The sequence below is a fragment of the Pseudomonas sp. NPDC089407 genome (assembly GCF_044900445.1).
Lineage (GTDB): Bacteria > Pseudomonadota > Gammaproteobacteria > Pseudomonadales > Pseudomonadaceae > Aquipseudomonas.
In genome coordinates this window covers 57,672-99,781 of the sequence record NZ_JBJDNB010000019.1, presented here as the reverse complement: position 1 = coordinate 99,781, position 42,110 = coordinate 57,672, and the positions used below count along the sequence as shown (strand labels likewise).

Sequence of the window (42,110 nt, the reverse complement as noted above, 5' to 3'; positions counted from 1 at the left end):
CATCACGTAGTGAGCCTTGTGAACATTGTTGATTGCGTAGGCCAGTTGACGACGGCCCCAGTCTTCCAGGCGGTGGATCTTGCCACCATCTTCTTCGATCAGCTTGGTGTAACGCTCAACCATGCCGCCGACTTGTTCGCTCTGGTCCGGGTGAACCAGGAAGATGATTTCGTAATGACGCATGAATGCTCCTTACGGGTTAGTAGTCTGCCAGTGAATCTGGTCAGACAAGGAGTGAATGACACTGTATGTCTTGCACGGAGGGGAGGCACATGAGCGCCTGCCAGCTCGGCAAGGGGCGCAATTGTAGAGAAGGTGGGGCGCACAAGCAAGGTGATTGGTGAATATTTGAACAGCCTGAAACATATTCACAAGCTGATGGCCTCTTCGCGGGTAAACCCGCTCCTACAGGGACCGCAATCCGTTGTAGGAGCGGGTTCATCGAGGCGTCGAACCGCCGCGAAGAGGCCGGTACAGGCTGAAGATCAGCGCTTGCCCTGCCGCTGACGCACCGCTTCAAACAGGCAAACCCCGGTCGCCACCGACACGTTCAGGCTGCTGACACTCCCGCCCATCGGCAATTTCACCAGGAAATCACAATGGTCGCGGGTCAGCCGGCGCATGCCCTTGCCTTCCGCGCCCATGATCATCACCAGCGGACCAGTCAGGTCCTGCTGGTAAATCTCCTGCTCGGCTTCGCCGGCAGTACCGACTACCCACAAGCCACGCTGCTGCAACTTCTCCAGGGTACGCGCCAGGTTGGTCACCGCCACCAGCGGGATCACCTCGGCGGCGCCGCAAGCAACCTTGCGCACCACCGGGGTGAGGGTGGCCGACTTGTCCTTGGGCACGACCACCGCCGTAGCGCCGGCCGCATCGGCGGTACGCAGGCAGGCACCGAGGTTGTGCGGGTCGGTCACACCGTCCAGCACCAGGACCAGCGGCGGCGTTTCAGTGCGTTCGAGCAGTTCTTCGAGCATCAGCTCGCCCCACACCTGGCTCGGGCTGACCTCGGCGACCACGCCCTGGTGCACGCCTTCGACCCAGGCATCCATCTCGCGGCGCTCGGCCTGGCCAACCGCCACGCGGTTTTCTGCGGCCAGCGCCAGCAGCGCCTGCAGGCGTGGCTCGCTGCGCCCTTCCGACAGCCAGATCTGCTTGACCCGTTTCGGATGGTGCTGCAGCAACGCCTGCACGGCGTGCACGCCGTAGATCTTTTCCAGCTGACTCATGACTTGCTCTTGCTCTTGCGTGGCGCACCGGACTTCGGCGGGCCTTTACGATGCTTGGTCGGCTTGCCGGAGCCGGACGACTTGCCGCCTTTCTCCGACTTGCTGCCGGCACTGCTGCGCGCGTCGGTCATCAACGCCTTCTTCATTTCGCGGCTTTTACGCACCTCGGCGTTACGCTGCACAGCATCTTTAGGGAAGTACGCCTCGGACGCTTCGCTCTTGCGGCTGCGCGGTTTGGGCGTGGCCTTCGCTTCGGTTACCGGCTGTTGCTCAACCTTGTCGGCTGCAGGCGCGGCACCGCGCTGCTTGCGACCGATCGGCGCTGCCAGGGTTTTCTCCGACACTTCGAAGTCGATCTTGCGCTCGTCCAGGTCGACGCGCATGACTTTGACTTCGATGGTGTCACCCAGGCGGAAACTGCGCCCGGTACGCTCGCCGGACAGGCGGTGGTGCACCGGGTCGAAGTGGTAGTAGTCACCCGGCAGCGCACTGACGTGCACCAGGCCTTCCACGTAGATGTCGGTCAGCTCGACGAACAGGCCGAAACCGGTCACTGCGGTGATCACACCCGGGAAGGTCTCGCCCACGCGGTCCTTCATGAACTCGCACTTGAGCCAGTTGACCACGTCGCGGGTGGCTTCATCGGCACGGCGCTCGGTCATCGAGCACTGCTCGCCGAGTTGCTCGAGGGTGTTCTCGTCGTACGGGTAGATACGCGCTTTGGGGATGCTCATGGCGCCGGCACGCTTGACGTGCGGGGTATCGACCTTGGACCGGATGACACTGCGGATGGCGCGGTGCACCAGCAAGTCCGGGTAACGACGGATCGGCGAGGTGAAGTGGGTGTACGCCTCGTAGTTCAGGCCGAAGTGGCCGTTGTTCTCGGTGCTGTACACGGCCTGGCTCAGCGAGCGCAGCATCACCGTCTGGATCAGGTGGAAGTCCGGGCGCCCGGCGATGCTCGCCAGCAGGGCCTGGTAGTCCTTCGGCGACGGGTCCTTGCCCTTGTGCAGGCTCAGCCCCAGCTCGCCAAGGAAGGCGCGCAGTTTTTCCAGGCGCTCCGGCGGCGGGCCGTCGTGCACACGGTACAGGGCCGGCACGCCGTGCTTCTGCAGGAACTCGGCAGTGGCGACGTTGGCCGCCAGCATGCATTCTTCGATCAGTTTGTGGGCATCGTTGCGCACGGTCGGGCGGATTTCCGCGATCTTGCGCTGGTCGCCAAAGATGATGCGGGTTTCCTGGGTTTCGAAGTCGATGGCACCACGGGTGTGACGCGCATCCACCAGTACCTTGTACAGGTTGTACAGGTTCTTCAGGTCCGGCACGACCTCTTTGTACTCTTCGCGCAGCGCCTTGCCCTCACGGGTACGTGCGTGCTCAAGCATGCTGCTGACCTTGTTGTAGGTCAGGCGGGCGTGGGAGTGGATCACGCCTTCGTAGAACTGGTAGTCGACCATCTGGCCGGCTTTGTTCATGGTCATCTCACAGACCATGGCCAGGCGATCGACGTGCGGGTTCAGCGAGCACAGGCCGTTGGACAGCTCTTCGGGGAGCATCGGCACCACGCGCTCGGGGAAGTACACCGAGTTGCCGCGCTGCTGGGCTTCGACGTCCAGGGCCGAGCCCAGGCGCACGTAGCTGGACACGTCGGCGATGGCCACATACAGGCGCCAGCCACCGGAGAACAGGCGCAGCTTGCCCAGCGGTTCGCAATAGACGGCATCGTCGAAGTCGCGGGCGTCTTCACCGTCGATGGTGACGAACGGCAGGTGGCGCAGATCGACGCGCTTCTCTTTGTCTTTCTCTTCTACCTCAGAGCGGAACTTGCGCGCTTCCTTGACCACATCGTTTGGCCAGACGTGCGGAATGTCGTAGCTGCGCAGGGCAACATCGATTTCCATGCCCGGCGCCATGTAGTTGCCGATGACCTCGACCACGTCGCCTTGCGGCTGGAAGCGCGGGGTCGGCCAGTGGGTGATCTTGATCTCGACGAACTGGCCGATCTTCGCGCCACCGTTGCGCCCGGCAGTGACCAGCACTTCCTGCTGGATCTTCGGGTTGTCCGGGGTCACGTAGCCGATGCCGCCTTCTTCGAAGTAGCGGCCGACCACGCTTTCGTGGGCGCGGGAAATGACCTCGACGATCACGCCTTCACGGCGGCCACGGCGGTCGGTGCCGGAAACCCGCGCCAACGCACGGTCACCATCGAAAGCCAGGCGCATTTGCGACGGGCTCAGGAACAGGTCGTCGCTGCCATCATCGGGAATGAGGAAGCCGAAGCCATCGCGGTGGCCGGAGATACGGCCACAGATCAGGTCCAGCTTGTCTACCGGGGCATAAGTGCCGCGCCGGGTATAGATAAGCTGGCCGTCGCGCTCCATGGCACGCAGGCGGCGGCGCAGGGCTTCGATCTGGTCTTCTTCATACAGACCAAACTCTTTCGCCAGCTCCTCGCGCGCAGCGGGTTCGCCACGGTCGGCAAGGCGCTGCAGGATCAGCTCACGGCTGGGAATGGGGTTGTCGTATTTTTCCGCTTCGCGAGCGGCCTCGGGATCGAGGGATTGCCAATCGGCCATCAGAAGGGGTTCACCTTGGGGTATATAGATATGAATTCTGGCATAGGCGTATTGAAACCGGAAATGTCGGCCTTGGACAGCCCCTGCTGCAGTGCATAAACAGCAGGAATAGGCCTGTGGAATCAACAAGTTGAATTTTTTGAATTTTTTTTTGCTCGAGGGGTTTACAGCCCCCCGGACCGTCCGTATAGTGCGCACCACAACGACGGACAAGCCCGAAGTTGTAGTAGAGATTAGCGACGCTGTAAAGCATCAAATAATCTCGAATGTGTGCCCAGGTGGCGGAATTGGTAGACGCGCTGGTTTCAGGTATCAGTGACCGCAAGGTCGTGGAAGTTCGAGTCTTCTCCTGGGCACCAAGTATTTTCAAGTAACAGATGACCAAGGATCTGTTACTGCTGTGTGAAAGCGAACGTTTTTCGCCTTCATCAGATGATTCAAAGCTTTGCCCAGGTGGCGGAATTGGTAGACGCGCTGGTTTCAGGTATCAGTGACCGCAAGGTCGTGGAAGTTCGAGTCTTCTCCTGGGCACCATACAAAAAACCCACTAGCTTGCTAGTGGGTTTTTTCTTGCCTGCGATTTTGTCTCGCCCTCCTCGTCTGCCGGGAATGCTCTGGCGCCTAGGAGATCGAGCGCCGCCCTCGCGGCGCTCGATCTCACAGGCGCAAAAGGCCCAAGCCGATCTGACCATGAATTTCTCGTCACCCGGCCACTTGAGAAACGATTTCGTTTACCATTGTTTCCAAATATGTAGCCGTAAGCGAGGAAGTACCCGCATGACGATCCGCCCGCAACCGCTGATGCGTACCTTGGCCGCCGCCGTGCTAAGCCTGGTCATCGGCGCTCCGGCCGCCATGGCAGACGCACCGGTCACCCTGACCATGTACAACGGTCAGCACAAGGAAATCGGCGAAGCCATCGCCAAGGCCTATGAGGCCAAGACCGGTATCCACATCAATATCCGCAAGGGCAGCAGCAACCAGCTGGCCAGCCAGATCATCGAGGAAGGCGACCGCTCGCCGGCCGACATCATCTACACCGAAGAGTCGCCACCGCTGAACAACCTTGGCGAGCTGGGCCTGCTGGCGAAGATCGACGACGCCACGCTGAATATGCTGCCCAAGGAATACGTAGGCGCCAACGGCACCTGGATGGGCGTTACCGCACGTACCCGCGTTGTGGTCTACAACCCGAAGAAGATCGACGAAAAAGACCTGCCGACCACTGTCATGGATTTCGCCAACCCCGAGTGGGAAGGCCGCGTCGGTTACGTGCCGACCAGCGGCGCCTTCCAGGAACAGGCGGTGGCCATCCTGAAAATGCACGGCCGCGAAGCCACCGAAGAATGGCTGACCGGCCTGAAAGCCTTCGGCAAGACCTACACCAACAACATGGTCGCGCTGAAGGCAGTGGAAAAAGGCGAAGTTGCCGCGGTGCTGGTGAACAACTACTACTGGTACGCCCTGGAGCGTGAGCGCGGCAAGCTCGACTCCAAGCTGTACTACCTGGCCGACGGTGACGCCGGCAACCTGGTAACCATCTCCGGTGCTGCCGCGGTCAAGGCCAGCAAACACCCGAAAGAAGCCCAGGCCCTGCTCAACTGGATGGCCAGCGAAGAAGGCCAGCGCGTGATCACCCAGACCACCGCCGAATACCCGCTGCACAAGGGTATGGTTTCCGACCGCGGCCTGAAGCCGTTCGAAGAGCTGCGTCCGCCACAGATCTCGCCGGCCGACCTGGGCAATGCCGAGGAAGCCATCGAGCTTGAGCGCGAGGTCGGCCTGCTCTAATGACCGCCGCACTCTCCCAGCCTGCGCCGGTACGCTTCGTACCGCGCCGCAAGCGCCCTTCCATCTGGGTGCTGCTGCCCGTACTGTTCCTGGTGGCGATGAGCTTGCTGCCGCTGGCCTATGTCGCCATCAAAGCCTGGGAAGCCGGCTGGCGCGAAGCCTTGCAACTGCTGTGGCGGCCCTTTGTCTGGGGGCTGATGCGCAACACCTTGCTGCTGATGGTCGGGGTGACGCTGACCTGCATGGTGGTCGGCCTGGCGCTGGCCTGGCTGCTGGAGCGCAGCAACCTGGCGGGCCGCCGATTGTGGGGCGTGATGTTGTGCCTGCCGTTTGCGGTGCCATCGTTCGTCAGCAGCTTCACCTGGGTGTCGCTTAGCTCCGACTTTGAAGGGCTTGGCGGGGCGATCATGGTCATGGCGCTGTCCAAATACCCACTGGTGTTCCTGCCGGTGGCCGCAACCCTGCGCAACCTCGACACCTCGCTGGAGGAGTCGGCGCGCACCTTGGGCTGCAGCCGCTGGGGGGTGTTCGTCAAAGTCACCCTGCCGCTGCTGTGGCCGTCGATGCTCGGCGGCGCGCTGCTGATCGCCCTGCACATGCTGGTGGAGTTCGGCGCACTGTCGATTCTCGGCCTGCAAACCTTCACCACGGCGATCTACCAGCAGTTCGAACTGGAGTTCAGCAACGCCAACGCAGCGATGCTGTCTGCCGTGCTGTTGGCGATGTGCCTGGTGATGCTGTGGCTGGAATTGCGCGTACGCGGCAAGGCCCGCCATGTACGCATCGGCCAAGGCGTGGCACGCCGTGCGCAACCGGTGCGGCTGCGTGGCTGTGCGGTGCTGGCGCAACTGTTCTGCGTGGGCCTGGCGGTGCTGGGCAGCGGTATTCCGCTGGCCATGCTCGGTTACTGGCTGAGCGTTGGCTCGTCGGCGGCATTCCCGGTGGCGGCCATCTCCAAGGCGCTGTTCACTTCGCTGTCGGTGTCGCTGGGTGGTGCTGGCTTTTGTGTGCTGCTGGCACTGCCAATCAGCTTCCTGGTGGTGCGCTACAAGGGCCGCCTGGCGATCTGGGCCGAGCGCCTGCCGTACTTGCTGCACGCCCTGCCCGGCCTGGTGATTGCCCTGACCTTGGTGTTCTTCGCCCTGCACTACGTGCCCGCGCTGTACCAGACCACGGCCTTGCTGCTGCTGGCCTATGCGCTGCTGTTCCTGCCGTTGGCGCAGTCGCCGGTGCGCACCGCGCTGAACAAGGCTTCGCCGACGCTGGAAGAGGCCGCTCGAACGCTGGGTGCAAGCAGCTTTGCGGCGTTCTGCCGGGTGACCCTGCCAATCATCTTCCCGGCCATGGCGGCAGCTTTTGCCCTGGTGTTCCTGGATGCGATGAAGGAGCTGACCGCCACGCTACTGCTCAGCCCGACCGGCATGACCACCTTGGCGACCGAGGTGTGGGCGCACACGGCCAACGTTGAGTTCGCTGCGGCGGCGCCTTACGCGGCGTTGCTCATCGTGGTGTCGGGGTTGCCGGTTTATCTGCTGACTACGCGGATGTATCTGAACAAAGCTTGAGGTGCATGCCTTGGGCTTTGAGGTGGAGCAGAAATCGAGCGCCGCCCGCGCGGCGCTTCGCGGCACAAGGCCCACATCTGTTTAAGGCCAGTTACTCCTGCCTCCTTCGCACTCGCACCCTAGGTGCATGGCTGGAAATTGACAAAGAGCAACTGTGTCACCTTCGATATCAAAGGGAACAAACAAGGCGGCCAGAGGTGACCTCAAAGGAAGGACTGGCCCGAAACAGATGTGGGAGCGGCCTTGTGCCGCGAAGCGCCGCGCGGGCGGCGCTCGATCTCACAGCGCCCGAAAACCCACGACAAACACCCTGCCCCAACTCAGGCTCTGAACTGACCTAAGCTGGCCCGCAGTTGCGCGGCCAGATCATCCAGCACCTTGCTGCTGGCCGTAGTCTGCATCACCACCTCCGCCGAGCGCTCAGCCTGGGCATGAATGGTTTCTACCCGCCCCCGCACCGCCTGTGCACCGCTCGCCTGCTGCTCGGCGGCGCGGGTAGCCAGGCCAATGGCCGCGTGCACCTGCTCCACGGCCGCTTGCACTGACTGCTGACGGCGCTCGTTGTCACGCAGCACCAGCAACCCTTCGCCAGCTTTGAGCCCAGCCTGGCTGATGGTGGCCACGGCTTCCTTGGCGCCCTTCTGCAGTGCGGCGATATGCGCCTGGATATCCCCGGTGGAGCTTTGCGTCTTGCTCGCCAGCGCCCGCACCTCATCCGCCACCACAGCAAAGCCACGCCCGGTTTCACCCGCACGGGCCGCTTCGATGGCGGCGTTCAGGGCCAGCAGGTTGGTCTGCTCGGCAATGCCGTGGATCACCGTCAACACCACTTCGATCTGCTCGCTCTGCTTGGCCAGGCGCTCGATCACCTGGGAGCCAGCATCTACCTGCCCAGCCAGGTTCTCGATCAAACCGGCCAGTTGGGTCGAGGTGCGGCTGTTCTCGTCCGTGGCTTGGCGGATATCCACCACTTGCTGCAATGCCGCCTGCATCGCGTGGCTTTCGGCCTGCGCCTCATCGGCCATGCTCGACAGGTCACGCAGGCTGGCTGCCACTTCATCTCGCTGCAGCGCGGCGGCGGCATCGGCACCGGCATTACGCTTGGCCATGGCGCCAATCTCCACGCCCGTGCGCTGCGCCACTTCGCCCGCCTCACGCACGATTGGCTGCAACTTGTCGACAAAGCGGTTCACTGCCGAGGCCATGTCGCCAATTTCATCGCGGCTATCGAGCGGCACGCGCTTTGTCAGGTCACCCTCGCCCGCCGCAAGGTCATTCAGGGCGGTGATCAACAGGCGCAGCTTGCTCAGTACCCGGCGGCCGAGCACCACGGCCACGACCAGCAGCACACCGAGCCCTACCACCACCAGCCCCAGGCCGATGCGCCAGCGCAACTCGGCAGCAGCCTCACGCACGGTCTGGGCGGTGTTGGCCTGCATTGCCGCGGCGCTGCCCTGTGCTTTTTCCAGGCGTTCGCGCAGGGTTTTGCCACTGTCGGCGGCAGCACCGACCAGGCTGTCGCCAACCAACTGCTCACCACTGGCAATCAACGCCGAAAAGCGTTGGTCGAGGGCCTTGAGCTCCTGGTCGATGCCAGCGGTGGAAACACCCATTACCACCTTGCCGATTTCCGCACCATTGGGGTTGATCGGCGCTTCGACGAAGTACACCGCCGGATCACGGCGGGCTGCGTCAATCACCTTGTCCAGCGCACGCTCGCCCTGTCCTTTCTCCATCAAAGCCTGGTTGATCGGGTTTTGCCGATTCAGGTAGCGGGTCAGGTGCTGGCCCTGAGCATCGTCGTAGACCACGAACAGCACGTTGGGGTTACGCTGGGCGCGACGGGCGAAGTCGGAGAGCACCGGCACGTCGTTGTCCCAGATCGCCCGCGGGGCGACCGAGGCCAGCAGTTCGGCCATGTCGTTGGCGGAATCCTTGAGGTTCTTCTCCAGGGTGCTGCGCAATTGCTGCTGCTCGCTTTGCAGGCGCGTAGACAAACCCGCGCTGAGGCGCTGGCGAGTGCTATTGGACAGGCCGTCAAGGCCCGACCGTACATCTTGCCCAGCTTGCTCCAGGTCGTTGGCGAGTTGGCGGCTGTCATTACCCAGGCGCTCGCCCAAGTCGGCCTCCAGGGCGGTGACCGTGCTGCGGGTGAGCGCAACGGCAACCAGCACCTGCACCAAAAGAGCGATACCAAGGGCAACAAATACAGGCCGCAAAAGGCGGCTTCGTAACAGTGAGAGGATGGCAGACACGGTGTAACCCTCGTGTTTTCTGGCGCCACTATTTTGATGGCGTCGTCAGACGTTTCTTACAGCAAGGGTTGTGCCGTGGGCAGGAGGGATAAACGCCAAGATTAAGCAATAGGTTTTCCGGTGCCGGCCTCTTCGCGGGTAATCCCGCTCCCATAAAGACCGCAAAGATTTTAAGGCATGTGCGATCCCTGTGGGAGCGGGTTCACCCGCGAAGAGGCCAGCACAGGGGAACACAAACAAAAACGCCGCAGCCCCTTTCAGGGCCACGGCGTCAGATCAGCCTGGAGGGCAGATCAGGCGAACGGGTGACGCAGCACGATGGTCTCGTTGCGGTCAGGCCCGGTCGAAATGATGTCGATCGGCGCGCCTACCAGCTCTTCGATGCGCTTGATGTAAGCACGAGCAGCTTCTGGCAGCGCTTCCAGGGTCTTGACACCCAGGGTCGACTCGCTCCAGCCTGGCATCTCTTCGTACACCGGCTCCAGGCCGATGTAGCTGTCGGCATCGGAAGGTGCGTCGATCACAGCACCGTTCTCGTTCTTGTAGCCAACGCAGATGTTGATGGTTTCCAGGCCGTCCAGTACGTCCAGCTTGGTCAGGCAAATGCCCGAGATGCTGTTGACGTCGATGGCGCGACGCAGAATGACGGCATCGAACCAGCCGCAACGACGGGCACGGCCGGTGGTGGAACCGAACTCGTGGCCACGCTTGGCCAGGGTAGCGCCAGTCTCGTCAAACAGTTCGGTCGGGAACGGACCGGAACCGACACGCGTGGTGTAGGCCTTGGTGATACCCAGGATGTAGTCGAGGTACATCGGGCCAACGCCGGAACCGGTGGAGATACCGCCAGCCGTGGTGTTGGAGCTGGTGACGTACGGGTAGGTGCCGTGGTCGATGTCCAGCAGCGAACCTTGGGCGCCTTCGAACATGATGTCCTTGCCGGCGCGGCGCAGGTTGTGCAGCTCGGCGGTGACGTCGAGCATCATCGGCTTGAGCTGCTCGGCGTAGGCCATGCATTCGTCCAGGGTCTGCTGGAAGTCGATGGCCGGCTCTTTGTAGTAATTCACCAGCTGGAAGTTGTGGTAGTCCAACAGCTCACCCAGCTTGGCGGCGAAACGCTCGCGGTGGAACAGGTCGCCCACGCGCAGGCCGCGGCGTGCAACCTTGTCTTCGTAGGCTGGGCCGATGCCCCGGCCGGTGGTGCCGATCTTGGCTTCGCCACGGGCTTTTTCGCGGGCCTGGTCCAGGGCCACGTGGTACGACAGGATCAGCGGCGCAGCCGGGGAAATGCGCAGGCGCTCGCGCACCGGTACGCCCTTCTCTTCCAGCTTGGTGATTTCACGCATCAGTGCATCCGGGGCAACGACCACGCCGTTGCCGATCAGGCACTGTACGCCTTCACGCAGGATGCCGGACGGAATCAGGTGCAGAACGGTCTTTTCACCGTTGATCACCAGGGTGTGGCCCGCGTTGTGGCCACCTTGGTAGCGCACTACGGCGGCAGCATGTTCGGTCAGCAGATCGACGATCTTGCCTTTGCCCTCATCACCCCACTGGGTGCCCAGGACGACGACATTCTTACCCATTACATTGGTCCTCATTCACGCAAACTTGGTTGCCGGCCTTTGCCGACGCAGAAACTCACTGGGCCAGCGGCAGAACCTGCCAGCGCCCGTCTTGCTGAATCAATTGCCGATCACAATCCGCCTCGAGAGCAGCACTCAACGGCTGGCCAGGCAAAGCCTGGACCACACGCTGGCCCTCGTTGCGCAACTGGCAGACTTGCTGCCAGAGGGCCGCGTCGCCACTGTCCGGCATCCAGATGCCGCCAGTTGGCAATACGACCTCCGCTCGCCCCAGTGTGACCAGGGTCTTCAAATCCGTGGAGAAACCGGTAGCCGGGCGCGCCCGGCCGAAGTCGGCGCCGATATCGTCATAGCGCCCGCCCTGGGCGATCGATTGACCTTCGCCCGGCACGAACACGGCGAACACCACGCCGGTGTGGTAGTGGTAACCGCGCAGCTCACCGAGGTCGAAGTACAGCGGCAGCTCCGGGTAGCGCGACGCCAGGCGGTCGGCGATCGCCAGCAGGTCGTCCAGCGCGGCCAGCACGCTGGCCGGGGCACGGCCCAGGCGCACGCGGGCTTCGTTCAGCACTTCGCGGCCGCCACACAGTTCGACCAGCGCACGCAGCATGTTGCCCAGGTCTTTCGGCAGGTCGGCAGTCAGTGCTTGCACTTCGTCGACCGACTTGCGCTGCAGGGCGTCGAACAGCTGCTGCTCGACCGCACCGGACAGGCCGGCAGCACGGGCCAGGCCGCGGTAGATACCGACGTGACCGAGGTCCATGTGCACGTCCGGCACATCGGCCAGTTGCAGCGTGGCGAGCATCAGGCTGATGACTTCGACGTCGCTGGTCGGGCTGGCATCGCCGTACAACTCGGCACCCAGCTGGATCGGGCTGCGCGAGGTGGACAGTGCACGCGGCTGGGCGTGCAGCACGCTGCCGGCGTAGCACAGGCGGCTTGGGCCTTCACGGCGCAGGGTGTGGGCGTCGATACGCGCCACCTGCGGGGTGAAGTCGGCGCGGAAGCCCATCAGGCGGCCGGACTGCGGGTCCACCACCTTGAAGGTGCGCTGATCCAGGTCCTGGCCGGCGCCGGTCAACAGCGACTCCAGGTACTCGATATGCGGGGTGACGACCAGTTCGTAGCCCCAACTCTGGAACAGGTCCAACACCTGGCGGCGCGCAATCTCGATGCGCGCAGCCTCAGGTGGCAGTACTTCCTCGATGCCATCTGGCAGCAGCCAGCGGTCTACCGTTGCCATTACGCCATTTCCCCTCTGGTCCGGGCGGCTTGCCAGCAGGCGAGCCGTCAGTAAAGCCGGTATCGCGCACAGCAGCGGGCAGCACTGATCCCAGCGCAGCCACCGTACCCGACACCCTCGAATTGCCTTGCGAGCTGACCAAACGGTCAATTGGCGCTGTGCCAATCAACCTTGCAGACGCAAAAAAGCCGGGAAATTTCCCGGCTGCCTCATCATACACCCCTTTTCATTCAGGATGCACCCCGCCTGGCGTTTTAGCTGCCAGGCGGGGCGCCGCTGCATGAAAATCAGGGCCTGAGCATCACGGCCTGCTCTTGTCCAGGTAGCGGAAGAACTCGTTCTTCGGGTCCAGGACCAGCACGTCGCTCTTGCTCGAGAAGCTCTCGCGGTACGCCTGCAGGCTACGGTAGAACGCATAGAAATCAGCGTCCTGGGTGTAGGCCTTAGCGTAGATGGCAGCCGACTGGGCGTCGCCATCACCGCGGGTTTCTTCTGCTTCGCGATAGGCTTCGGCCAGCAGCACACGGCGCTGACGGTCGGCATCGGCACGAATACCTTCAGCCAGCTCGTTACCCTTGGCACGGTGTTCGCGCGCTTCACGCTCACGCTCGGTGCTCATGCGGTCGAATACGCTGCGGTTGACTTCCTTCGGCAGGTCGATGGCCTTGACGCGCACGTCGACCACCTCGATACCCAGCTCCTTGTTGGCCATGCGGTTCAGCGATGCAGTGATGTCAGCCATCAGCGCGTCACGTTCACCGGATACCACTTCGTGCAGGGTACGTTTACCGAACTGGTCACGCAGGCCGCTTTCCAGGCGACGCGACAGACGCTCGTCGGCAATCTGCTTCATGCCGGAGGTGGCAGTGTAGAAGCGTTCGGCGTCCTTGACGCGCCACTTGGCGTAGGCGTCGACCATCACCGCTTTCTTCTCCAGGGTCAGGAACCGCTGGGTCGGGGCGTCAAGGGTCATGAGGCGGGCGTCGAACTTGCGCACCTGGTTCACGTACGGAATCTTCACGTGCAGGCCAGGCTGGACATCTGCCTGGACCACCTTACCAAAGCGCAGCATGACTGCACGCTCGGTCTGGGACACGATGTAGAAGCTGTTCCAGGCCACGATGGCCAGGACCACGGCGGCGATCAGGGCGATCAGCGATCTATTGCTCATCAGCGGCTCTCCCTAGTACGCAGCTGCTGCTGTTGCTGTTGCAGGTCCTGCGCGGCACGCGCGGCGGCATCGTTGGCCGATGGCGACACACTGGTGGCTGGCGCGGACGTATTGCGGCTGCCTTCGACCATCTTGTCCAGTGGCAGGTAGAGCAGGTTGTTCTGCCCGTCCTTGGTCGCCACCATGACTTTGCTCGAGTTGCTGTAAACCTCTTGCATGGTTTCGAGGTACAGGCGCTGACGGGTCACGTCAGGTGCCTTGCGGTACTCACCCAGCAGTTTGGTGAAGCGGTCAGCCTCACCCTTGGCACGGGCGATGACCTCGTCGCGGTAACCGTTGGCGTCCTCGATGATGCGCTGCGCCTGACCACGGGCTTCGGGCACCACGCCATTGGCGTAGGACTCGGCCTGGTTGCGGGCGCGCTGCTCGTCTTCGCGGGCACGGATCACGTCGTCGAAGGCTTCCTGCACTTCACGCGGGGCTGCCGCGCTCTGTACGTTGACCTGGGTCACGGTGATACCGGTACGGTAGTTGTCGAGGAAGCGCTGCAGGCGTTCGCGGATATCCACGGCCATCTGCTCACGGCCTTCGGTCAGCACCTGGTCCATCGAGGTGGAACCCACCACGTGGCGCAGGGCACTGTCGGTCGCGTGTTGCAGGCTCACCTCAGGCTGGTCGACGTTGAGCACGAAGTCCTGCAGGTTGCTGATCTTGTACTGGACGGTCAGCGGCACCTCGACGATGTTCTCGTCTTCGGTCAGCATCTGGCCCTGCTTGGTGTAGGCACGCTCACGCGTGACGTTTTCCATGTACTTGCGATCGAACGGCGGGAAGTAGATGTTCAGGCCGGGACCGACCGTCTCATAGTACTTGCCGAAGCGCAGCACCACGGCCTGCTCCTGCTCGTCGACCACGTACACGGCGCTGTACAGCCAGATGGCAGCCAGCACCGCCAGGCCAATGCCCAGCAGGCCAAGGCCACCGCCCTTGCCGACATTGCGGTCACCGCCGCCACGTTTCTTTTTACCGCCGAACATGCCGTTCAGGCTGTCCTGCAGTTTGCGGAAGGCCTCGTCCAGATCCGGCGGACCTTTCTTGTCACCACCACCGCCACCGCCACCACGGCGGCCGCCCCAGGGATCCTGATTGTTCGAGTTGCCACCCGGCTCGTTCCAAGCCATAGCGCTCTCCATCTGATAAAGCAAAGACGCGCCCACGGCGCGCCGTCCAATGCTACAGAATGCCTGTCACTGCTGCCCGGCGACCTCGACGGGCATTTATTGCAAAGTGTGTTGCTCGACAAACACTTGCGGCTCCATGCCTTCGCGGCTGACCAGGCGATTCAGTTCGACCATGGGCAGTCGCACGCTCAGCAGGCTGCGCCCTTCTTCATCATGCTCTTCACCCTGCACCGCCCCCAAGGCAAAGAATTGCGCGCGCAAGCGGGCAAAACGCTGCTCCAGGCAAAGGGTACCGACAAACAGATCTTCCCCCAGCAATTCGGCAATCGCCTGGCCAACCAGCTCCAGGCCACGCCCATCGCGTGCCGATACCCAGACCCGTTCCGGCTTGCCATCGGCATCGCGCTGGATCTGGGGCTCGACATCTTCAAGCAGGTCGAGTTTGTTATACACCTCGAGGATCGGCAAGCCTTCGGCGCCAATCTCGCCCAACACCGCCAATACTTGCTCGATCTGTTCCATGCGCTCTGGCTCATGGGCGTCGATCACATGCACCAGCAAGTCGGAGTTGCTCGACTCTTCGAGCGTAGCCCGAAATGCCTCGACCAGCTTGTGCGGCAGGTGGCGGATGAAACCCACGGTGTCGGCCAGCACGATTGGCCCCAGGTCGTTGAGTTCGAGCCGGCGCAGGGTCGGGTCGAGGGTAGCGAACAACTGGTCCGCGGCGTACACCTCGGATTCGGTCAGGGCATTGAACAGCGTGGACTTGCCGGCGTTGGTATAACCCACCAGCGACACTGACGGGATATCCGCGCGCTTGCGCCCGCGACGCGCCTGCTCGCGCTGGCTGCGCACTTTCTCGAGGCGTGACTTGATCTGGCGTATGCGCACCCGCAACAGGCGGCGGTCGGTTTCCAGCTGGGTTTCACCCGGGCCGCGCAGGCCGATACCGCCTTTTTGTCGCTCAAGGTGGGTCCAGCCGCGCACCAGCCGCGTGCTCATGTGGTCCAGCTGGGCCAGTTCGACCTGCAGCTTGCCTTCATGGGTACGCGCCCGCTGGGCGAAGATATCGAGGATCAGCCCGGTACGGTCAAGCACACGACACTCGAACACACGTTCGAGGTTGCGCTCCTGACTGGGCGTGAGGGTGTGATTGAAAATCACCAGGTCTACCTGTTCGGCATGGACCAGGTCGTGCAGTTCCTCGACCTTGCCGCTGCCAATCAGGTATTTGGCGGAAGGCTGATGCCTTGTCACCGTGACCAGCGAAACGATGTCGGCACCGGCCGACAATGCCAACTCCTGAAACTCCTGCGGGTCTTCGCGCGCCTCAGGGTTGTGACCTTCCAAGTGAACGAGCAACGCCCGCTCACCACCACCGTGGCGCTCAAAGAACAATGCAGGCTCCTATCAGGCGTTGCCTGGCTCGCTGTCGCCATGTTCGCCGTCGGTCGGGCTTGGCAGGCGGACCGGACGGGCCGGCACCACGGTCGAAATGGCGTGTTTGTAGACCATCTGGCTTACGGTGTTCTTCAGCAGCACGACGAACTGGTCGAACGATTCGATCGAGCCCTGCAGTTTGATGCCGTTGACCAGGTAGATGGAAACCGGGACCTTTTCTTTTCTCAAGGTGTTCAAGTAAGGGTCTTGTAGCGAATGCCCTTTTGACATATGCCGCACTCCTGTAAGGATAAATAATAGAAAATCAATAAAATCGATAAATTAGGCCGCCCCTTCGCAAGAATAGACGGCAATCAGCAGGGACTCAGCTCAATATGGAGATGGCCCCAAGGTATTTCAAGGTGCGGGACAGATTGTCGCAGGCCAGGCTGTCAAGCCAGTGTACGCCAGGCCAGCCACGCAACCAGGTGAACTGCCGCTTGGCCAGCTGCCTGGTTGCAATGATACCGCGTTCACGCATCTCATTCTCAGTCAGCTTGCCGTCCAGGTAATCCCAGACTTGCCGATAACCCACTGCCCGTATAGACGGTAGCCCGACGTGCAAGTCACTTCTGGCTCGCAGCGATCGGACCTCGTCAACGAAGCCCTGTTCCAGCATCTGCGAAAATCGTAACGCAATTCGCTGATGCAAAATGTGACGATCTGTAGGAGCAATCGCCAAACTGGCGACAGTATAGGGCAAATGCCCGTCAGCGCCTGCGTCTGCGCCGCGACTTTCCGCGAATTGACGTTGACGATGCGCTGTCATGCTCTCGCCACTCACCCGGTACACCTCCAGCGCCCGGATCAGCCGCTGCGGGTCGTTGGGGTGAATGCGCGCCGCCGACACCGGGTCGACCTCGGCCAGCTGCCGGTGCAGCTCGGCCAGGCCCAGCGCTTCGGCCTGGGCCTCCAGCTCGGTGCGCACCGCGGCATCGGCCGCGGGCATGTCGGCCAGGCCATCGATCAAGGCCTTGTAGTAGAGCATGGTACCGCCGACCAGCAGCGGGATCTTGCCGCGCGCAGTGATCTCGGCCATGGCCTCCAGGGCATCGGTGCGGAACTGCGCGGCCGAATAGCTCTCGGCCGGGTCACGAATGTCGATCAGCCGGTGCGGGTGGGCGGCGAGGATTTCTTTCGACGGTTTGGCCGAACCGATGTCCATGCCGCGGTAGACCAGCGCCGAGTCGACGCTGATCAGCTCGCACGGCAGCACGTTGGTCAGTTCGATGGCGAGGTCGGTCTTGCCGGCCGCCGTCGGGCCCATCAGGAATATTGCAGGGGGCTTGCCACTCATTTCATCGACCGCGCAGGAAAAGTTTGTCCAGGTCGTCCAGGCCCATCTGGGTCCATGTAGGGCGGCCATGGTTGCACTGACCGCTGCGCTCGGTGTTTTCCATGTCACGCAGCAGGGCATTCATCTCGGGAATGGCCAGGCGCCGGTTGGCGCGCACGGCGCCGTGGCAGGCCATGGTCCCGAGCAGCTCGTTGAGGTGCGCCTGGATACGGTCACTGGTGCCGTATTCCATCAGGTCGGCAAGCACATCCTGCACCAGGCGGTTGGCCTCGGCCTGCTTGAGCAAGGCCGGGATCTGGCGGATTGCCAGGGTTTCCGGGCCCAGGCGCTGCAACTCGAAGCCCAGGCGCTGGAACCATTGCGCATGCTCTTCGGCGCAATCGGCTTCGCGCTGGCTCAGGGCCAGGGTTTCCGGCACCAACAGCGGCTGGCCGCTAAGGCCTTCGCTGGCCATGGCCACCTTCAGCCGCTCGTACATGATGCGCTCGTGGGCGGCGTGCATGTCCACCAGCACCAGCCCGACAGCATTCTCAGCCAGGATGTAGATACCCTTGAGCTGGGCCATGGCATAGCCCAGCGGCGGGATGTCGCCCTGGCTTTCGGGTAACGCCGAAGGCGCAGCCACGCCATCGTCCATGGGTTTGTAGAACTCGCGGTAGACCGCCTGCGCTTCGGCTGCTGGCAGCGGCTGGGACGGCCGCGGGCTGTACTGGGACTGATAACCCGCGCCACTGCCACCATTGGAAATGGAAAACTGTGGGGCTCGGGGCTGCTCCAGCACCGGTGAAGCCAGGCGCATTTCACCCTGCGGGCCAAACTCGCCGGCCTGCTGGCCTGTCGGGCGGATCGCCTCAGGCAGAGCAGCAGGCGCGGCCAACTGGTCTTCCGGGCGCACATCGGCCAGGGCACGGTGCAAGGTGCCGTACAGGAAGTCGTGTACCGAGCGCCCCTCGCGGAAACGCACTTCATGCTTGGTCGGGTGCACGTTGACGTCGACGCCGTTGGGCTCCAGCTCCAGGAACAGCACGAACGTCGGGTGCCGGCCATTGAACAGCACGTCACGGTAGGCCTGGCGCACGGCGTGGGCGACCAGCTTGTCGCGCACCGCACGGCCATTGACGAAGAAGTACTGCAGGTCGGCCTGGCTGCGCGAGAACGTCGGCAAACCTACCCAGCCCCAGAGGCGCAGGCCGTTGCGCTCGACATCGATCGGTAGCGCCTGCTCCATGAAGCCCGGGCCGCAGATGGCGCCCACGCGCCGCGCACGGGCGGTTTCGTCGTGGGCTTCGTGCAAGCTGAGGATGCTCTTGCCGTTGTGACGCAGGTGGAAGCCGACATCGAAACGCGCCAGCGCCAGCCGGCGGATCACTTCCTGCAGGTGATCGAACTCGGTTTTCTCGGCCTTGAGGAACTTGCGCCGTGCCGGGGTATTGAAGAACAGGTCGCGGACTTCCACCGAAGTGCCCACCGGGTGCGCCGCCGGCTGCACCCGCGGGAGCATGTCGCGCCCCTCGGTTTCCACCTGCCAGGCTTCGCTGGCACTGGCAGTGCGCGAAGTCAGTGTCAGGCGTGCCACCGAGCTGATCGAGGCCAGGGCCTCGCCACGAAAGCCCAGGCTCAATACGCCTTCAAGGTCTTCCAGCTCACGGATCTTGCTGGTGGCGTGACGGGCCAGGGCCAATGGCAGGTCGTCGGCAGAAATACCGCTGCCATCGTCCCGCACCTTCAGCAGCTTGACGCCGCCCTGCTCCACGTCCACATCGATGCGCCGGGCGCCGGAGTCCAGGCTGTTTTCCAGCAGCTCCTTGGCCACAGACGCTGGCCGCTCGACCACTTCGCCGGCGGCAATCTGGTTGGCCAGCCGCGGGCTGAGCAGCTGAATGCGCGAACCACCACTCATTATTGCGAGGCCAGGGTGGTGGCGGGTACATCGAGGCGCTGGCCAACCTTCAGCTCATCGGTCTTGAGGCTGTTGGTGCTGCGCAGGCTGGCCACGCTGACCTGGTAGCGCACGGCGAGCATCGCCAGGGTTTCGCCAGGGCGCACCGTGTGTTCACGGGGGCCGGCGGCAATCTTGCCGGTGTCACGCAGCCAGGCGATGTAGGTGCCTGGTGGCGGGTTCTGCTGGAAGAACTGACGCACACCGGTATGGATCGAGCGGGCCAGCGCCTGCTGATGGCTGCGCGTGGCCAGCTTGGCCGCCTCGTTGGCGTTGGAGATGAACCCGGTTTCGACCAGGATCGACGGGATATCCGGCGATTTCAGCACCATGAAGCCTGCCTGCTCCACGCGCTGCTTGTGCAGCGAGGTGATGCGGCCCATGTTACCCAGCACCTTTTGCCCGACGTTCAGGCTGGAGCTGAGCGTGGCGGTCATCGACAGGTCGAGCAGCACGCCCGCAAGCATGCGGTCCTTGTCGTCGAGGCTGACGTTGCCGGCACCACCGATCAAGTCGGAACGGTTTTCCGTGTCTGCCAGCCAGCGCGCTGTCTCGGAGGTGGCCCCGCGGTCGGACAGGGCGAACACCGAAGCACCAAATGCAGCTTTGGATGGCGCAGCGTCGGCGTGGATCGAAACGAACAGGTCGGCGCCCTTCTTACGGGCAATCTCGGTGCGTTTGCGCAGCGGGATGAAGTAGTCACCGGTACGGGTCAGCTCGGCGCGGAAGCCCTTTTCGCTGTTGATCTGGCGCTGCAGCTCCTGGGCAATCTGCAGCACGATGTCTTTTTCATGCTGGCCGCGCGAGCCGGACGCCCCCGGGTCTTCACCACCGTGACCGGCATCGATGGCGACAACGATGTCACGCTTGCCGCTTGGCACCGGTGGCAGCTTGATGGCTGGCTGGGCCGGCGACACAGGCACGGCAGGCGTGGTCGCGGGCGTTTGCACCGGGGCCGGCGCCGGAGCAGGCGCAGTGGCCGCGATGGCATCGGCCTCCTGATCGTACAGGTCGACCACCAGGCGGTTGCCGTACTGGGCGTTGGGCGCCAGGGTGAAGCTTTTCGGGGTGACCGACTTTTTCAGGTCGACCACCACGCGCAGGTCGGTCGGCGTACGCTGTGCAGAACGCACGCTGCTGATCGGCGTGTTGGAGGTGGCCACGTTCAGCGGCGCGGCCAAGGTCGCACCATTGATGTCGATGACCAGGCGATCGGGCGCGCTCAAGGTGAAGACGCTGTGCTGCACGGGGCCAGACAGGTCGAAGACCAGCCGCGTGTTGTCTGGCGCGCGCCACAGGCGCATGCTCTTGACTTGAGTGACGGCCAGAGCGTCAACGGTCACCGTTGTCAGCAGCAGCCCAACGATGGCGACCAGTGCGCGTATGCGCATACCTACCCCACTTACTGTTTATAGTGTTCGGCCAGTGCCACGCACCAGGCCTCGCCGCGAGCCCCCTGCGGCGAAAGGTTCAGCGAGCGTCCGCCCGCTTGGGGGCTTATGGTAATGGTCAGGTCAGGCTTTGGCAAAACGCCCGCACCGTTTTGTGGCCACTCGAACAGGCACAACGGGTCGCCCTCGAAATAGTCACGAATGCCCATGTACTCCAGCTCCTCCGGATCGACCAGGCGATACAGGTCGAAGTGAAAAGCTCGGACCTCGCCAATCTCGTAGGGTTCGACCACGGTGAAGGTCGGGCTTTTCACTGCACCAGTATGGCCCAGGCCGCGGATCAGGCCACGCGACAGCGTGGTTTTGCCTGCCCCCAGGTCGCCTTCAAGAAAAATCACACCGCGACCGCCGGTCACCTCGGCCATTTTTGCACCGAAGGCAACCGTGGCCGCTTCATCGGCCAGAAACAGATTTAAGCCAGACACGCAGAATGCTCCTCCAACAACTCACGAATGACCGGCGCCAGATCACTGGCTGCCAGGCCTCTACCTTTTACCCCCAGGCGCTCACCGGCACAGGCGTGCAGCCAGGTGCCCAGGCAGCCCGCATTCCAGGCGTCCAGCCCCTGGGCCAATAGTGCCGCCAGCACGCCCGTCAGCACATCGCCCAGGCCGGCGCCGGCCATCGCTGGGTGGCCGCGCTCGCACAGCATCAACTGGCCGCCCGGGTCTGCCACCAGCGTACCCGCGCCCTTGAGCACGCAGACACTGTTGTAACGGCGCGCCAGCTTACGTGCCGCCCCCGGGCGGTCGGCCTGCACCGCCTCGGTGGAAATGCCCAGCAGCCGCGCCGCCTCGCCCGGGTGCGGGGTAAGGATGCTGCCACTGGGCAGGGCCAACGGGGTACGCGCCAGCAGGTTCAGGGCATCGGCGTCCCACACCTGCGGCCGCTCGGCGTTGGCCACTACCGACAACAGGCTACGGCCCCACGCCGCCTGCCCAAGGCCGGGGCCTACCACCAGCACCGTGGCGCGTTCGAGCACGCCCATCAGCTGGTTGGCCGAACTGGCGCCCAGGCACATGACCTCTGGCAACCGCGCCAGGCTGGCGGCCACGTGCTCGGGCCGGGTTGCCACGCTGACCAGCCCGGCACCGCAACGCAGGGCGGCTTCGGCGCTGAGCAGCACAGCGCCACCGGTGCCGAGGTCGCCACCGACCACCAGCACATGGCCAAAGTCGCCTTTATGGGCCTGCGCATGCCGTGCCGGCAGGTGCGCGACGGTCACGCTGCTGAGCAGTTGCGGGGCATTGCCGGGGTGTTTGGTCTGCGGCATAGGTCAAAGGCTCCAATGTCTGGCAGAATTATACGCACCTGAGCCCGTATTGCCTTGCCCATCCATGTCCGCCTCAACGCCTGACCTCGCCCAACTGGCCCAATCGATCAAGATCTGGGGCCAGGAACTCGGTTTTGCCCACGTTGGCATCGCCGGGGTCGACCTTGGCGAACACGAACACCACCTGCAACGCTGGCTCGACGCCGGCTACCAGGGCGAAATGGAGTACCTGGGCGCCCACGGCAGCAAACGCTCGCACCCCGACCAGTTGATCCCCGGTACGGTGCGCGTGGTCTCGCTGCGCATGGACTACCTGCCCGGCGACACGCAAATGGCCCAACGCCTGGCGCAGCCAGAAAAAGCCTATGTGTCGCGCTACGCCCTGGGCCGCGACTACCACAAGCTGGTGCGCAAGCGCGTGCAGTTCCTGGCTGACCGTATTCAGGAAGCCATCGGCCCGTTCGGTTACCGCGCCTTCGTCGACAGTGCCCCGGTGCTGGAAAAGGCCTTGGCCGAGCAGGCCGGGCTGGGCTGGATCGGCAAGAACACCCTGCTGCTCAACCGCAAGGCCGGCAGCTATTTCTTTCTGGCCGAACTGTTTGTCGATCTGCCGTTGCCGGTGGACGACGCCACCACCAGCGAGCACTGCGGGCGTTGCACCGCTTGCCTGGACATCTGCCCGACACAGGCGTTTGTCGGGCCTTATGTGTTGGACGCGCGGCGCTGCATCTCGTACCTGACCATCGAATTGCGCGGCCCGATCCCCGTCGAATTGCGCTCAATGATGGGCAACCGGGTGTTTGGCTGTGATGACTGCCAGATCGTCTGCCCGTGGAACCGCTTCGCCAAACACAGCCAGGAGCAGGACTTCCAGCCACGGCACGGGCTGGAGAATGCCGAGCTGGCCGAGATGTTCCTGTGGGATGAGCGCACGTTCCTGCGCAAGACCGAAGGCGGGCCGTTGCGCCGGGCGGGGTATGAGCGCTGGCTGCGCAACCTGGCGGTGGGGTTGGGCAATGCGCCGTCGACCATTCCGGTGATCGAGGCGCTGAAGGCACGGCGCGAGGATGCGTCGGAGCTGGTGCGCGAGCATGTGGAGTGGGCGCTGGCCAGGCATGGCATTCAATAGCTGGGGCCGCTGTGCGCCCCAATCGCCGGCAAGCCAGCTCCCACAGGGTTTCCACTGGCCTCGGGCCTGATGCAGTACCTGTGGGAGCTGGCTTGCCGGCGATTGGGCTGCAAAGCAGCCCACCCATTCACTGCTGGTCGTTGTAATGAAACTTGGGCATTTCCCAGTGGAAACGAATCGCCAGCAAGCGCACCAAAAACCCGCCAAACAAGGTCAGCAGCATGGCCTGCTCCGCCGGCACCTTGAAATACACGCAGCCCAGATAAAACCACGCGGCCGCGAACGACACGCTGGCGTACAGCTCACGGCGGAATACCAGTGGGATGTCGTTGCAGAAAATATCGCGCAAGATCCCGCCAAACACGCCGGTGATCACCCCGCTGATCGATGCCACCAGCATGCCCTGCCCCATCTCCAGCGCGGTCATGCAGCCAATCAGGGTAAACGCCACCAACCCCAGGGCATCCAGCACCAGGAACAGTGAGCGCAGGCGGCGCATCATCGGCGCGATGAAAATGGTCAGCAGCGCGGCAAAACTGGTGAGCACCAGGTACTCCGGGTGCTTCACCCAGGTCAGCGGGTAGTGCCCGAGCAGCACGTCGCGCACCGAGCCGCCGCCCAGGGCGGTGACACAGGCGATCAGCACCACGCCGAACCAGTCCATGCCGCGACGCCCGGCAGACAGCGCGCCAGTCATGGCTTCGGCGGTGATGGCGATGAGGTAGAGCATCAACAACATGGTGCGGGTCCGTGCGAGAAAGGCGCGCAGTCTAACCAGTTGCCCAAGGCACCAAAAGGGGGCGCAGATACAATATCTGCGCCGTTTCGGCTCATACCTTGATGAAGTGCTCGCGATAATGGCGCAGCTCGGCGATCGATTCGCGAATGTCGTCCAGTGCCAGGTGAGTATTGCCCTTCTTGAAGCTGTCACGCACGTCCGGTGCCCAGCGCGCAGCCAGTTCCTTCAAGGTGGAGACATCCAGGTTGCGATAGTGGAAGTAGTTTTCCAGGTTGCGCATGTGGCGGTACAGGAAGCGGCGGTCCTGGCAGATGCTGTTGCCGCAGATCGGCGACTTGCCCTTTGGCACCCATTGTTCGAGGAAGGCGATGGTCTGTGCCTCGGCTTCGGCCATGCCGACCTTGCTTTCACGCACGCGCTGGGTCAGGCCGGAAGCGCCATGGGTGCGGGTGTTCCACTCATCCATGCGCGCCAGCACTTCGTCACTGTGGTGAATGGCGATCACCGGGCCTTCGGCCAGGGTGTTCAGCTGGCTGTCAGTGACGATGGTCGCCATTTCGATGATGACGTCGCTGTCCGGATCTAGGCCGGTCATTTCCAGGTCGATCCAGATCAGGTTCTGTGGGTTTTGCATGCAGGCACTCCTCATATAGGCCCTCATAGTAGCCTAGGCTCTGCGTGAAAAGCCCGGCGTGCTAAACTGCCTGCCGTTTTCAATGCCCCGTCCGGGCCACTCTCACGGTACTTTCATGGCCAAACGCCAGCTCAATCGCCGCCAGAACTGGCGGATCGAAAAAATCCAGGGTGAGCGCGCCGCTCGCGCCGCCAAACGCGAGCAGCACGCGCTGCAGGAACTGGAAGGTGGTGACCTGGGGCCGGAGCAGTTGGGCCTGGTCATTGCACACTTCGGCGTGCAGGTAGAGGTTGAAGCCCAGGAAGGCGAAACAGCGGGCCAGGTGTTCCGTTGCCACTTGCGCGCCAACCTGCCAGCGCTGGTTACCGGCGACCGTGTAGTGTGGCGCGCGGGTAACCAGGGCATCGGCGTAATTGTCGCGCAAATGCCGCGCAGCACCGAACTGTGCCGGCCGAACAACCATGGCCAGTTGAAGCCGGTGGCCGCCAACGTCGACCTGATCGTGATCGTCTTCGCACCGGCCCCGGAGCCGCACCCGAACCTGATCGACCGCTATCTGGTAGCAGCCGAGCACGCCGGCCTGCGCCCACTGCTGCTGCTGAACAAAGCCGACCTGATCAACGACGAAAACGGCCCTGGCCTGCATGCGCTGCTGGAGGTCTACCGCGAACTGGGCTACCCGCTGCTGGAAGTTTCGGCGCACCACGGTGACGGCATGCAACGCCTGCAGCAACAGCTGGACGGCCACATCAGCGTGTTCGTCGGCCAGTCGGGGGTGGGCAAGTCGTCGCTGGTCAACAGCTTGCTGCCAGACGCCGGCACCCGCGTCGGCGACCTGTCGGAGTGGTCGGGCCAGGGCACGCACACCACCACCACAGCGCGCCTGTACCACTTCCCCAATGGCGGCGACCTGATCGACTCGCCGGGCATTCGCGAGTTCGGCCTGGGCCACGTCAGCCGCGATGACGTGGAAGACGGCTTCATCGAGTTCCGCGACCTGTTCGGCACCTGCCGCTTCCGCGACTGCAAGCATGATCGCGAACCCGGCTGTGCATTGCTCAAGGCATTGGAAGATGGCCGGATCAAGCCGCAACGCATGAACAGTTACCGTTCGATCATCGCCAGCCTGACGGAAGACAGCTACTGATCGGTTTGGCATTTGTGTTGCCTGAGAGATCGAGCGCCGCCCGCGCGGCGCTTCGCGGCACAAGGCCGCTCCCACATCTATTTCAGGCCAGTCACTCCTGTGAGGTCACCGCCGTGCGCCTTGTTTGTTCCCCTCAATATTGAAGGTGTCGCCTGAGCTTTTCTGCAATCTTCAGCCATGCACCCAGGGGGCGAGTGTGGAGGAAGCAGGAATAACTGGCCCGAAACAGATGTGGGAGCGGCCTTGTGCCGCGAAGCGCCGCGCGGGCGGCGCTCTGACTCACAGGCGCTACAAGTATCAAGGCGAACACCCCGAAGGGCTTACTGTTCCTTAGCCTCATCCATCTTCAAAGTCCCATCCTCGAAGATGTTCAGCTTCTGGCGCAGCTCACGCGGCTGCATCGGCGCCTGATCAGCCCCGGCCGCCGGGGCTGCTGGCGCAGCGGGTGCCGCAGCCCCCGGCGCACCACCACTGGCCGGCGGTGCAGCAGGCTCGTTGGCCGGCGCCTCCGGCGTACCCTGCTCACCCTCGATGTTGCGCTGGGCCTTCTTGGTCAACACGATGATGTCGATGCGGCGGTTTACCGGGTTGAACGGGTTCTTGCGGTCGAACAGCGACGACGAGGCGTAACCCACCACTCTCGCTACCTGGCCATCCGGGTAACCACCCGCTACCAGCGCACGGCGCGCGGCGTTCGCACGGTTGGCCGACAGCTCCCAGTTGCCGAACTCGCCCGTGCCGGCATAGGGCTTGGCATCGGTGTGGCCGCTGACGCTGATCTTGTTCGGCACGGCCTTGATGGTGTCGGCCATGGCCAGCAGGATGTCCTCGAAGTACGGCTGCAGGCGCGCACTGCCAATGTCGAACATCGGCCGGTTCTCGGCATCCATGATCTGGATACGCAAGCCGTCCTGAGTGATCTCGAACAGGATCTGGTCCTTGAACTTCTGCAGTTGCGGGTTCTCTTCCACCTTGTTCTGCAACTCTTGCAGCAACAACTCCAGGCGCTCGCGCTCGACCTGTTCGGCCATGGTCTCGACCTGGTCCTTGTTCAGCTGCGTGGGGGACTGCTGCGTCGGCTCGGTCTTCACTTCCGGATTGATGGTTTTATCTGGCGACATCTCCGGCGAACCGCCCAGGTCGATGACATAAGGCGTGCCACTCTCGGAAAAACCGATCGGGTCCTGGAAGTAACCGGCAATAGCGATCTTCTGCTCTGGTGTGGCCGTGGACATCAGCCACAGCACCAGGAAGAACGCCATCATCGCCGTGGCGAAGTCGGCGAAGGCGATTTTCCAGGCGCCGCCGTGGTGGCCGCCGCCAAAGCGCTTTACGCGCTTGACGATAATGGGCTGATTGTTCTCCATGACTCAGCGACCGCGAACCGCTTGTTCCAGCTCGGCGAAGCTTGGGCGGTGCTTGGGGTACAGCACCTTGCGCCCGAACTCGACCGCCAGCGAAGGCGGCATGCCCGAAGCCGAGGCCACCAGCGAGGCCTTGATCGATTCGTACAGGTTCAGCTCCTCCTTGGCATCATGCTCCAGGCACTTGGCCAGCGGGCCGAAGAAGCCGTAGGCCGCCAGGATACCGAAGAAGGTGCCGACCAGTGCCGCACCCACGTGCATGCCGATGGCCGCCTGGTCACCCTCGCCCAGCGATGCCATGGTCACCACGATACCCAGCACCGCCGCGACGATACCGAAGCCGGGCATGCCGTCGGCAATGCCGGTCACCGCATGGGACGGGTGCTCAAGCTCTTCCTTCATGCTCAGCAGTTCCATGTCGAACAGGCCTTCGAGCTCGTGCGGGGCCATGTTGCCGGTGGACATGATGCGCAGGTAGTCGCAGACGAACGCGGTCATGCGCTCATCGGCCAGTACCGTCGGGTACTTGGCGAAGATCGGGCTGGCTGCAGCGTCTTCGATGTCGGCCTCGATGGCCATCATGCCTTCGCGACGGCTCTTGTTGAGGATCTCGTACACCAGGCCCAGCACTTCCAGGTAAAAGGCATGACTGAAGCGCGAGCCGAACATTTTCATCGACTTCTTGATGACGTGCATGGTCATGTAGCCAGGGTTGGCCTGCAGGAATGCACCGAAGGCCGCACCGCCGATAATCAGTACTTCGAACGGCTGGATCAGCGCCGCGATCTTGCCGTGGGAAAGCACGTAGCCGCCGAGCACGCTCGCGAATACGACGATGATGCCGATAATTTTAGCCATAGGTTCAAAGCACTTGCTGTCGTGGTCAGGGGATGAGACGAGAGCTTTAAAACTCTTCTTCTACTTATCGGCAGAACTGCGCCAGACTATAGCCACATAATGCGAAAAGCCAGTTCGGACTGATGTCAAAATGCCAATTGAAACCAAGGTGCCCGCTCAGGCTCCGCGTACGCTAGAGGCCTGGGTCAAGCTGCTCGAGAGTGTTCGCATTCCCGTTCCGAAGCACAGCTACGACCGGGTCATGGCCGCCATCCACGATAGCCGCCGCTCGCTGCGTGACATCGCCGAACTGATGCAGGATAGCCCGGCCCTGGTGCTGTCGGTGATGCGCGAAGCCAATCACCCCACCAATGCCAGCCTGGCCGAGCCGGCCGAAAGCCTGGAGGTTGCCCTCAACCGCCTGGGCCTGGAGCGCAGCGAACAGCTGCTCAAGCGCCTGCCAGCGTTGCCCGCCGACGAAATTCCGCCGGTACTCAGCCAGTTCCAGCTGATCAGCCAGCATGCCTCGCAGCAGGCCAGCGGCCTGTTCGCCAGCCGCCTGGCGCGGCTGTGGCAGGAGATTCACTGGGGCAGCCTGCTGTTCCTGTCGCCACTCTGGCCACTGGCGCTCGCCTACCCCAAGCTGCTCGATACCTGGGAATTGCGGGTTATCCACAAGGGTGAAGATGCCGCCCAGGTCGAGGAAGAACTGTTTGGCGTGCGCATCATGGCGCTGTGCCAGACCATGGCCGAGTACTGGCGCCTGCCGCAATGGGTCACCCAGGGTTACCGCCTGCTGCTGGAAGAGCGCGAGCAACTGGCCCAGGTGCTGAGCATCGCCCGTGACGAAGACCTGCTCAGCCAGCAACACCGCCTGGATGCCGAGCCCGGCCTGCGCCGCTGGTTCAACCAGCCGGCCAATACCGTGCTACTGGCCAACAACCTGGCCCTGGCGGCGCAGGTTGGCTGGGACAACCCGCACTTGCTGCGCTGGCAACTGCTGACCGCACTGTACCTGCAGACTTCGCTGGAAGATGTGCAGCAACAGATGCACCAGCAGGCTGCGGCCAGCGCCCGTCGCCATGCCCGACATGCCCTGTTCCACCCGGCCGAGGCGTTGATCTGGCCGTGGCACCAACGCCGCCCGCACCCGGACATGCTGGCCCCGCCGCCCCCCAGCAGCGATGAGCTGGCACGCTGGCGCACGCTGTGCCAGGACCTGCTGGCGCAACCCAGCCCGTTCACCAACACCGTGCACCTGGCTACCCAGGCCCGTGAGGCCCTGCTGGCCTGCGGCATGCAACGCATCATGCTGCTGAGCCTGGACAAGGCCAGTGACTACCTGCGCGTGCAGCAGGTCGCCGGCCTGCCCAAGGAAGCCGGAGCCCTGGCCCTGCAGGTGTCGCAGAACAAACTGCTGCAAAAGCTGCTGAGCCAGGCCGGGCAACTGCGCATCACCCCGGAAAACCACAGCCAGTTTTCGGCCCTGCTGCCCGCCCCGCTCCGCGCGCTGTTCCGCAGCGAACATGTGCTGCTACGCTCGCTGGCAGTGAACGACCAGGTGCTGATGGTGCTGGTGGCCGACCAGGGCTGCCGGCCGTTGGCCGAAATCAGCGTGCAGGCTTTCGGCAAGACCGCGCAGTGCATCGAGCGGGCCCTGTCAGTGTTTGCCAACCGCAAGGGCTGAGCCTTGCGCTACAATCGCCCCTCTTTCCACACTGGAGACCGTGGATGACTGACTTTTCCGGCCTGCCGCTGGTGATCGAAGCCGCAGACCTGCTGCCACGCCTGGATTCACCGCAGCTGATCCTGGTCGATCTGAGCAGTGCCAACCGCTATGTCAGCGGGCATATCCCCGGCGCGCACTTTGTCGAAGGCAAGCGTACCCAGCTCGGCCAGCCACCCGCCCCCGGCCTGCTGCCGGCCCTGGGCGAGCTGGAAAAACTGTTCAGCGAACTCGGCCACCGCGATGATGCTGTGTACGTGGTCTACGACGATGAAGGGGGCGGCTGGGCCGGGCGCTTCATCTGGCTGCTCGACGTGATCGGCCACAAGCACTATCACTACCTCAATGGCGGCATCCAGGCCTGGCCGGCCGACAAGCTGGCCACCGAAGCTCCTGCCAGCGGCAGCGCCCCGGTGCACCTGCACATCGACAGCGCCCCCACGGCCACCCGCGAGTACCTGCAAAGCCGCCTGGGCGCCGATGACCTGGTCATCTGGGACGCCCGTGGCCCGCAGGAATTCAACGGCGAGAAAGTGCTGGCAGCCAAAGGCGGCCACATCCCCGGCGCAGTCAACTTCGAGTGGACCGCCGGCATGGACCTCAACGACCACCTGCGCATTCGCCAGGACATCGCCGAAGTCCTGCAGAAACTGGGCATCACCCCCGACAAGGAAGTGATCACCCACTGCCAGACCCATCGCCGCTCCGGTTTCACTTACCTGGTGGCCAAAGCCCTCGGCTACCCACGCGTCAAGGCCTACGCCGGCTCGTGGAGCGAATGGGGCAACCACCCGGACACGCCTGTAGAAGTCTAAGGAACCCGCATGAAATCCCGTCTGTTCATCATCAGCCAGTACCTGCTGCCGCACCACCTGCTGTCGCGGCTGGCCGGCTGCGTCGCCGAGTGCCGTGTGCGCTGGTTCAAGAATGCCTTCACCGCCTGGTTCGCCAAGCGCTACCAGGTGAACATGAGCGAAGCACTGGTCGAAGACCTGAGCGCCTATGAACACTTCAACGCGTTCTTCACTCGCGCGCTGAAGCCAGGTGCCCGCCCGCTGGACGAAACCCCGGGCGCCATCCTGTGCCCCGCCGACGGTGCCGTCAGCCAGCTCGGCCCGATCGAGCACGGCCGCATCTTCCAGGCCAAAGGCCACGGCTACAGCGCGCAGGAACTGCTGGGCGGTGACCCGGCCATGGCTGCGCCGTTCATGGGCGGCGAATTCGCCACCATCTACCTGTCGCCCAAGGACTACCACCGCGTGCACATGCCGCTGGCCGGTACCCTGCGTGAAATGGTCTACGTGCCGGGCCGGCTTTTCTCGGTCAACCAGACCACTGCAGAGAACGTCCCCGAGCTGTTCGCCCGTAACGAGCGCGTGGTCTGCCTGTTTGATACCGAGCGCGGGCCGATGGCCGTGGTGCTGGTGGGTGCGATGATCGTTGCTTCGATCGAGACCGTGTGGGCCGGCCTGGTGACGCCGCCCAAGCGTGAGCTGAAGACCTTCCGTTACGACGAAGCCAGCCGTACGCCGATCCACCTGGAGAAAGGTGCCGAGCTGGGCCGTTTCAAGCTGGGTTCGACGGCTATCGTGCTGTTCGGACCGGAGCAGGTGAAGTGGGCCGAGAGCCTGGGTGCCGGGTCTGCGGTGCGCATGGGGCAGCAGCTGGCGGCGCCTGTGCAGGTTTAATTGCCTGATAGAACCTTGGGGCTGCTCTGCAGCCCAATCGCGACACAAGGCCGCTCCTACAGGAGATATGCGATTTCCTGTAGGAGCGGCCTTGTGTCGCGATGGGCTGCGAAGCAGCCCCGAATTCTCGAATCAGCCGCGCGCGTCGCGGTCACGCAGGCCCAGCAGGTACAGCACGCCATCCAGCCCCAGGGTGGAAATCGCCTGCTTGGCCGACTGACGCACCAGCGGCTTGGCACGGAACGCCACACCCAGGCCGGCCAGCGACAGCATCGGCAGGTCGTTGGCACCATCACCTACGGCAATGGTCTGTTCCAGCTGCAAGCCTTCTTCGCTGGCCAGCTTCTGCAACAGTTCGGCCTTGCGCTGGGCGTCGACGATCGGCTCTACCGCCACGCCGGTCACCTTGCCATCGACCACTTCCAGCTCGTTGGCGAACACGTAGTCGATACCCAGGCGCGCCTGCACCTGGCGGGCAAAATAGGTAAAGCCACCCGACAGGATCGCGGTCTTGTAACCCAGGCGCTTGAGTTCGGCGAACAGGTTTTCGGCGCCCTCGGTCAGGCGCAGCGAGGCGCCGATCTGGTCCAGCACGCCTACGTCCAGGCCCTTGAGCAGCGCCATGCGCTCCTTGAAGCTGGCGCGGAAGTCCAGCTCGCCACGCATCGCACGCTCGGTGATCGCCGCCACCTGCTCACCCACGCCAGCCGCCTTGGCCAGCTCGTCGATGACTTCGGCCTCGATCAGCGTCGAGTCCATGTCGAACACCGCCAAGCGGCGGTTGCGGCGGAACAGGTCGTCCTTCTGGAAGGCAATGTCCACGCTCAGTTCTTCAGCCAAGGCGAAGAAATCGGCACGCAGCGCCTGGGCATCGCTTGGCAGGCCACGCACGGAGATCTCGACCGCCGCCTTGCCCTTGTCGATTTCGGCGTCCAGCGCCACCCGGGCCGACAGCCGCTCGATACGCTCGATGGTCAGGCCATACTGGCTGATCACCGCACTCACCCGCTGCAGTTGCTCAGGGGTGATCTTGCGGCTCAGCAGGGTGACGATATGGCGCGCCTCGCCGTGGCCATCAGCCCAGTGATGGTAGTCTGCCTCGGAAATCGGCGTATAACGGGCCTGCAGGTTCAGTTCGTGGGCCTTGGCCTGCACGCTTTGCAGCAGCGCGGTGGCCACTTCGTTGTCCGGGATATCGACCAGGATGCCGAACGACAAGGTGCCGTGCATGACCGCCAGGCCAATGTCGAGGATACTCACACCGCCCTGCAGCAGGACGCCGGTGATAGCCGCAGTGAGACCGGGACGGTCCTCACCGGTGATGTTGATCAGGACGATTTCGCGCACAACCTGGCTCCGACTTCGATGAAAAATGCGCATTCTACCGATTTTCCATGACCATCGGGCGCCAACGATACTTTGCCGACAAAACCCGGGTCGCTATACTCCCCCCACTTTCTTGCCATTAAGAGCCGAGCTCAGTGAACCGGCCCACGCCCGTCAAACCAGACAACTTCTTCCTGATGATCTATCGTGCCCTGAGTCAACGTCGCGTGCCGCTGGCACTGCGCATCGCCTGCACCAACATCTTCCTGGTGGCGCTGGCACTGGTCATCTATGCCTGTGTGATGGGCCTGCAGTTCAAGCAGGCCATGCACGAGCAGGCCGATGCCCTGGGGCAGAGCCTGACCACCCAGACCGCCACCTCGGCGACCGAGCTGCTGGTGTCCAACGACATCCTCAGCCTCAACGTGCTGCTGGGCAACCTGGTGAAAAACCCGCTGGTGGCCCATGCGGCGATCTACAGCGTGGACAACCGCATCCTCGCCGAGGCTGGCCAGCGGCCGCGCAACAGCCTGCTGGGCGAGGCTGAAGGCCTGTACCAGACCAAGATCACCTTCCAGGACGTGACCGCCGGGCAATTGCGCATCAGCCTGGACATGAGCCAGTTCCAGCAGCCAATGCTGATCAGCCTGCAGAGCATGGGCATCCTCGCCGCCATCCTGCTGGCGCTGGCCTTGGCCCTCAGCTTGCGTCAGGGCCGCTATATCACCCTGCCGCTGCTGCAACTGCGGGTATGGCTGCGCGACCCGCAGTACTACACCCCGGCCACCGACCGCCAGGACGAGATCGGCGACATTGCCCGCCAGCTGCATGCACGCCTGGCACCACCGCCGCCACCGGAACCGGAGCCCGAGGAAGACGGCGACGCGCCATTCGACGACTTGCACGAAGCCGCCCCGGCCGCCAAGGCCGCGCCGCGTGCCAAGGTGGCCGCGCTGGAAGACGAGCATGACGACGAAGCCTTCGCCGGCCTGCTGGACGACGACAGCGCCCCGAAAGCCGCCGCCGTGGCCGAGCCCGACGAACCGCAATACAGCGCCATCCTTGCCGTACAACTGGGCTCGCAGGAGCAGCTGCGCCGCCTGCCGCGCACGCGCCTGGCCGAGCTGACCGAGCGTTACCGCGACTGCCTGGAGCACGCGGCCTCGCTTTACGACGGCGAAACACACACGCTCAACGACGGCAGCACGCTCGTGCTGTTCCACAGCCGCGAGTGTGGCGAGGACTACCTGACCAACGCCATTTGCTGCGGTGAGTTGTTGCGAGCCCTGGGCCATGCCCTGCAGATCGAAGTCGCCGACAGCGGCATCACCTTGCAGCTGCAACTGGGCCTGGTGCTGGGCAACGACCTGCATGGGCTGGAACTGGTCGACCTGCTGATGGCCGAGAAGGCCCAGGATGCCCTGGCGCTGTCGCAACACAGCCGCAACCTGTTGCTGGTGGAGCGGCAGATCAGCGATGACGCGCTGATTCGCCAGCGCGCGCGCATTCGCCCGATTGCCAGCCCGGAGGGTGCTTGCTGTGTGGAGCGCTTGATGGAGCCGTATCCGTCGATGCTGGAGCGCCAGTTGGCGCGAATGCACGAGCGCCGGGCCTGACAGGCATACGCTGCCCCTGTAGGAGCGGCCTTGTGTCGCGATGTGCTGCGGCAGCAGCCCCAGGGTTCATTGCTGCGGCACATATCTTTGGGGCTGCTGCGCAGCCCATCGCGACGCAAGGCCGCTCCTACAGAGACCGTGCCAGGCTTCAGACTGGCTTATTGCAGATGCAAAAAAGCCCGCAACGATGCGGGCTTTTTTGTGGCGGTTCGATCAGAACCGATAAACTTCCATGTCGGTACGAATCGGCGAGGCCATCGGGATCTTGGACTTCTCCGGTGCCTTCTTCACCTGTACCGGCGCAGCAGGCTTTTTAGGCGACTCCTCGGCAATTGCCGGCTGGTTGGCCAGCGGCTTCACCGCAGTGCTCAGCTGTTCGGCCAGTTTCTGCAGCAATTGGCCCTGAGCCTGAACCTGTGACGACTCGCTGCCCTCGTGCGGCTGCTCGAGGTGAACGATACGATTGTCCCGCACACGGCCGCGGCGGTCCAGCAAGCGCCACTGGGCATCCAGGATGGCTGGCTGGTCCTTGCCCGAGTCCAGGCGAGTGATAGACAGCAGCACTTGCACGTCCGGGCTGAAACCGGTGGTTGCCGGGGCCAGTACCACACGCTGGCTGTCCAGGCGCCACGCCAATTGACGCACCAGCAGCTGGTCAATGTCCGACGAAAGGCTACCCGCCCAACGACCGTCGGTCGCCGCGCTCAGGCTGCCATCGGCCTGACGTTGCAGGAACGTCTCGCGCTGCAGGTAATCGGCCACCGAGACCGGGCCGAGCACCACGGCCATGCCCGCACTCTGCGAAGGCTGGCCAGGATCACCGCTGTCGAGCTGGTACAAGGCGACCGGCTGATGCATGGTGCACCCGCCAAGGCCCAGCAGGCCAGTCATCAACAGCGCAAATGGAAGGCGCAGAAATTTCATCATCCCATCCAGGCGGTCGCCTACAGGCACACCGCAGTGATACATAAAAATTCAAACGGGCACACGGCCACGCCGGCACCGCAAGGGCCATATCATCCGCGAAATAACCGTCCGACTCCAGTGTTTCTGCCCGGAACGGCGCTGAAATTGCCGTTCCAGACATTTCTACCGGTTACGCCGGCACTTCCACCTGCAAGCTATCGACACGCTGGAAGCCGCGTGGCAGCTTGCTACCGCGCCGTCCGCGCTCGCCCTTGTAATGCTCCAGATCGTCCGCCTTCAAAGACAGGGTACGCTTGCCAGCCTGCAAAACAAGGGTCGCGCCCTCGGGAATGACTGCCAGATCGGTAACATATTCTTCACGGCTGGCCACCCGGTCGCCCGGCACACCGATGATCTTGTTGCCCTTGCCTTTACCCAGCTGTGGCAAGTCGCTGACCTTGAACACCAGCAGTCGGCCTTCGGTGGTGACGGCCGCCAGCCAGTCCTGCTCACGGTTGGCCACCGGGCGCGGGGTCATGACCTTGGCGCCGTTGGGCAGGCTGAGCAAGCCCTTGCCGGCCTTGTTCTTGGCCTGCAGGTCTTCACCCTTGACCACGAAGCCGTAGCCGGCATCCGAAGCCACCACGTACAGCGCATCGTCCTCGGGCAGCAGCACACAATCGAAGGTGGCCCCAGGCGGAGGCGTCAGGCGCCCCGTCAGCGGCTCACCCTGGCCACGCGCCGAAGGCAGGCTGTGGGCGGCAAGCGAGTAGCTGCGCCCGGTCGAGTCGATCAGCACGGCAAACTGGTTGGAACGCCCGGCCGCAGCGGCCTTGAAGCCGTCGCCTGCCTTGTACGACAGGCCGGTCGCGTCAATGTCGTGGCCCTTGGCACAGCGTATCCAGCCTTTTTCCGACAGCACCACAGTAACCGGCTCGGTCGGCATCAGCTCGTTTTCCGAAAGGGCCTTGGCTTCGGCGCGCTCGACGATTGGCGAGCGGCGGTCGTCGCCATAGGTTTCGGCATCCTTGATCAGCTCGCTGCGCACCAGCTTGCGCAGCTTGGCCTCGCTACCCAGCAGCGCCTGCAGCTTGGCCTGCTCCTTGAGCAGCTCGTCCTGCTCGCCACGGATCTTCATCTCTTCCAGGCGCGCCAGTTGCCGCAGGCGGGTCTCGAGGATGTAGTCGGCCTGGATTTCGGTCAGGTCGAAGCGCGCGATCAGCGCCTGCTTGGGGTGTTCCTCGGTGCGGATGATGTGGATCACTTCATCCAGGTTGAGGAACGCGGTGAGCAAACCGTCCAACAGGTGCAGGCGCTTCTCGACCTTGTCCAGGCGGTGCTGCAGCCGGCGACGAACGGTGTTGGTGCGGAACTCCAGCCACTCCACCAGGATCGTGCGCAGGTTCTTCAGCTGCGGCCGGCCGTCGAGGCCGATGATGTTGACGTTGACCCGGTAGCTGCTTTCCAGGTCGGTGGTGGCGAACAGGTGCTGCATCAGTTCGTCGGCATCCACGCGGTTGGAGCGCGGGATGATCACGATGCGGCACGGGTTCTCATGGTCCGACTCGTCGCGCAGGTCGGCCACCATCGGCAGCTTCTTGGCCTGCATTTGCGCCGCGATCTGCTCCAGCACCTTGGCCCCGGAGACCTGGTGTGGCAACGCGGTAACCACGATGTCGCCATCCTCGACGCGGTACACGGCGCGCATGCGGATCGAGCCGCGGCCGCTTTCGTACATCTTGAGGATTTCAGCCCGCGGCGTAACGATCTCGGCCTCGGTCGGGTAATCCGGGCCTTGAATGTGCTCGCACAACTGCTCGATGGTGGCCTTGGGCTCGTCGAGCAGGCGCACGCAGGCGCTGGCTACTTCACGCAGGTTGTGTGGCGGTACGTCGGTGGCCATGCCCACGGCGATACCGGTGGTGCCGTTGAGCAGGATGTTGGGCAGGCGCGCCGGCAACACGGCCGGTTCCTGCAAGGTGCCGTCAAAGTTCGGTACCCAGTCGACGGTACCCTGGCCAACCTCGCTGAGCAGCACTTCGGCGTAGCGTGACAGCCGCGCCTCAGTGTAACGCATGGCGGCGAACGACTTCGGATCGTCCGGCGCACCCCAGTTGCCCTGGCCGTCGACCAGGGTGTAGCGGTAGCTGAACGGCTGCGCCATCAGCACCATGGCCTCGTAGCAGGCCGAGTCGCCGTGGGGGTGGAACTTGCCGAGCACGTCACCGACGGTACGCGCCGACTTCTTGTGCTTGGCATCGGCATCGAGCCCCAACTCGCTCATGGCGTAGACGATGCGGCGCTGCACCGGCTTCAGGCCATCGCCGATGTGCGGCAGGGCGCGGTCCATGATCACGTACATGGAGTAGTTGAGGTAGGCCTGTTCGGTGAAGTCAGCCAGCGAGCGGCGTTCTACGCCGTCCAGGCTGAGTTCCAGTGAGTCGCTCATGCGGGCCTCGTCATTTCAGGTTCTGGCGCAGCAGCATAGTGCCGCCACGCTGGGTAAATTCAAGTTGTTGCAGGGCACTCATGCCCAGTAATACGGTGGGCCCGTCCAGGCCCGGCACGACGATGGCGCGTACACCCTGCAGGCGGATATCGCCCAGTTGCAGGCTGGCCAGGCGCGTGCGGTAGCCTTCGGTGCGACCGTTGGCGGTGCTCAGCAGCACCGGGCTGCCTCGCTCCAGGTTCAGATCGCGGGCCACTCCCCCGGGGATCGCCACGTCGGTGGCACCGGTGTCGAGCATGAAATGCACCACCTGGCCATTGATCGCGCCATCAACCACGAAATGGCCCTGGCCATTGCCCAGCAGGCGCACTTCGACAAAACCCTCGCCATGCGCGGACTGCACCTGGCTATTGGGGTTGCGCTGGCTGTCTTCCCACTGGCCGAAAAAGCGCGTGGCCAGGAATAGCGCCGCGGCCCAGGCGAGGACCATCAGCACCCTGCCCGCACGCTTGCCCGGCGCCTGGCTCATGGCTTGGCGCTCCAGCCGCCTTGCGGCGCGTCGAAGCGCCAGACGATCGGCCGGGTTTCGCCATCGGCACGGGCGCCGTTGTTGTTGTCCAGGCCGATCCACGCGCCCTTGGCATCGATCACCAGCGCTTCGGCCAGGCCAAACGGCTGCGCGTAGCGGCGTGACTCGACCAGCGCATCGGCAGCGAACGACCAGCAACGCTCGACCGTGCCGCTGTCGGCGTCACGCCGGCATACCCGGTAGGCGTTGCGTTCCAGGGTAAACAGCTTGCCCTCGAACCAGGTCAGGTCGGCGAAGTCACGCGACAAAGCCCGGGCATCGGGCATTTGCGCCGGTTGCATCTCGACCCCGGCCTCGCTCAACAGCACGCAACTGCGCCCGCAGGTCCATACCGACTGCTGGCGCTCGATGGCCACCAGGCCACGGCGCTCGCGCTCGGCGGCCAGCCACAGGCGGTCACCCGCCGGGTTGATCGCCAGGCCTTCGAACAGGGCGTTGAAGTTCAGCAGCATGCCGCTGGCCCGGGCCTGGCGCACCATGGCCGGGTCGATCTTCAGCCAGTACGGCTCGCCGTCCAGCGGCAGTTGCAGCACCGCGGCATGGGCTTCGCTGACCAGGTACAGGTTGCCCGCCTGGTCACAGGTGATGCCCTCGAAATCCAGTTCGCCACCGCGAATGTACGACGCTGCCCAGTTGCGCGACTTCAGCCCCCACGGCAGGCCGCTTTCCGGCACCGGTGGCGGGCTGAAGGTAAGCGGCTGGGCGCGCCAGGTGGCGTTCTGCTGGTCGAAGCGATAGATGCGGTCGTCGTCGCGGTCGGACACGCCCCACAGCGCGCCCCGGCACTGCGCAAGGCCAGACAGGTTGCCGCCGCGCATGCCGTCGATCGGGTGTTCGGCACTCATCTTCAGCTCCGGCCAGTTGCCCGCCAGGCTTGGCAGGGCAACCAGCGCCAGGCAGGCCGCCAGGAGCTGACGAATCAAACCATGACCTCGGCCAGGTTGCCTTTGGTTTCCAGCCAGCTCTTGCGGTCACCGGCACGTTTCTTGGCCAGCAGCTTGTCCATCAGCTCGCACGTCGCCTCGACGTCGTCCAGGGTCAGCTGCACCAGGCGCCGGGTGTTCGGGTCCATGGTGGTTTCGCGCAGCTGCGGCGGGTTCATTTCGCCCAGCCCCTTGAAGCGGGTCACCTGCGGCTTGCCGCGTTTCTTCTCGGCTACCAGGCGGTCGAGGATGCCATCACGCTCGGCTTCGTCGAGGGCGTAGTAGATTTCCTTGCCCAGGTCGATGCGGTACAGCGGTGGCATGGCCACGTACACATGCCCGGCCTCGACCAGCGCGCGGAAGTGCTGGACGAACAGCGCGCACAGCAGCGTGGCGATGTGCAGGCCGTCGGAGTCGGCGTCGGCGAGGATGCAGATCTTGCCGTAACGCAGTTGCGTCAGGTCGGTAGCACCCGGGTCGACACCGATGGCCACGGCAATGTTGTGCACTTCCTGGCTGGCGAGCACTTCGCCGCCGTCCACTTCCCAGGTGTTGAGGATCTTGCCGCGCAGCGGCAGGATGGCCTGGAATTCCTTGTCCCGCGCCTGCTTGGCCGAACCACCGGCCGAGTCACCCTCGACCAGGAACAGCTCGGCACGCATCGGGTCCTGGCCGGCGCAGTCGGCCAGCTTGCCGGGCAGTGCCGGGCCTTGGGTGATGCGCTTGCGCTCGACCTTCTTGCTGGCCTTGAGGCGGCGGCCGGCGTTGCTGATGGCCAGCTCGGCCAGTTGCATGCCCAGCTCGGGGTGGGCGTTGAGCCACAGGCTGAAGGCATCCTTGACCACGCCGGAGACGAACGCCGCCGCCTCGCGCGAGGAGAGGCGCTCTTTGGTCTGCCCAGAGAATTGCGGCTCCTGCATTTTCATCGAGAGGACGAAGGAAATGCGCTCCCAGATATCCTCCGGCGCCAGCTTCACGCCACGCGGCAGCAGGTTGCGGAACTCGCAGAACTCGCGCATGGCATCGAGCAGGCCTTGGCGCAAACCGTTTACATGCGTACCGCCCTGTGCGGTGGGGATCAGGTTGACGTAGCTTTCCTGAACGCTGTCGCCACCTTCAGGCAGCCACAACAATGCCCAGTCTGCGGCTTCCTTGTTACCCGCCAGGCTGCCGCAGAACGGCTCATCCGGCAGGCGCTGGAACTCGCTTACGGCATCGACCAGGTAGGAGCGCAGGCCATCTTCGTAATGCCATTCGACCTTCTCGCCGCTGGCCTTGTCCTCGAAGCTGACCAGCAGCCCCGGGCACAGGACCGCCTTGGCCTTGAGCACGTGCTTGAGGCGGCTGATGGAAAACTTGGCCGAGTCGAAGTATTTCGGGTCGGGGCTGAAGTACACGCTGGTGCCGGTGTTGCGCTTGCCGACCGAGCCGACCACTTCCAGCTCGCTGGCCTTGAAACCATCGGCGAAAGTCATCTGGTATTCGTTGCCGTCACGCTTGACGCGCACGCGCACCTGGGTCGACAGGGCATTGACCACCGAAATGCCGACGCCGTGCAGGCCGCCGGAGAACTGGTAGTTCTTGTTGGAGAACTTGCCACCGGCGTGCAGCTTGGTAAGGATCAGCTCGACCCCGGACACGCCCTCTTCAGGGTGGATGTCCACCGGCATCCCGCGGCCGTCGTCGCTGACTTCCAGCGAGTGGTCGGCATGCAGGATGACCTGTACCGAACGGGCATGGCCGGCCAGGGCTTCGTCGACACTGTTGTCGATGACTTCCTGGGCCAGGTGGTTGGGGCGGCTGGTATCGGTGTACATGCCCGGCCGCTTGCGGACCGGGTCAAGGCCCGAGAGGACTTCGATGGCGTCTGCGTTATAGGCGCTAGCGCTGGGATTGGCCATAGGGTCTCGTCGTCAGTCTGGTGAGTGCAAAAAAGTCAAAATACAGAAAAATCGAGCGCCGCATACTGCCCACGGGCAATGCCTGCGAAGGCCAGCAGGGCCGGCAGGCGCTCGGCAAAGCCCTGGAAGCTGTGGTCGCCACCGGCCTGGATACGCAGGGCGCATGCGCGGTAATAGCGCTCGGCGTGGCGATAGTCCAGGGTTTCATCGGCGGTTTGCAGCCACACTTGATAGCGGCTGGCATCTGCCGGGGCCGCTACTTCCAGCTCGGCCAGGGCCTGCACGTGATCGTGGGTCAGCTCCCAGGTTTCACCGGTGTAGTGGTTGCGCTGGGTACCCAGGTAGCCATCAAAATGCTTGTGCGGAGTTACCGCCGGGTTGACCAGCAAGGCCTTGAGACCATGGCGCTCGGCCAGATAGGTGGCATAGTAGCCGCCGAGCGAACTGCCCACCAGTAATGGCGCACCGAGCTGGGCGATGGCAGCCTCGAGCTGGGTGATGGCCTGGCGCGGGTGGTGGTGCAAGGCGGGTACGCGCAACTGCTCGGTAAGGCCGAGCTGCTGCATGACGGCTTCGAGTTGGCGCGCCTTGGTTGAAAGCGGCGAGCTGTTGAAGCCGTGGATATAGAGGATGGAACCCGACATGCTGCCCCCGGAATCTGTGGCTTCGCGCCTGATGATGCGGGCGCAGGGACGCGCAGTGTAGCGCGTTCGCCGGGTTTTGACGCAACGTCACGGGTTTCGCAACAATTTCCTCAAGAAAGCCGGGGCCGCTGCGCGCCCCATCGCAGGCAAGCCAGCCCCCACACTGACCGCGTCGCCCTCAGGACCTATGCATTCCTTTGGCAACGACTTCCTTACGCTGCCTGAACAAGACAGCTGCCACAGGGATGCTCAAGGCTTGAGTTCGACGCGGTCGGTGTGGGAGCTGGCTTGCCTGCGATGGGCTGCGCAGCAGCCCCAGATTCTTCAATACCCCGGGCTATCGAAGTCGAGCTTCACTTCAAAGTCCAGCGCCCGCTCTACGCCGGTCTCCAGCCGCCCGTCGGCATGCAGGCGAAGCCAGCGGTAGCCCGGCTGCTCTTCGCTCACCTGAAAGTCCTCGCTACGCGCCGCGAACTGGATGCAGGTCGATGG

The 42,110-nt window shown here is 63.7% G+C and carries 35 protein-coding genes, 2 tRNA genes and 1 pseudogene (1 of these 38 only partly in view); 10 read left to right on the top strand and 28 right to left on the bottom strand.

Features of this window, described 5'->3' with window-relative positions; translation table 11 throughout:
- The 3 genes from rpsF to rnr form a co-directional block, all read right to left on the bottom strand.
- Positions 1 to 183: 30S ribosomal protein S6 (rpsF, locus tag ACI2KG_RS16390; RefSeq protein ID WP_404662568.1), on the bottom strand; the 183-nt coding region annotated here is incomplete at its 3' end.
- Between the two features lie 302 nt (positions 184 to 485).
- Positions 486 to 1,232 carry a 23S rRNA (guanosine(2251)-2'-O)-methyltransferase RlmB gene (rlmB, locus tag ACI2KG_RS16385; RefSeq protein ID WP_404662567.1) on the bottom strand — a complete coding sequence of 249 codons (747 nt, stop codon included), beginning with the start codon at positions 1,230 to 1,232 and terminating at the stop codon, positions 486 to 488.
- Positions 1,229 to 3,808 carry a ribonuclease R gene (gene rnr / locus ACI2KG_RS16380; RefSeq protein WP_404662566.1) on the bottom strand — a complete coding sequence of 860 codons (2,580 nt, stop codon included), beginning with the start codon at positions 3,806 to 3,808 and terminating at the stop codon, positions 1,229 to 1,231. The genes rlmB and rnr overlap by 4 nt, the downstream gene beginning before the upstream one ends.
- A 272-nt stretch (positions 3,809 to 4,080) precedes the next feature.
- Here rnr and ACI2KG_RS16375 point away from each other — a divergent pair.
- The 4 genes from ACI2KG_RS16375 to ACI2KG_RS16360 all read left to right on the top strand — a co-directional run bounded on the left by ACI2KG_RS16375 (position 4,081) and on the right by ACI2KG_RS16360 (position 7,164).
- A tRNA-Leu gene (locus ACI2KG_RS16375) sits at positions 4,081 to 4,167 on the top strand.
- 88 nt (positions 4,168 to 4,255) lie between these two features.
- Positions 4,256 to 4,342, top strand: a tRNA-Leu gene (locus ACI2KG_RS16370).
- A 243-nt stretch (positions 4,343 to 4,585) separates the two neighbouring features.
- Positions 4,586 to 5,599, top strand: a complete 1,014-nt coding sequence (locus ACI2KG_RS16365; RefSeq protein ID WP_404662565.1) for an extracellular solute-binding protein — start codon at positions 4,586 to 4,588, stop codon at positions 5,597 to 5,599.
- The gene (locus ACI2KG_RS16360) at positions 5,599 to 7,164 is read left to right on the top strand and encodes an ABC transporter permease (protein WP_404662564.1); all 1,566 of its coding nucleotides are present in this window, start codon (positions 5,599 to 5,601) and stop codon (positions 7,162 to 7,164) included. Before ACI2KG_RS16365 ends, ACI2KG_RS16360 begins: the two co-directional genes overlap by 1 nt.
- 320 nt (positions 7,165 to 7,484) lie before the next feature.
- Here ACI2KG_RS16360 and ACI2KG_RS16355 read toward each other — a convergent pair whose 3' ends face one another.
- The 13 genes and pseudogenes from ACI2KG_RS16355 to ACI2KG_RS16295 all read right to left on the bottom strand — a co-directional run bounded on the left by ACI2KG_RS16355 (position 7,485) and on the right by ACI2KG_RS16295 (position 22,000).
- Entirely contained in the window at positions 7,485 to 8,273 is a 789-nt protein-coding gene (locus ACI2KG_RS16355; protein ID WP_404662578.1) for a methyl-accepting chemotaxis protein, read from the bottom strand.
- Positions 8,274 to 8,342: 69 nt separating this feature from the next.
- Positions 8,343 to 8,603: pseudogene (locus ACI2KG_RS16350) on the bottom strand (HAMP domain-containing protein); the annotation flags it as partial.
- A 1,109-nt stretch (positions 8,604 to 9,712) separates the two neighbouring features.
- Positions 9,713 to 11,005, bottom strand: coding sequence for an adenylosuccinate synthase (locus ACI2KG_RS16345; RefSeq protein ID WP_404662563.1), 1,293 nt, complete (start codon positions 11,003 to 11,005; stop codon positions 9,713 to 9,715).
- A 55-nt stretch (positions 11,006 to 11,060) separates the two neighbouring features.
- The gene (locus ACI2KG_RS16340) at positions 11,061 to 12,248 is read right to left on the bottom strand and encodes an ATP phosphoribosyltransferase regulatory subunit (protein ID WP_400612108.1); all 1,188 of its coding nucleotides are present in this window, start codon (positions 12,246 to 12,248) and stop codon (positions 11,061 to 11,063) included.
- 301 nt (positions 12,249 to 12,549) lie between these two features.
- The gene (gene hflC, locus ACI2KG_RS16335) at positions 12,550 to 13,419 is read right to left on the bottom strand and encodes a protease modulator HflC (RefSeq protein WP_391129473.1); all 870 of its coding nucleotides are present in this window, start codon (positions 13,417 to 13,419) and stop codon (positions 12,550 to 12,552) included.
- Positions 13,419 to 14,600, bottom strand: a complete 1,182-nt coding sequence (gene hflK, locus ACI2KG_RS16330; RefSeq protein ID WP_201202868.1) for an FtsH protease activity modulator HflK — start codon at positions 14,598 to 14,600, stop codon at positions 13,419 to 13,421. The genes hflC and hflK overlap by 1 nt, the downstream gene beginning before the upstream one ends.
- Positions 14,601 to 14,696: 96 nt before the next feature.
- Positions 14,697 to 15,998: a ribosome rescue GTPase HflX gene (gene hflX, locus ACI2KG_RS16325; protein ID WP_404662562.1), complete on the bottom strand. Its 1,302-nt coding sequence runs from the start codon at positions 15,996 to 15,998 to the stop codon at positions 14,697 to 14,699.
- Positions 15,999 to 16,010: 12 nt separating this feature from the next.
- On the bottom strand, positions 16,011 to 16,271 hold the full coding sequence (gene hfq / locus ACI2KG_RS16320) for an RNA chaperone Hfq (protein WP_012274457.1): 261 nt from the start codon (positions 16,269 to 16,271) through the stop codon (positions 16,011 to 16,013).
- Between the two features lie 94 nt (positions 16,272 to 16,365).
- The gene (gene miaA, locus ACI2KG_RS16315) at positions 16,366 to 17,337 is read right to left on the bottom strand and encodes a tRNA (adenosine(37)-N6)-dimethylallyltransferase MiaA (protein WP_404662561.1); all 972 of its coding nucleotides are present in this window, start codon (positions 17,335 to 17,337) and stop codon (positions 16,366 to 16,368) included.
- A 1-nt stretch (position 17,338) separates the two neighbouring features.
- Positions 17,339 to 19,237, bottom strand: coding sequence for a DNA mismatch repair endonuclease MutL (gene mutL, locus ACI2KG_RS16310; RefSeq protein ID WP_404662560.1), 1,899 nt, complete (start codon positions 19,235 to 19,237; stop codon positions 17,339 to 17,341).
- A complete protein-coding gene (locus tag ACI2KG_RS16305) occupies positions 19,237 to 20,667 on the bottom strand; it encodes an N-acetylmuramoyl-L-alanine amidase (RefSeq protein WP_400612117.1) in 1,431 nt (476 codons plus the stop codon). Before ACI2KG_RS16305 ends, mutL begins: the two co-directional genes overlap by 1 nt.
- A gap of 11 nt (positions 20,668 to 20,678) precedes the next feature.
- On the bottom strand, positions 20,679 to 21,152 hold the full coding sequence (gene tsaE, locus ACI2KG_RS16300; protein WP_400612119.1) for a tRNA (adenosine(37)-N6)-threonylcarbamoyltransferase complex ATPase subunit type 1 TsaE: 474 nt from the start codon (positions 21,150 to 21,152) through the stop codon (positions 20,679 to 20,681).
- Positions 21,140 to 22,000: an NAD(P)H-hydrate dehydratase gene (locus ACI2KG_RS16295; RefSeq protein ID WP_404662559.1), complete on the bottom strand. Its 861-nt coding sequence runs from the start codon at positions 21,998 to 22,000 to the stop codon at positions 21,140 to 21,142. The genes tsaE and ACI2KG_RS16295 overlap by 13 nt, the downstream gene beginning before the upstream one ends.
- Positions 22,001 to 22,064: 64 nt before the next feature.
- Here ACI2KG_RS16295 and queG point away from each other — a divergent pair, with 64 nt between their 5' ends.
- Positions 22,065 to 23,129 carry a tRNA epoxyqueuosine(34) reductase QueG gene (gene queG, locus ACI2KG_RS16290; RefSeq protein ID WP_404662558.1) on the top strand — a complete coding sequence of 355 codons (1,065 nt, stop codon included), beginning with the start codon at positions 22,065 to 22,067 and terminating at the stop codon, positions 23,127 to 23,129.
- 127 nt (positions 23,130 to 23,256) lie between these two features.
- Here the strand turns inward: queG and ACI2KG_RS16285 are convergent, their stop codons facing one another.
- Together ACI2KG_RS16285 and orn are read right to left on the bottom strand one after the other, a co-directional pair.
- Positions 23,257 to 23,868: a trimeric intracellular cation channel family protein gene (locus ACI2KG_RS16285; protein WP_003249516.1), complete on the bottom strand. Its 612-nt coding sequence runs from the start codon at positions 23,866 to 23,868 to the stop codon at positions 23,257 to 23,259.
- Positions 23,869 to 23,959: 91 nt separating this feature from the next.
- A complete protein-coding gene (gene orn / locus ACI2KG_RS16280) occupies positions 23,960 to 24,502 on the bottom strand; it encodes an oligoribonuclease (protein WP_114170571.1) in 543 nt (180 codons plus the stop codon).
- 115 nt (positions 24,503 to 24,617) lie between these two features.
- Here orn and rsgA point away from each other — a divergent pair, with 115 nt between their 5' ends.
- On the top strand, positions 24,618 to 25,649 hold the full coding sequence (rsgA, locus tag ACI2KG_RS16275; protein WP_404662557.1) for a small ribosomal subunit biogenesis GTPase RsgA: 1,032 nt from the start codon (positions 24,618 to 24,620) through the stop codon (positions 25,647 to 25,649).
- Between the two features lie 320 nt (positions 25,650 to 25,969).
- Here the strand turns inward: rsgA and motB are convergent, their stop codons facing one another.
- Complete coding sequence (gene motB / locus ACI2KG_RS16270) at positions 25,970 to 27,016, bottom strand: flagellar motor protein MotB (RefSeq protein WP_404662556.1); 1,047 nt, start codon at positions 27,014 to 27,016, stop codon at positions 25,970 to 25,972.
- A gap of 3 nt (positions 27,017 to 27,019) precedes the next feature.
- Positions 27,020 to 27,871, bottom strand: a complete 852-nt coding sequence (gene motA, locus ACI2KG_RS16265) for a flagellar motor stator protein MotA (protein WP_201206913.1) — start codon at positions 27,869 to 27,871, stop codon at positions 27,020 to 27,022.
- 130 nt (positions 27,872 to 28,001) lie between these two features.
- Between motA and ACI2KG_RS16260 the strand changes: the two genes are divergently transcribed.
- Genes ACI2KG_RS16260 through asd form a run of 3 tightly spaced genes read left to right on the top strand, consistent with a single transcriptional unit; the run spans position 28,002 to position 31,264 of the window.
- On the top strand, positions 28,002 to 29,537 hold the full coding sequence (locus ACI2KG_RS16260) for an HDOD domain-containing protein (RefSeq protein ID WP_400612134.1): 1,536 nt from the start codon (positions 28,002 to 28,004) through the stop codon (positions 29,535 to 29,537).
- A gap of 44 nt (positions 29,538 to 29,581) precedes the next feature.
- Complete coding sequence (locus ACI2KG_RS16255; RefSeq protein ID WP_404662555.1) at positions 29,582 to 30,391, top strand: rhodanese-like domain-containing protein; 810 nt, start codon at positions 29,582 to 29,584, stop codon at positions 30,389 to 30,391.
- 9 nt (positions 30,392 to 30,400) lie between these two features.
- Complete coding sequence (gene asd, locus ACI2KG_RS16250) at positions 30,401 to 31,264, top strand: archaetidylserine decarboxylase (protein ID WP_404662554.1); 864 nt, start codon at positions 30,401 to 30,403, stop codon at positions 31,262 to 31,264.
- 132 nt (positions 31,265 to 31,396) lie between these two features.
- On the opposite strand, the gene serB is transcribed toward asd, so the two are convergent.
- Positions 31,397 to 32,611 carry a phosphoserine phosphatase SerB gene (gene serB / locus ACI2KG_RS16245; RefSeq protein ID WP_404662553.1) on the bottom strand — a complete coding sequence of 405 codons (1,215 nt, stop codon included), beginning with the start codon at positions 32,609 to 32,611 and terminating at the stop codon, positions 31,397 to 31,399.
- A gap of 134 nt (positions 32,612 to 32,745) precedes the next feature.
- Between serB and ACI2KG_RS16240 the strand changes: the two genes are divergently transcribed.
- Entirely contained in the window at positions 32,746 to 34,206 is a 1,461-nt protein-coding gene (locus ACI2KG_RS16240; RefSeq protein WP_404662552.1) for a histidine kinase, read from the top strand.
- Between the two features lie 213 nt (positions 34,207 to 34,419).
- Here the strand turns inward: ACI2KG_RS16240 and ACI2KG_RS16235 are convergent, their stop codons facing one another.
- The 7 genes from ACI2KG_RS16235 to cpdA form a co-directional block, all read right to left on the bottom strand.
- A complete protein-coding gene (locus ACI2KG_RS16235) occupies positions 34,420 to 35,130 on the bottom strand; it encodes a membrane integrity-associated transporter subunit PqiC (RefSeq protein WP_400612144.1) in 711 nt (236 codons plus the stop codon).
- 172 nt (positions 35,131 to 35,302) lie between these two features.
- Positions 35,303 to 37,561 carry a DNA topoisomerase IV subunit A gene (parC, locus tag ACI2KG_RS16230; RefSeq protein ID WP_404662551.1) on the bottom strand — a complete coding sequence of 753 codons (2,259 nt, stop codon included), beginning with the start codon at positions 37,559 to 37,561 and terminating at the stop codon, positions 35,303 to 35,305.
- 10 nt (positions 37,562 to 37,571) lie between these two features.
- Entirely contained in the window at positions 37,572 to 38,090 is a 519-nt protein-coding gene (locus tag ACI2KG_RS16225) for a TIGR02281 family clan AA aspartic protease (protein ID WP_404662550.1), read from the bottom strand.
- A complete protein-coding gene (locus tag ACI2KG_RS16220) occupies positions 38,087 to 39,073 on the bottom strand; it encodes an esterase-like activity of phytase family protein (RefSeq protein WP_404662549.1) in 987 nt (328 codons plus the stop codon). Before ACI2KG_RS16220 ends, ACI2KG_RS16225 begins: the two co-directional genes overlap by 4 nt.
- The gene (gene parE / locus ACI2KG_RS16215) at positions 39,070 to 40,974 is read right to left on the bottom strand and encodes a DNA topoisomerase IV subunit B (RefSeq protein ID WP_400612152.1); all 1,905 of its coding nucleotides are present in this window, start codon (positions 40,972 to 40,974) and stop codon (positions 39,070 to 39,072) included. Before parE ends, ACI2KG_RS16220 begins: the two co-directional genes overlap by 4 nt.
- Positions 40,975 to 41,009: 35 nt before the next feature.
- Positions 41,010 to 41,618, bottom strand: coding sequence for a YqiA/YcfP family alpha/beta fold hydrolase (locus ACI2KG_RS16210; RefSeq protein WP_404662548.1), 609 nt, complete (start codon positions 41,616 to 41,618; stop codon positions 41,010 to 41,012).
- 324 nt (positions 41,619 to 41,942) lie between these two features.
- Positions 41,943 to 42,110, bottom strand: the 3' end of a protein-coding gene (gene cpdA / locus ACI2KG_RS16205; protein ID WP_404662547.1) for a 3',5'-cyclic-AMP phosphodiesterase. It continues 633 nt past the right edge of the window; 168 of the gene's 801 nt are visible here — the last part of the coding sequence; its start codon lies beyond the right edge, outside the window; its stop codon occupies positions 41,943 to 41,945.

Bases quoted from the DNA above. Each gene is read 5' to 3' on its own strand.
- ACI2KG_RS16255 (WP_404662555.1), top strand. From the start codon at position 29,582: ATGACTGACTTTTCCGGCCTGCCGCTGGTGATCGAAGCCGCAGACCTG.
- queG (WP_404662558.1), top strand. From the start codon at position 22,065: ATGTCCGCCTCAACGCCTGACCTCGCCCAACTGGCCCAATCGATCAAG.
- motA (WP_201206913.1), bottom strand. From the start codon at position 27,871: ATGGCTAAAATTATCGGCATCATCGTCGTATTCGCGAGCGTGCTCGGC.
- ACI2KG_RS16235 (WP_400612144.1), bottom strand. From the start codon at position 35,130: ATGAAATTTCTGCGCCTTCCATTTGCGCTGTTGATGACTGGCCTGCTG.
- ACI2KG_RS16340 (WP_400612108.1), bottom strand. From the start codon at position 12,248: ATGGCAACGGTAGACCGCTGGCTGCTGCCAGATGGCATCGAGGAAGTA.
- hflC (WP_391129473.1), bottom strand. From the start codon at position 13,419: ATGAGCAATAGATCGCTGATCGCCCTGATCGCCGCCGTGGTCCTGGCC.
- ACI2KG_RS16365 (WP_404662565.1), top strand. From the start codon at position 4,586: ATGACGATCCGCCCGCAACCGCTGATGCGTACCTTGGCCGCCGCCGTG.
- hfq (WP_012274457.1), bottom strand. From the start codon at position 16,271: ATGTCAAAAGGGCATTCGCTACAAGACCCTTACTTGAACACCTTGAGA.
- ACI2KG_RS16225 (WP_404662550.1), bottom strand. From the start codon at position 38,090: ATGAGCCAGGCGCCGGGCAAGCGTGCGGGCAGGGTGCTGATGGTCCTC.
- ACI2KG_RS16295 (WP_404662559.1), bottom strand. From the start codon at position 22,000: ATGCCGCAGACCAAACACCCCGGCAATGCCCCGCAACTGCTCAGCAGC.
- asd (WP_404662554.1), top strand. From the start codon at position 30,401: ATGAAATCCCGTCTGTTCATCATCAGCCAGTACCTGCTGCCGCACCAC.
- rsgA (WP_404662557.1), top strand. From the start codon at position 24,618: ATGGCCAAACGCCAGCTCAATCGCCGCCAGAACTGGCGGATCGAAAAA.
- ACI2KG_RS16210 (WP_404662548.1), bottom strand. From the start codon at position 41,618: ATGTCGGGTTCCATCCTCTATATCCACGGCTTCAACAGCTCGCCGCTT.
- parC (WP_404662551.1), bottom strand. From the start codon at position 37,561: ATGAGCGACTCACTGGAACTCAGCCTGGACGGCGTAGAACGCCGCTCG.
- rlmB (WP_404662567.1), bottom strand. From the start codon at position 1,232: ATGAGTCAGCTGGAAAAGATCTACGGCGTGCACGCCGTGCAGGCGTTG.
- orn (WP_114170571.1), bottom strand. From the start codon at position 24,502: ATGCAAAACCCACAGAACCTGATCTGGATCGACCTGGAAATGACCGGC.
- ACI2KG_RS16360 (WP_404662564.1), top strand. From the start codon at position 5,599: ATGACCGCCGCACTCTCCCAGCCTGCGCCGGTACGCTTCGTACCGCGC.
- ACI2KG_RS16285 (WP_003249516.1), bottom strand. From the start codon at position 23,868: ATGTTGTTGATGCTCTACCTCATCGCCATCACCGCCGAAGCCATGACT.
- ACI2KG_RS16355 (WP_404662578.1), bottom strand. From the start codon at position 8,273: ATGGCCAAGCGTAATGCCGGTGCCGATGCCGCCGCCGCGCTGCAGCGA.
- miaA (WP_404662561.1), bottom strand. From the start codon at position 17,337: ATGAGTGGCAAGCCCCCTGCAATATTCCTGATGGGCCCGACGGCGGCC.
- parE (WP_400612152.1), bottom strand. From the start codon at position 40,974: ATGGCCAATCCCAGCGCTAGCGCCTATAACGCAGACGCCATCGAAGTC.
- rnr (WP_404662566.1), bottom strand. From the start codon at position 3,808: ATGGCCGATTGGCAATCCCTCGATCCCGAGGCCGCTCGCGAAGCGGAA.
- hflK (WP_201202868.1), bottom strand. From the start codon at position 14,600: ATGGCTTGGAACGAGCCGGGTGGCAACTCGAACAATCAGGATCCCTGG.
- ACI2KG_RS16345 (WP_404662563.1), bottom strand. From the start codon at position 11,005: ATGGGTAAGAATGTCGTCGTCCTGGGCACCCAGTGGGGTGATGAGGGC.
- ACI2KG_RS16305 (WP_400612117.1), bottom strand. From the start codon at position 20,667: ATGCGCATACGCGCACTGGTCGCCATCGTTGGGCTGCTGCTGACAACG.
- motB (WP_404662556.1), bottom strand. From the start codon at position 27,016: ATGGAGAACAATCAGCCCATTATCGTCAAGCGCGTAAAGCGCTTTGGC.
- mutL (WP_404662560.1), bottom strand. From the start codon at position 19,237: ATGAGTGGTGGTTCGCGCATTCAGCTGCTCAGCCCGCGGCTGGCCAAC.
- ACI2KG_RS16260 (WP_400612134.1), top strand. From the start codon at position 28,002: ATGCCAATTGAAACCAAGGTGCCCGCTCAGGCTCCGCGTACGCTAGAG.